Source organism: Nonomuraea sp. NPDC050691 (assembly GCF_040654455.1).
Taxonomy (GTDB): Bacteria; Actinomycetota; Actinomycetes; order Streptosporangiales; family Streptosporangiaceae; genus Nonomuraea.
This window is the reverse complement of the sequence record NZ_JBFAIA010000024.1, coordinates 1-55,162: the sequence shown is the minus strand read 5'-3', so window position 1 is coordinate 55,162 and position 55,162 is coordinate 1. Positions and strand designations below refer to the sequence as shown.

Genomic DNA, 55,162 nt, shown 5'->3' with positions numbered 1-55,162 from the left:
CTTCGGCACCGCCCCGTGACTTCCTAGATCGCGACCCGTCGGCTCACACGGGCCAGGTCGCCACCATGAACTCCCACCCGGGCCGCCACTCGAACGGCGCGCCCACCAACTCCTCCAGCGGCACGCCCTCCAGCAGGTTCTGCAGAGCCCACCGGTTGGCGGAGTGCGCGACGACGAGCACCGTACGCCCCTGCCACTCCTTCATGCAGTCCTCCAGGAAGGAGGCGGTCGCGGCCACCACGTCCCGGTAGCTCTGCCCACCGGGCCAGGGGGCGTCGATGTACCGGCGCCGCAGGGCCGCCACCTCGCTCACGGGCCGCCCGTTGTAGATCCCGTAGTCGCACTCCCGCAACCGCACGTCGACCCGGACCTCCTTGCCGCGCCTGTCGCGGGTCCCCCTGCCCCTGGCCTCCCCGTCGCGGGCCTCACTCTCGCGGGCTTCACTCTCGCGGGACGGAAAGGCGATCTCCACGGTCTCCACCGCCCGCCGCAGGTCGGAACAGTAGACCACGTCCACGTCCCGGCGCCGGACCCCGAGCTCGACGGCCAACTCCCGCCCCCGCTGCGACAACGCGCCGGGCAGGATGCCGGTGGCGATGCCGATCTCGTTGTCCACGGTGACGGAGTGCGTCTCGTAGACCAGTCTCACGCCCATCCCCAGACGCTACCCATGGGAACCCGTGACCCACTCGATCAACCGGCGGGAGCGTGGAATGATGTGCTCGCAGCGAACCATCCCTCGGCGCGACGGGCCTATGCTCTACCCTTAGCCTGCGCCCCGGGGTACGGGGGCGGCGGACAACTGAATCCAGGGGCGGTAGCTCAGCCGGTCAGAGCATCGGACTCATAATCCGTGGGTCGTGGGTTCAAGTCCCACCCGCCCTACTTCCCTTAACCTGCCAGAACCCCCGCCTGACCTGCGCTGTTGCGCCAGGGCGGGGGTTCGTCGTGTCCGGCTGTCTACGGCGTTCGACGGGCGCTTACGGTTGGCCCTTCCCAATGCTTTCCCGCGGGATCAGGCTCGCCGTCAGTCCTCCAGGGCTTCGGAGATGCGTCGCTTGGCGGCTTCGTCCTGACCCACGATGCACTTCGCGTAGATGCGCAGGAGCACATCGACGCTGTGGCCCGCCCACTCGGCGACCTGGGTGGCCGGCACGCCTGCGTTGAGCCACGTGGAGACGCAGGCGTGCCGAAGGTCGTAGACGCGCTTGGCCAGCGGGGAGACGTACTCCTGTTCGGTGAAGACAGCCTTGCGAGCCTTCTTCCAGGCGCGCATGTACGTGATGTTCGGCAGTTCCCCACCCTGTTCCCCCCAGAACAGCCGTCCGTCCGGGCCGGTGCCGAACGTCGCGATGTGGGCACGGAGAATCCGCGTCAGTGCAGGCGGGCAAGGCACTACGCGGGCATGCCCGTCCGGACGGTGCTTGAGGGATCGTTCCTCTCGCGGCATGCCGTCATCAGTCCACTCGCGGCCGGCGAACGGAGCCGCGACGGCGAAGTGGAGTTCTCCCCAGTCGTCCACCGGCTCTTCCAGCTCGCCGGTCTCCGCGTTTCTGACCAGATCAGGAAGGGTGACGTTGTACCCACGGAGATTCACGGCCTCTTCCGGGCGAAGCGCGGCGTAGTACATGACCGCGAAGAACGCCACCAGCCGGGGGCCACTCCGTGGCTGCTTCCCCACGGCGTCCAGCAATGCCCGTACTTGCGCGTGATTCACGACGCTACGACGGTCCACTTCGTGTGTCGTCCTCGGCAGCTTCCACTTCAGGCCCCGGATGGGATTCGCCTCCAGGAGCTTCAGCTCCACGGCGTAGTCGAGGGCGTTCTGCAGGATGGTCTTGTTCCGAAGCACCGTACTCGCGGCGGCGCGCTTGCCGTCCAACCGTGAGGTTGCCATGTCGAGCATGGATCGCACTGTCTCCGGGTCCGCAAGCGCGGATACAGGGCTGGTGTTTTCCGCGAGCCAGCCGAGTACAGCAGCGGTGCCTTCAGGTGCGCAGGCGCGCTGCTTGGTGTTGAAAGCCCAGCGGCGCATGGCCGTTCTCAGTTCGAGATCGCTCGGCCTGCCACGCTCGCCGGCGAGCATGGCAGGGGTGGCGGCGGTCAGCGCTCGTGCGATGTCCTGCCGGTACTTCGCGGATGCGGCCTTCCACTTCATGTCCACGAATTTGCACGCGAAGTCGTACCAGCTCATCTCCCCGCGGATCGCGCGGCCCCAGGAGACAGGTTCGCCGGTTAGGACGCTGAACGCCTCTCCGTTCCGTGCGGCCATGACCAGAGAGCTTCGGTAGGTGTCGGCCTGCGCTTCCCTCTGGAAAGGTCGCTTCCACAGCTTGCCAGCGGTCTGCCACAGGACCCGATACGAGGTGACCTTGCCGTCCTTGTTTTTCCGGACCTCGGTCTTGTAGACGCGGACGTCATAGGTGATGTCCTTCATTAGGCGGTGTCCTCCAGGCTGTTCAGCCAGCGGTCGTAGTCGGTGCGGCGGATGCGTAGGTCGCCGTTGGGGAGCTTGAGGCAGCGGGGGGCGCGGCCTTTGGCGCGCCAGTCGTAGAAGGTGGATCGGGCGATGCCGAGTTCGGTGCAGAACTCGGCGACGGTGAGGTGCTTGCCGGTGGCGGTGGCCATGGGCGGGCGTGTCCTTCCGGGTTCCGTGGACGGGTGTGGAGGGGCTCCGGTGTGGGAGCGCGAGAGGGGGTGTTTCGGGGGTGTGGTGAGGGGTTGTGAGGGGGGTAGCCGTCCCAGCCGTCCCAGGCTCATTTCCGCAGGTGAAGCCTGGGACGGCTTCTTGGCTGGGACGGCTCAAGCCGTCCCAGGGATCGAAGCCGTCCCAGCCTGACCTGCACTGATGACGCTGGGACGGCTGGGACGGCTACCCCTGGGGAAGGGCAGCACATCGCCCTCCGGAGAGGGCTCGACAGCCGGGCAATAACGGGTCCAGGCGTCGAGGAAGTCGGCCCGCTGGTAGCCCTTGGACTGGCCGCCGTCGGGGAAGCGGATGTTGGCCGACCGGATGTCGTACTCACGAAGGATCGCGCCGAGCTTCATCGCGGTCAGGCCGTTCGGCCCGTAATCGGCCCAGGGCGCTTCCGGGTCGGCCTTGAGCCGTTCCAGCAGCACCGCGGTAGGCAGGGCGGTGTCGGTGGCGAAGGCGGTGCGGCAGTCGGCCAGCAGCCGAACCCGGGTGGAGGGCTGAGCGGATTCGTCGGCTTCGGCGGCCAGCGCGAGTACCGCGACGCGGGCGCGTTCGGGCCAGTGCCCGCCGGCGTGGTCGGCCACCGCCACGAGGGGTTCCCAGGTGTCGGCGGCGCGGTCTTCCACCGGCATGGCGGGTTCGGCCTGTTCCAAGGTAGCCAGGTCCGCGCGCAGCCAGGCGGCCAGTTCAGCGGCGAGCTGGCGCAGCGGCGGCCGGTCGCGGCGGTGCCGGTACGGGGCGACGGTTTCGCCGGGGCCGCGGCGGCGCATCCGAATGACGACGGCGCGGTCTTCGATGGTGTCGGGCATGGCGCCGATCCCGGCGAGCGCGGCCATGGCGAAGGTCGGGATGGACTCCACGCGGTTGCTGTTGGCGTCATAGCGCTTGGCCGGCCGGTTGCGCTGGTGCCCGGCGTTGAGCAGGCCGCGCAGGTCCTCGTTGCCGTCGGCCTTGGGGCCGAAGATGGTGTCGGCTTCGTCCACGAGCATGGTGGGCGGGTCGTCGGTGATGGAGCGGTAGACCGCGGCCGGGGTGGAGTTGACCGTGATGAACGGCTCGTGACAGGTGGCCTCGACCACGTCCAGCAACCGGGACTTGCCGCACCGCTTCTCCGGGGCGCGGATCACCAGGCGCGGCGCGTGCGCCCACGCGGGCTGGGCGTGGCTGGCGGCGATCCACAGCGTGACCGCCCACGCGGCCTGCGGGCTGGGCAGGATCACGTACCGGGTGAGTGCGGCGAGTAGGGCGTCCAGCAGGGTCGCGCCGTGGCCGGCGGGCGTGGCGGATGGGTTCATGGTGTGGGCTCCCGTGGGATCCGTTGGGCTAGTCACGCGGCCACCGTCCGGGGACGCTTGGCACTGGTGCGTAGATCAGGCTTCGGGTCAGACTGGCGGAGTGAGCGATCAGGTCCCGCGTGGTTGGCAGCAGGGTGCTGATGGTCAGCCGGCGGCGTTTCGTCCGCTTGCTGGGGAACCGAACCCGTTCGCGGAGCTTCCGCGCGGTGCCGCCCCTGGTTCGTACAAAGTCGAATACCGGCTGGACGGGTTCACTTCGGAACAGGAATTGGCTGCGCGCGTGCTGGAGCGTCTTGAGCCATGGTTTGTGATCGGCCGTGAGGTTGTCGGCAGGCATTGCTCCGGTGCGCGGCTGCGTATCGACGCGATGCTGCGCCCTCGTGATGCCTCGTCCTGGCGAGATCCGGATGTGGCCTTCGGCGTCGAGTTCAAGGCCCCACGTCGGGACGCCAATCTGGGCACTTACACGGGATGGATAGCGCAGGCCGTGGACTACACCCATGTCGATTGGGACGGGTTCGGCCGACGCATCATCTTGACCTGTCCCGGAGTGAACGCCTTGCTCGGAGCCTTTCAGGGAACACGGGACGGCGATGGTGATCTGCTGGTAGCCAAGCGGCTCATGGGCCAACTCGGTGTCGGGGAACTCGTGCTGCGCTGGGCGTACGGGTTGACCATCTTGGTCAACGGCGAACGGATTTGGTCGGAGCGGGATGGCCTTGGCGCCGGTAGGCGGTGGAGTATGAATCTCCGTGCTGGTTCCCGGTAGCGCGGACATGGAAGCTCCTGTCATGCGGCCACGCTCCGGGGGCGGCGGGCGCCGTTCTTGAGTCCGGACGCGACGGTGAGACGCGTTTCAGCAGCGCTCAGCCCGATGGCGACCCCCTCCTGTCCAAGCAAGGTTGTGACGTCGGCCTCATCGAGCGCGCCGCCTGCGACGAGTTGCCCCAGGGCCGTGGCGGCCAGGTAGAGGGTGCGGTTGCGTTCGCCGACGGGCGCGGCTGCGACGCGTGCCAGCTCGCCGGTGATGGCGGCGCGCAGGAAGGCTCCACGTCGATCGGCGGGCAGCGCGAGGCGGACGGGACCGGCCGCCGCCTGGGGCGGGGCGACAAGCTGCTTGGACAGGAAGGGGGGCAGCGGGGCCGGGGGCGCGTTGTGGAGCACCTCGTAGGTTCCGGTGCCGTCGGGCAGGTCCACGTGGCTGCCCGGTCCGAGCACGTACCCGCCGTGGGCGCGGGTGTCGATCAGCCACCCCAGCCCGTTGCCCTTGTCCCCTTCGGTGTTGGACAGCCGGGCGCCGTCCGGGGCGGTGAAGTAAAGGTGCAGGCCACCTCGGCGGGTGCGGACCTGGAACGTCTCGAACGGGAACGGCTGGCCGGCGCGCTCGCACAGGACGGCCAGTACGTCGGCCCCGTCCTGCACCCCCGGTAGGTCCCAAGCAGGCGGGGGGCGAAGCCCCTCCTTCTTGGGGGTGTCAAGGTCCACCACCACCAGACCGGACGGGCCACAGGCAATGCCGATGTTGTACGGCGCCCGCGACCACCACCGGCGGATCAGGCCGGGATCAGTCGTGGCGTTGGCCTCCCAGTCGGTGAACCCCTTGACCGGCGGCTTGTCGCCAACCGCGACCGGAAACACCGCCCAGCCGCGACGGGCGGCGGCGAGCGCGTAGGGCAGGGTGGGCTGGGTCATGCGGCAGTCCTTCCGGTGTCGTGGTCGAACAGATCGCCCTGGTGGCCACGCTGGTGCAGTTGGGTCAGCAGCCGGGTGCGCCACTGGGTCGCGTAGGTCAGGCAGTTGGCGCAGTTCTTGTGACCGGTGCAGCCGGGCAGCGCGGGCAGGCGTCGGGCGGCATAGCTCCAGGCCATAGAGTCGGCGGAGGCCAGGCGGTGCCCGTAACGGTGCAGTCCGCCGGCCTTGACGCCGAAGCCGTGCAGGCTCAATCCTGCGCTGTGTAGGGCGGCGACGATGGTGGCGATTTCGGCGGTGGATTGACGCCGGCAGACCGACCCCAGCCCCACTCGCGGCAGCGCCGCCAGGTTCACGCCCGCGCTGTCGTACAGCCGCATGCAGGTCAGGTAGTCGGCCAGGGTCCAGCCCTGAAGCACGGGCATGAACGGCAACTGCGGGGCGATTTGGCGTAGGTGCAGGTAGTTGGCGACGGTACGTTCCTGGTGCTCGCGGACGCTCAGGCCGGTGCGTTCGACCATGAACGGCTCGCACATCCAGTCCTGCGGTGCGGCGAAGTCCAACTGGCCGATTTGGTCGGCGTAGCGGGCTACGGCGTCGGCGTACTCCTCGGGCGTGGTCATCCACCGGCCGTGCATGGACAGTTCGGTGAAGCCCCCCGAGTCGAGCGCCCACCGGGCGCGAGCCGGGCGCAGGGTGACCTTGCGCGCCAGTTGGCGGTGGCTGACGAACAGCGGGAAGTCTGCGTTCCACAGCCAGTGCGGTTGATGCGCACCCAAGTAGAAGACAGGCGCCGTGTGCGTGGTCATGCCGCTTCCTTCTGCAATGCGGTTCCTTCCGGGCTAGCGGACGTTGAACAGGCGGACGCCGGCGCGGGGTTTGAGCCCGGAGCCGGTGCAGTCGGGGCAGTAGCCGACGGAGTGGGCGAAGATGCGGCTGCGGCGCCGGCCGGTGCCCTTGCAGCGGCGGCAGTCGGTGTAGGGGTGGCGGGTCAAGCTGTACCGGTAGGCCACCACCAGGACCGCCAGCAGTAAGGCCAGCAGGGCGAGGCAGACGGCGATGATGGCGAGCACGGTGAAGATCGATGGGCTGGACAAGGCGGGTCTCCTGGTTTCAGGCATGGCGAGATCGCCACGGGTGGGTGAAGGGGTGTGACACGCTCGGGTGTCACGGAAAGGGGCTGGGGATGGGTTTCCCAGGTCAGCGGTGGCGTGACACCGTGACAGCGGCCCTGTGACAGGTGGTGTGACAGCGCCCGTGACAGCCGCGTGACAAGATCATTCGCGTGTGGTGCGGGCGTCCCACGCGCAGCCGCGCGACGGGCTGGGGCGGGGCCGTCGTCACGGCCCGCCCCGGGCCTCGGTCATGCAGCACGGTCGCTGTTGCGCTCGTCCCGGTCGTCGCGGTCGAGCGGGCTCAGGTCGGTGATGGTGTAGGTGCGGGTGCTGCCCTCCTTTGCGAGGGTGAGGACGCCGCGGTCGGTCAGGTCGGTGAGGACCTTGTAGATCCAGGCGCGGCCGTTGCCGGTCTGGTGGCGGACGTGGGTGAGGTCGTCGTCGGTGGCGGTGAAGGTGACGGCGCCGCTGTGGTGGCGGCGGCGCAGCCAGGCGTGGATGAGGTTGCGGGCGTCGGCGGGGTGCATCTTGACCGCCGGGCCGGGCGCGCGCAGGGCGTCGGCCTCCTCGGTGGTGGGCTGGTGGACGGCGTCGTCCGCCCCTGCGGACAGGGCCGGGTCCGGATCGTCGGTGCGGACCAGCGTTTCGGTGACCACGTCGCCGGTGGCGCGCAGGTGCTCGATCACACCGGGGGCGGCGCGGTCGTCGGCCGCGATGAGCACGGGCCGGGTGCCGGTGCCGGGCTCGGGCGGGCCGACGACGTCCTTGCGCTGCAGGGCTTCCAGGAGGCGCAGGCAGTCCTGCCAGGCGATGCGCAGCTTGCGCTGCAGCATCGACGGCGAGGCGTGCTGGGTGGCGATGACCAGCTCGGCCGCGTCCCCCAGCAGCTCGGCGAAGTCGGACGCGAACTCCTCCCGCTCGTCGTGCGGCTCCGCCGGCGCCGAGGCGGCAGAGGCGGCGGGCAGAGGGATCGCCGCACCGCCGGCCAGCGCGGTGCCTGCCCCGTCCTGGGCGCGAGGGGTGGCGGGCCGGGCGAGGGTGGCGGTGAAGTGGTCCACCTGCTTGCCTGCGGCCGGGTAGGCGGCGGCGTGCGCGGCCATCGCGGCCCTCGCTTCGGCACTGCTGCGGCCCCAGGAGAAGGTGCGCAGCGGCATGGCGTAGTGGGTGGTGCGAATGGACTTGGCGTCCAGGTAGGCCATGCCGGGGTAGTGGTCTTCCCACTCGTGCGGGACGACGTCGGCCTTGCGCTGGCGGGCTGAGACGCCGTACTTGACGTCGTCGGGGTCGGACAGGCCGAAGCACATCTTGGCCATCTGGGAGCGGAACAGGGTCGGGATCTGGGTGTAGTCGGCGCGCTGCAAAGAGAGGATGACGCTGCCGCCGGCCGAGCGCAGCTCCTTGAGAATCTCGCCGAGGCGTTCCTCGTCGGCGTCGCCGATCTCGTTGACGAGCTTGGCGATCTCCTCGATATGCAGATACCAGTACGTGAGCCCGCAGCCGGGCTCCCAATCGCTGTAGCCGTGCTCGGCCAGCCACTTGGTGCGCTCGGGGATCGCGGCGTGCAGGGCGCGGATCAGCTCCACCGCGCCCGCCTTGCTCGTCTCGAACCGGTGCAGGCCCTCCCGCAGCGGCCCCATGGTCTGGTCGTCCTTGCTGATGTCGATGGAGAACACCGCCGCATCAGCGCGGGTGATGACCTCGCCGATGATGTTCCACGCCCCGCCGATGCTCTTACCGGAGCCGGTGCGGCCCATGATCTGCAGGTGGTGGCCGACGAAGCGGTACTGCACCTCGTCGCCGTCCTGGTAGACGCCGATCCGCAGCGGCTTGTCGACCGAGGCCCCGGGGTGGGACGGGCCGGGCCAGGCGATGGGCTGGCGGATGGCGCGCGGGTCGGACACGGTGATGTGCGCCCGATCCGCGCGGTCGTCGTCGCGAGCGACAGTGACGCTGCCGGGCGGCAGCTGCATGCCCGACTCGATCCGGTCGGTCGCCTTGATGGCGTCCTCGGCGGTCTTCTCCCCGGGCGGCAGCTGCATCTGCCCCTTGACCTTGTGGTCGGTGACCTCAAGGGCGCGCACCCGCGCGCCCTTCAGCCCGGCCTGCTCTTTCGCCCGGTTGAACAGCGATCCCAGCGCGTCGCCGCCGTGCTCGCCGTCCTCGCCGCCGGCCGCGCGGATGACGGTGCGGATGTTCCACGAGATCGCCAGGGTGGCGCCGCCGAAGAACAGCGCACCGTTCACGACCGGGGCGTCCAGGCCGGTGATGGTCGCGGTGGTGAACCACGCCGACGCCGCCGCCGTGGTGAGCGTGGCGTGCAGGCGGCCGATCAACCTGCGCTGGTGCGTGACCGCCCAGGTCAAGCCGGTCAGGACGGTGGAGCCGAGGGTGCAGCCGACCGCGGCCCACGTCACCGCCGGCTGTTGGCCCCACATCGCGTGCGAGATCGCGCCAGCGGCGGCCTCGACGCCGAGGATGGCCCACGGCGGGACCAGCACCCCTACCTTCGAGACGGCCGAGGCGGTCAGCCGGTCCATGGTCGCGTCCTGCACCAGCTGCAGGGACGGCGCCTTGCTGCGTGCCATCACAGATCCACCTTCCCCTTGTACTCCTTGCGCTTGGTGGCGCGCGCCTCGGTCATCGCTTCCAGGAACTCCTGGCGGAACTGCAGGTTGAACTTGATCGCCTCGGCCGAGATGCCCTGGGCGATCTCGCGGGCCTCGCGCAGGTTGCGGGCCACCCGCCAGGCGCGGGCGCGGATGTCCACACCCATCAGCAGCGGGTGCCCCTTCAACTGGCCCATCGCCGACTCTGCGGCGGACTCGGCCTGATCCAGCTCGCGGGCCAGATCGTGCGCGAACCGCTGCGTGGCGACGGTGTACTCGGCGATTTTGGCCGGCACCTTGCCGTGGAACTCGATGTCGGCGATCTCGTCCAGCCGTTCTTGTCCAGTGCCCATGGATGGTCCTCCTTTCGTCCGTCAGGGCAGGAAGTGCTTGCGGTAGCTGCGGTGGAAGCTCTCGCCCCGCTCCGCCAGAGCGGCGGCCAGGTCCCGCGCCCGCTTGAGCCGCTTGGCTACGCGGCGGGCGCGGACCTTGGAGTCCAGGCCGAACAGCAGCATGTGGCCCTTCATGGTCGACATCGCGGCCTCGGCGTCCACCGCGGCGATGTCCAGCTCGGTGCCCCACCGCTCAGCCAGCGCGGTCAGCTGCTTGCCGTAGTGCTGGAACGCGGCCCCCAGCGAGCCGGTGAATTCGATGGTCGACAATTCGGTGATGTTGCGGCGGCTCATCAGCGCCACACCCCTTCCTCGGTGTCCTCGATGACGTCGGCGTCGATCGCGCCGGCCGCGCACGTCCGGCACTCATCAGCGACCACGGCGGCCAGGCGGCGCAGCCGCGGGATGAACGGGGCCAGGCCCAGCAGGGCGGTCAGCCACGCATCGACGGCGCCGGCCAGCAGCCCCAGCAGGCACCACACGATGCGCAGACCCTCACGCAGCCGCCCACAGGCTCCAGCACGCTGCCGGGATTGCGGCGTCGCGGTGATGGAGAGGGTTCTCATCACGCCGCCTCACCGGCGAGCGTGTCGCGGACGGCGCGAGCGGCGTCCATGCCGCACCGCAGCGTGCGCTGCAGACGGCTCGCGCTGGGTCGCTCGGGCAGCTCCCCGCGCTGGATCAGGTCCCGCGCCCGCGCCACCAGCGGGGCGACGTCCGTTCCGTTCGCCCTGTACGTAACACCCGTAGGGCCAACGGTGGGATTGCCGACCGGCAGGGCGGCCAGGACCGACCATAGGGCGGGCAGGACCCAGATCGCGGTCACCGCGGCGATGGGGCCGAGGCTGTGCACGATCAGCGACAGCGCATCGAACCCACCCGCCAGCGCGGGCCAGCAGTTGAGGAGCAGCGTCAGCCCGAGCAGCAGCGCCTCGGTGCGAAACAGCTTGCGCCCTTCGGGGCTCCTGCGGTCCACCAGGTGGCCCCGCATGGCGCTGTAGGCCTGCACTGTCACCGCGGCCAGCAGCGGCAGCGACAACGCCGGCTCGACACCGAACGCCGCCCACCAGCCGAGACCGAACTTCGCCAGCTCCAACGCCGCCGCGACGGACGCCTGCACACCAATGCTGGAAACCAACAGCGCGATGCACGCCGCCACCATGACCATGACCGTCACCGTGCGACGGACCTTGGCGTCCCGGTAGGCGAGCGCGGCAGGGTCGCTGGCCAGCTCGTGCAACCGGGCCGCCTCGGCCGCCCGCTTGCGCTGCTTACGCACCTTCGGCGTGTCCACCAGCAGTGGCGCCTCATCCTCCTGCAGATCGGCCAGCAGATGCGCCTCGGCCACCTCACCGCGAAGGCGACGCACCCGCTTCGTCTCACCCTCCACCTGCACCGGCCGCTCGACCGTCGGCGCCGCCGTGGGGAGAGGGGCGGTGGTGTGGGCGGGTGGCGTCTGGTCGCGCAAGTGACGCTCGATCTCGGCCAGACCGCGCTCGATGTCCTCGGGCGGCGGCTCCGGCGTGGGGAAGGTGACGCTCATCAGGTGACCTCCTGCGGACGGTCGGCGAACACAGGAACGGCTGCGATGCGGTGCAGCCGCGAGATGGCAGGGGGATGCGAACCGGCCAGCCTGCCGACCACCGCATACCAGGCGGGCTCGACCTCCAGGTCCTCACGCAGCATCGCCGTGACCACCTGGCGGCCCGGCAAGCCGAGCCCGTCCAGTAGCGAGACGGCGTGCCGGTCGGCGGCATACTCCGCCGCCCTCCGCCACCACCGCGCCACCAGGTAGGCCGACAGCGCCACCACCAGCAACACCGGCGTGACCCAGCGCGGCACCGGCGCAACGACGGCGGCCACCACGGCCACGGTGTAGGACCACACCGCGACCCGCTCCAGCGCCGGAACGAGCAGGCCGGTCAGGTGGCCGAGCGCGTGATGAGCGACCTCGTGCGCCACCGAGCCCAGCAGCGCGGCCGAGCGACGCTCCTCCAGCAGGTCGGCGCCGATGCCGACCCGCAGCACCGACCCGCACGAGCGGGTCTCGGCGGTGGCGTTGTCACCGAGTTCGTCGGCGACGTAGACCAGCAGCCCTGGCAGATGGGCGGCATCGCGCACCACGGCGGCCAACGCGGCCAGGCCGGGCAGCTCGATGGCGCGGGTAGTGCTTTTCATGCGACCACCGCCGGGTGAACCGAGTAGTGCAGCACGACGGAGTTGCCGCGCAGGTCCTCCGGGATCCGTTCCTTCAGCAGGTGCGTCATCAGGTCCAGGTGGCGCATGCCGACAGGGACCTTCACGTCGTGACTGCTGGTGGCCACGTGCCCGTAAGCGTTCTGCACGGTGATCATGACGAACAGGTCCCGGTAGGCAGCCTGCTCGGCGCCGGCGTCGTTGGTGGACGGAGCGTCGTTCGAGGTATTGGTCTGGGTGGTCATGAAGGGAGAACCTCCAGGTAGAGGCGAACGTGTGAGGAGTCGCGGCGGCTCGGGTAGAGACGCGATTCGGAGGAGATCGCCAGGGCGGCGCGGATGGCGTCGGCGACCTGGGCGACGTCGTCGGGCTCGCCGATCAGCCGGACGGACACAGGGGCGCTCATTGCGGGCACCCCCGGCTCCAGCAGGTCGGGCAGCCGGGCCGGTCGCACCAGTTGGCCGGCGACGCCGCCCAGGACCGTGCGACGGCATCGGCGGTGCGGCCGGCCAGCGCCGCGCGGGCGACGATCAGGCGGACACGTGCCCAGGCCGCCACCTCGGCCACCAGCACGAGGACGGACAGGCTCAGCGCCGTCATGGCCGCTCACCGCCCATCGCGGCAGCGGCGGCGTCGGCGAGGGCGCGCAGCCGGGCGGCGGCCTCGGTGGCCAGCTCCGCCAGCCGCTCCATCGCCGCGACCTCGGCGGCCACGTCGCTGCGGGAGGTGTTCAGAGCGATGAACACAGGCTGGTCGGACACGGTGAGGAACAGCGCGCCCGACATCGGGCCGGTCTCCAGTTCCATCTCCGCGGCGCGCGGCTGGAAGAGCGTCACGCTGGCGTTGATGCGGCTCATGCGGCCCTCCCCAGCGAGACGGGAAACTCGTTGTCGAGGTCGGCGGCGTAGACCGCGCGCCGACAGGTGGCGCAGTGGAACAGCACCGGGCCGCCGTCCAAGACGGTGCGGCAGCGCGGGCAGCACTTCACCGGCCCCGACGCGACCGGCCGGGCAGAGATCGTGGTGGTGGTCATGCCAGACCTCCCCGCGGACCGGACTGTGCACGGGTCAGGACGCGGCAGCAGCCGCAGGAGCGCACCGGCCGCGGGCCGTGCTGGCGGCAGACCTCCAGCTGGCCGCCCAGGCGGCGGCAGCGCGGGCACGACGTGGCCGTGGTGTGCTCGTGCGAGCAGTTGACGCACTCGAAGCGGCCCATCACCGGCCACCCCCGCACGGCGGCGCGGCAGCGGCCTGCCGGCACGCCTGGCAGCGCGGCGAGTAGCCGCCGCCGTGAACCTGGCAACGCGCCTGCTCCTCGCTGCGGTGCAGGCCCTCGCACAGCGGGCACTGATAGCGACCCATCAGCCCTCACCCCCGGCGAGCTGGTCGCCCGCCCACGCGGGCGCGGGACCGTGCACGGTGGTCAGCGCGTTGCCCAGCGCCACCCACAGCGCCCATGCCTGATCGGTCGTGAGCGGCACCCGCTCGTTGCCGATGCACAGGTACGCCTCGTAGGCGCCGCACAGCCGCACGGTGATCCGGGAGGTGCCGGACTTGTTCCACGGCGCCGGCGCCGTGACGGTGAAGTAGCGCACGGCCATCACGCCACCTCCGGCACGCTGCCGGTCCGGGAGGCGATGGCCAGGGCGCGGATCTCGGCGGCCCCACGCCCCGCCCACACACCCTCGGCGGGGCGGATGGCCAGAGCGTAGGACAAGCACGCCTCCACCGCCGGGCACGAACGGCACACCCGCTTGGCGCGCCGCTCGCGCCGCCGGCGGACGGCCTCGTCCTCGACCTCGAAGGCGTCGGGGCCGGTGAACAGCTCCGCCTCAGGGGTGGCGCAGGCCGGATCGGCCTGCACCACCGCCGAGCGCAGGGCGCGCACCGCGTCCCGACTCCGGACGGCCATCAAGCGGCCTTACCGGGCTTGGAGCCCGAGCTGCAGAACGGGCAGGGGTAGGGGCCGCTGCCGGGGTTCCAGATCTGGCCGTTACGGCAGGCCGGCGGGCAGTTGTCGCCCTTGGCGACGGTGAACGGGCGGGTCATGATGGTTGGGCTCCTTAGCGGGAGTTGAGGGGCGGCCCCGTGTCTTGGCGGATGGGGGCCGCCCCGCTTTGGCTTGCTCGTCTAAGAGCGATAGCGGTCTGCGCTACTTCTAGCGCCACTATGAGCGCTAAAAGTAGCGCTGTCAATAGCGCAGCGGGTTAGTTACGCTTCGATCAGTCGGCTTCTACGTACGGACTCGGAGGGACACGTGGGCAACTGGCCCGCCGTGGCGAAGGTGATCAATGAGCGGATGGCGACGCTCGGGCTGACGCAGAAAAAGCTCGCGGAGGTCTCCCGCGTCTCCACTGCGACCCTTCGGCAGATCCAGCATGGGGAGGACAAGAACCGTCAGCCGGCCATCTTGACGGCCATCTCCCGTGCGCTCGGCCTCCCTGACGACTACCTTCAAGAGGTTGCAGACAAGGGGCGCGCGCCCGTTGTCGCGTCCGACGAGCCGGCCACCGTGGCGGAGCTCCGAGACCAGCTTGCCGATCTCCGTGAGCGTGTAGCGGCGATCGAAAGCCGCCTGGAGCTGACTCGCTCGGACTGACCGAGACGCTGTGACTGTCCTCACAGCACTTAGGTTCGCGATTGCACCACGTGGGTTCCAGATGACGGGAAGGACACGGAGGGACACGCGTCATGTCCGTGGAGGACAACCAGGCTGCGAAGCGCCTTGTACCGAACAACGTGCTCATTGCGAAGCGGAAGGCCAAGGGGTGGAGTCGCCTCCGTGCTGCTCGCGAGCTGGAGCGAGCTGGGCTGCATCGAGGTCTCAGCGTTCCGGACGCGGATGCGATCGAGAAGGCCGTCTATCGGCACGAGACCGGACGGGCCATCTGCCGTGACCAGCTCTACATCGAGCTGTACTGCCTGGTGTACGACGCGACCCCTCACGAGCTGTTCGGCGACATTGAGCCGACGGTGCCGGCCGCCGACACATTCGGGCTCCGCTCTCACAAGTTTGTGTGCGCCTTCATTGGAGCCGACCAGATCGAGCCTCTTATCCGACGCGGAACGGTCGAACAGGCCGAGCCGCAATGCGGACTTGACTGCTATGTGAGCGCCAAGGTTCCGGCAGACGGCGAATGCCGTCTTTATGTATGGCCCTTCGGCGTAGCGATCCTTCACCTCTGCGAAGAGATGAGATTCCCGAATATCGCAAGCTTAGCGATCTGGCGTCGACGCTCTTACATCCAAAATCTCGATTGGGCTTCTGGGTATCTGTCCGGCCTCACCGGAGAGCTCGTCGAGGCGTCATATGTACTCAGCCTGTACTGGCTGCACTCGCCTATGTGGTCCGGCGCAGACCTCGACACGGCTGCACGCATCATTTCAACGCCTCGTGTTCTCCTGGAAAGAGATTCCGAAGAGAGCGAATCCTCTCTAGGGCACGCCGAATTAGTTGAGCGTGCCCTGTTTGCCGAAGGGTTCGACCATGCGGAAATCGTATCGTTCGGCATCAAGGGCATTTCCATTGGCTATGCCTCATGGTCTGGAGTCGTCTACTGCCCGCTGGCCGCTCGTCGCGCACTTGCCGAAGAGGAACTGGTCAGCACAGAACTAGCCACGCAGGCCATGTGGGCCTACTGCGAGCACATCAACGGGCAGGTCGAGCGAGGTAAGGACCCTACAGTTCCCGACCCCTACGGCTGGCGCTTCCTGCGCGGAGTTAAATCCCGCCTCACCAACGCGCGCCCCCAGGAAACCGGTCAGCATCGGTCAATGCGAACCGCGATACTTGACACCAGTGGCCTTATCGGCCATCTGACTCAAGCCATAGATGTTCTTCGCGAGACAAGTGAGAGGTAAGATCCGTGGCCCACAAAACAGCGGTCTTGGTGGTTGTTGACGTACAGAACGGATTCGTACGTGAAGAGTCAGTCCACGTCGTTCCAGTAATCGCGGATCTCGTACGACGCTGGCAGGCTTCAGGCGGCGACGTGGTGTTCACTCGCTATCTCAACTACGCGGGCAGTAACTTCGAGAAGCTTTTCAATTGGTCAAAGCTCATGGAATCACCGGAAACCGACATCGTTCCAGTGCTTGCACCGTACGCCCAAAAGGCGACCGCCATCGTTGATAAGACCACCTACACGCTATTCAACAAGGAGGGAACCGCCCTCGTACGTGAACACGGCTGGACGGATCTCTATGTCTGTGGCATCGCCACGGAAAGCTGCGTGCTAAAGACGGCAGTCGATGCTTTCGAACTCGACTTGACCCCCTGGCTCATCGAGGATGCATCGGCCAGCCACGCGGGGCCGGCCGCGCACGACGCCGGCGTCCTGGTGACATCTCGCTTCATCGGCCCCAAGCAGATCATCAAGGTAAGCGAAATTCCGCTATCCGTACTGCCCACGCCCCGCGATCAGCCGCTCAAAGCCTGATCCATCCGATTCGATGTAGCTTTAGTCGGGGTCCGCTTCGTCCGACTCACCAGTTCCCGCTACGTAGTCTGTCTCATGGCTGTCGCTTGCAGGCAGCCGTGGCATAACGTCTATTCGTGCCACCTCGATAGTAATGTCTGCGGTCTCGCTCGCCTCCGCAGCCATTGCGTCGAGGGCCATCCAGCGTTTATTCATCTGGCGGGTAGCGGAGTTCCGTATAGCAAGGTAGATCGCATTCCGCACCTGAAGACCTTCAGCATAGATAGGGGTTTGCCTTTTGAGCCCATTCCAGAACTCGCCATGATTCAACTTCTTCACTTCCATAATAACGCGAATTCTGCGGTCGCCAGTGAATGTGAAGTCGACAGGCCCTCTCCCCGTCTCAACTTCGCGATCCACCCATACCCTCGCGGCCTCACAGTAAGCTTTTATGAGACCGAATATTAGGACTTGCATATTCGTTTCGGGTATGGATTTTCTACCTTTGACCTCCCAGAATAACTCCCAGCCGCGAGACGATTCGGCGAACTGTCGCACGTATTCGATAAGCTGGTGTACAAATTGCATCATTTGATCGTCAGAAGTTATTTCTGGCCAAGGTTCAATCTCGGTGCTTGTTACAGCCTCCTTGACGATCCGCTGCCACGCGACATACAGCTTCGGATCGAGGTCCACGTCGTAGGGCTTCGGTTCCGACGCCTCCGCACCCTGGATCCATCGACGGAAGCTGTCGATATGCTGTCGAGCGGCCGCGAGTATTTCCTCCTTTTTCATCTTTCTTGATATATGAAAGTTCCAGTCATCGCGGAGCGAAGAATCCAGACTGCCATACCAGTCCACCGCGTCAAGGGTGGGGAGTTCCCTGAGGAAACGTTTCGGCACAAGCAGAATCGGCTCGCCAGACTCACCCGAGACGGGCACGGATACTACCTCATTCACCCAGCGCATTCGCGTTTCATCGAAACGACTATGCTTAATCACTGCCTCGGTCAATGGAACCTTGAACTGCCTACAAATTTCTTGGGTATACAGAATAAAGTCCGGCTTAAGTAAATTACATACAACGTCGGAGATTCGATCCCGGTGAAATCTCTCAACAAAAATACCTAGCTCTTCGAAGTGCCGAATATCGTCCACGCCGCGCTTGATGGCTTCAGCCATTGCGGACGTGATAAGCCGTGCCAAACCTTTGCCTGAACCCGAACCGTCCGTACCCTTGACCGTGAAGCCGAGGCGAAATTCTTTCGGCTCCGGGAACTCCATTAGTTCTAGAACGCGCCGATAGTGCTGATGGTTCTTTCTTAAACCGCTACTTGCTAGCAACTCGAAGGCGGTCTGGAAATAATCCATGATTTTGTCGTGCGCGTGAGCCCACTGCGTGGATTTGTCGGCAAACAGAAGGAAAGGATCGATGAAGAGAGGGGCATCTACCTCTAAAATAGGGTCGAACCACTCACAGTCGCTGCTGTAAGGGATGTGGAATTGCTCGCTGAAGTACACCACACCGACTCCTTTGACGGGAAAATCGCATCATAAGCCAGGAATGGGGTCCTGTCGATGGACGCTGAGGGCCAGCCTTCTAGCCACCGGCAGTAGCACGGAGGAGCCACCGTGAGGCTTCGCCCAACATGGGAACCGTGTGCATATGGAGATGCACTGTCACGCGCCAGCCCTCAGCAACGTTTGATCATCTCCCTGGCCCCACGACCGCCTGTGGTCGTGAGTGTGTCCGGCCCAGTGCCCTGTAACTCACGTTGGCGGACGTTCGCGCGAGGGTGCGGCCGTTCCCGTGAGCAGTCCTCGCCGCGGGAAAGTGGCCCTCAAGCTTGATCGTTACCCAATACTTTCCCAATCCGCTACACACAGCTACAGTCAAGTAATGTTTCCGCAGTTCAGAGGTACCGGGCCACGGCGATGTCACGCGGACTCATAATCCGTGGGTCGTGGGTTCAAGTCCCACCCGCCCTACCTCAGGAAGGCCCGCTGACGTGGGCCTTTTTCTTCGCCCGAGAATCCGTGAGGTCTCGCACCACCCCAGGGGAGACCGAAGGGAGACCGCCAGTTTCGGACGCCTCCCCTACCGCGATCTTTCGGGGCACCCGAGCGACGCTCGCTTCCGCCGCCTCGTGCGCGACTTCCGGCAGAACAGCCGTATACGTGTCGGACGTGATCGAAAGCGACGAATGACGCAGCATCGCTGACACGATCTTCATGTCCGTACCAGCCGCCAACGCGAGCGTCGCCGCGCCGTGCCGGAGGTCGTGCAACCGGATCGGCGGCAGGCCGGCCGCGAACGCGAGCCGCTCGAACTGCTCGCTGACCCAGTCCGATTTCAACTCGGAGCCGTCCTCACGCGTGAAGATCCGGCCGCTGTCCTGCCACGCCTCGCCCCACTCCAGGCGCTCCTCGTTCTGCCGCGCCTTGTGCGCGCGCAGCACCGCCATCATGTCGAGAATCTCCATCCGCGCCTGGTGCCCCTCCAGTCCGGCGTCGGGGATGCTGAGAAGCCTCTCGGCCGACTGGTAGCAGGTCACAAGGTCGGCCTCGCTCGCGAACCCACCGAGCCGCAGGTAGATGCGCTTCTTGTCCGGCCCGGCCGGCAGCTCGGCCTTGCCGTATCAGGTGCCGTGGTTCGGGTTCCACGAACCGTCCTTACGCCGGAGCTTCGGACACTGGGCGCCCAGTTCCCGCCCGTTGGCATCCCGGCACTTGCCGACGCAGGGTGGCACGCAGGTCGCGGATCGCCTGTCCGATGTCGGCGAGCTGCTGCTTATGCATCTCGGCGAGATGGTCTGTCACCACGCGCTGGTCGTCGCCGACCGACGCATGCACGATGGCGTGGAGCGCTTCGACGTACTGGCGCGCCACCCGCTGCCATCGGGGCGAGAGTCCGGGAAGGCACCCTTCAGCGCCGAGGTCGAAGGGCAGGGACGTTCCGCCCGGGTCGAGGTGACGAGCATCGCCCATATTGACCCGCCCCTGTGGGTCGCCGAGCGCCTCGGGCTCTCACCCGGCGAGCAGGTTCTCAGGCGAGAGAGCACCTACTACGTGGACGACCGCCCCGTCCAGATCGTGAACACCTACATCCCCTTGAGCATCGCCGGGGCACGCCCCTCGAGGAAGAGGTGCCAGGCCCAGGCGGCATCTACGCCGCCTTCGAGGAGCAGGGCCACCGGCTCACACGCATGCTGGAAGAGGTCCAGGCGCGGATGCCGCGAAACGGAGAGGTGGAACGGCTTAACGCCGAGCCGGGGACACCGGTGCTCGATGTGCTGCACGTCAGCTACGACCAAGACGAGACCCCCCAATGGACGTGAGTCACTTCGTGCTACGCGGCGACGAGAACGTCCTGACATGCGAACTGCCCACTGAGTGACACAGGACAGCGCCATCTATCGGACGTGCTGCGACATGGCCATGTGACCCGCCTGCGCCCGAATATGCAAAAGCCCCCGGCCCACTCGGCGAGTTCCAGGGGTCGTTGCAACACAGGTGATCATTTGCTGGCGGCAGTCAGCATAGCTGGGCGGTCACCGGTGGGCATCCTTCGAGGGCGGCCGGTCCTCCCTGGAGAGGATGCCCACCATGCCTCCCAAACCGGCGTCCCGGCCGGGGAGCATACCGGTGACGTTCGCCCAGGCGTGCACTTTCGTCGACGCCGTGCGCCGGCACTTCAGAGGGGCTTGCGCCAGACAACGGCGTAGCGAAAGAGAGGAAGCCGACGCCAGCGCATCCCTGGCAGGACCGCGGAGGCGATCTGCTTCACCTGAGCGTAAGTGTGGGGAAAGGACGGATCGCCAGCACTTCCGGGTTTCGTCGTAGGCCACGACGCTACCCAGCGGAGATCCCGAAGTTCCTTGGTGCGTGCTCCTGAAGCAGGGAGTGTTTTACCGCGCGAAGCGCGCATGAGACGCGCGAAGCGCCTCTGAGCTTCGCTGCTAAGTGGCCTATCTGGTCTGGTAGCCGTGGCCGACGGCATAGGGGTGGCTGGCTGGGCAGGCGGCGACTGAGACCCACCCTCTGGGGTTCCTCCACGTGCCGTAGGCCTTGGTGCTCTTCTCAAAGTCATTCATGCAGGTGGCGACGGCCCGGTATTGACCGGTCCCGCCACTGCAGTACGCCGTGACCGCATCTGCAGCCGCGATCGAGGATGAACATCCTGTGGGGGCGGCCCAGGCGGGTTGTGCAAGCCCTGGGGCAAACGCGACACAGAGCCCGCCGAGGGCGGCCGTGACGGCGGCGACGATCCGCGTGGATGGCATTTTTTGCATCCTCCCGTGTAGGGATCGATGATCTACCTGGCGGTGAGGGTAGCAAGGCTCGGCCGAGCGGACCAGATCCTCGCCGTGGCCTACGCCATAAGTCTTCTGATGGCGATCAACACCGGCAAGAGACGCCCTGAGAGCAACCCTGAGGGACCTACAGTGTTTCAGCCCGTGTGCGTGACCGACTGCGTGACAACGACCAGAGTTGATCACAGAGATCGGTGGACTGTCGAGCACAGGTCCCGCTGGCCGCCACCAGCCAAGATGCCCCGAAGCGAACTCCAGGCCGGGGCTCTCGCATGCCGCCAAGGTGGCACCGACCCCACATAACCATGACACCACCGCAGCGTCCGTGTCCTCGTCCACAACTGGGCCGCGGGGAGCCCTGGGAGACCGAAGGGAGACCGGCAGTCTTACGCGGAAGCGTTTTGACGCGGCATAGCCAGCACCAATGAACCGCGTCGCATCCCTCCGACCAGCGGCAACAGATCGGTTGCGGCATTCTCGGCCCGAACCAACACGAACCCCCATTGACTCATAATCCGTGGGTCGTGGGTTCAAGTCCCACCCGCCCTACTCACCAATACCGCGTTCGACCTGCGGTTTCTCGGTTCTCGTGGTCACGGTCCGGGCACTGCCTTCCGCGCAGCAGTCAGCGCCGCGATGCTCAGGCCATGGCGGACTGAGCGAAGCTGATCGAAGCGGTCGCAGGCTTGAACGCGACAACGCCCCACCCATGAACCCCCAGCAGTGAACGCGACACTCCCAGCGAGCTCAACGGGCGTCTACCCATGTCCAGACCGCGGGTTCGCCTTGCCCTACCAAAGCGCCCCCATTACCGCCCCGGACCCTGACGCTGGACAGGCCGAACGGCGCCGGACCGGTATCGACAGCCACCGAGCAAAGCTGTAAACCAGCACGACGAGCATGTAGCAATCCACCACGGGAACCACGCCGAGAATGCAGCCGGCTACCCGTCAACCAACCCGCACACATATTCAGGGAACTCGTCCTTAGACGAGTCGGGCCGCCCAACACGCTGCCCGAAAACGCTGACCTGCTGGAACGAGCTCCGGGCGGGGTAGCGATCTTAACCGCGCGGGGGAACGCTATCCCTATTTTCAGTACGAAACTCTTCCCTCATCCGCGCACCAATCTGGACGCTTGAACCGGCCGGAACACGAGGCGGGGGCCGGATTCGCCTCGCCCGACACGCGTGGCGAATCGCCGGTAGGCGTACAGCTACCAGTGCCTCTCCACGCCGAACGGCGCATGTCACGTCCTTGATCCCCCTCGGATCTCCTGACGCCCTGGGATTCCTACCAGACATCGATGCGGCCTGGTACCCAGCCCTTGACGGGTGGGGATCGGGGACAATGCCTTGGCTCGATCCTCGCCCCCACCTGTGAGATCAGCTACAAGGAATAGTGCGCATAAGCCTTCGGCGACTCCGCAGCTGCCAGAGAGCGCCAACGTCGCTCCATGAGGAGGAAACAGACGACGATCGAGCCGATCATCGCGGCAGCTGCTGTCCATACTGGCCGCTGCCGAGGCGGCGGCCACGTCGCTGCAGGAAGCGCACGAGGCGGTGGAGGAGGGGCTCAAGGATGCGTGGGAGGCGCTGGAGGAGACGCGGGAGGAGATGACGGGGTCCATCGGCCGGTTCGCGCGGGACGAGGCGGCCCGCGTCGTCGCCGAGACCGTGCCGCCCGTCGTGGAGGTCAGGCCGGCGGCGGCCTCTTCCAGCGAGCATCACGAATCCGTATGTCCTGCCGTACCTGTCGCCCGGCGCTCCCCAGCGGGAGACGTCTGATACCGCGCTGGCGTGGTGCCGGGAGATGTTCATCCGCCTGGGCCTGCTACGGACCTGCTGAGGATGAGGGCTTCAAGAACTGGGAGGAGTGACCGTGTAGAAAGGGGAGATATCCAGTTCGTCCGGTGTCTCCAACAGCCTGCGCACCAGCTTGCCGTCGAACGCCACAACGCGAACCTCGTCGTTGGTGGCGTTGTCCATCTCCCAGCAGTACAGATGGGACTCGTCGTACCAGCCGAGCACCTTGTCACAGTCGGAGGTGAATCGGCGGAGTTGCTGGCCGGTGCCGGCGTCCCAGAGGCAGTGGTCGCTGTCGTCGCCGCCTGGGCAGTCGGTCACGAACATCTTGCCGGAGGGCGAGAAGATGCCGAGAGTGCCGGACGCCAGCGGCCCGACACCCGGGAAGTCCCGCACGGGCTTGCCGGAGGCGTCGAAGAAGCGCAACCCCTTGTCCTTGCCGTAGACGATGACCACGCCTGCTTCATCGGCGTCCCAGCCGAAGTCGCTGTCCCGGATCGAGTCGTCGGCCACGTTGACCTTGCTGACCTTGCCCTGGGCCACGTCGACGATGGCGAAGCCCATCGTCGACCAGCTTTCCTTGCCCTCCTTGTTCTCGATCTTCTTGTTGATGTTGAGAAGGACCTTCGAGCTGTCCTTCGACCAGGTGCGAATTGTGGTGTCCAGCGGCCGGTGTACGGTCTTGATCCGGACACTGGAGCCCACCTGCCTGTCGGTGAGAAGGACCGAGTCGTAGCCGTCCGAGGTGTAGTCGTCAGACCGTCCCGCGAGATAGCGGCCGTTGGGGGAGACCAGTGACTCCAAGTTGTCCGGATACTTGTCGAACGCGCCATGGAGCGATTGCCGGGCATAGTCGACGTTGTCCTCGCCATTTTCTTCGTCGACTTCGTACGCCGTCAGAGTGATCGGGTCGGACGGGCCCTCGTAGTGCGTGATCGAGCCGCCGGGCAGCGTGGTCTTGACGACGGTGGCCGAGGTCGGAGTCACCTCCTTCGACGGCGTGGCCGGGGGTGTGCCGGAAGCGGTCACGGGCGTGGGGTTCCAGACAAGTTTGGGCACCACTATCCCGGCCAGCACGAGGGCCACGAGAATCAGCGCGCCCGCGCCCATGAGGATCGGCCTGCGCGATGGCCCGGTGTGGTCCACCTGTGGCGCGCCCCCCGGAGACGCCTGCTTGGTCCCCTCCACGAGGGGGTCGGATCCGGGATCCGGATTCCGCAACAGGCGCATGATCACGTCCATGGCCGTCGGCCGCTTCGCCGGATCCTTGGCCAGGCACTGCTGCACCAGGTCACGTAGCCGTCCGTCGAGCGAGCCGAGATCGGGCGGATCGTTGAGTGTCCGGCTCATTACGGCGTGTGCCCCGTCGCTGCCGAACGGCGCTCGCCCGCAGGACGCGAAGACCATCGTGGCAGCCCAGGAGAACATGTCGGCAGCGGGCCCGAGCCCCTGCCCCGTGATCTGTTCGGGAGACATGTATGCAGGCGTCCCGATCTGCGTGCTGCTCGTCATCGTGGCCGGGCTGAGCATGCGCGCGATACCGAAGTCGATCACGCGCGGCCCGCCGGGGCCCATGATGACGTTGCCGGGTTTGAAATCCCGGTGCACCACGTTGGCCTCGTGGATCGCGGCAAGCGCGGTCGCGGTGCCGATGGCCAGCCGCTCCAGCTCCCCACCGGCGAGCGGGCCGTCGTCCTTCACGGTTCGGCCCAGGGAGGGGCCCTCGACGTACTCGCTCATGATGTACGGCCGGCCCTGTTCGACGCCTGTGCTGAGCACTGTCGCGGTGCAGAACGGCGCCACCCGCCGGGCGACGTCCGCCTCTTGCAGGAAGCGCTCGACGCTCTCCTTGTCGTCGGACGCGTCACCGCGCAGCCATTTGATGGCCACGCGTGTACCCATCGGCGTCCTGGCAAGATAGACAACGCCCTGCCCACCTTCGCCCAGCTTGCCGAGGAGCTCCAGGCCACCCAGCTCTTGGGGATCGCCGGGCACAAGCGGCGTGAAGTTGCGCATGCCGTCATTGTGATGCCGAGCATTGGATCTACGACAAGCTTACTAACTGGTAGCCTTTTCCAGAACACCCTTCTGTCAAAACGCCTCCCGCGTCAGGGACCCCTCCCGGGAGTCGGCGGTTATCGTGACCCCCGGAGCCGCGTGGAGAAGAGGATCGGCGACATGGCGTGGACGATGCGCAGGCACCTGAGCAAGGTGGAGATCGTGCCGAAGCAGGTCGGAAACCTCGCGGACGGATTTCCCCCGGCCGTGCCCGGCACCCTGTGCGTCCGAGGAACCAACGGCGAGATACGTGTCGCTCCCGATGCCGGATTCGACGTGATATTCGGGCGCTGCGAGCCGGACGTGCACGTCTGCGTCGGCCCGAACGACCTGTACGTCAGCCGACAGCACGGACGCATCACTTACGAGCACGCGCGATGGATCCTGTACAACCTCGGCAAACTGCCCATCCGCTTTCCAGGGGGACGTCTGGTGCTCGCCGGACAACGGGCGACGTTGCCGGCGGCGCACACCCCGCTGTTCATCGTCGCTCCCGAACAAGAGCACCTGCTCGAAGTACGGATCGTCATGACACCACCGAGTTCGGGCCCGGAAAACCGCCAAGAGGCCGACACCCGCGACCCGACCGGATGGGACCTGAGCCCCAACGAACGCCTGGTCCTGACCTGCTTGGCCCAGCGGTACCTGCTGCCTGAGCCCTGGCCGCAGCCGCTGACCTGGGCACAGGTCGAGGACGAGCTCCGCGTCCTCCGGCCCGGAGAAGGGTGGACCGCCAAACGGGCCGCTCATATCGTCACCCAGACGCGCAAGCGGCTCAGCGCCAAGGTGCCCGGGCTCCTGGAGGAGGAGATCCCACCGCCGCTGGGCAACGCACTCAACCACAACCTGATCACCGCCCTGTTGACCAGCGCGACGATCGGCGCGTCGGACCTCCGACTCCTCGATGAACCCCGCCCATCACCATAGGATTCCCCTCAGTGGCACATGGGGCGAACGTCGCCATGCGGTGAGCGGCGACCATGACGATGTCACCCCGCGTGTTCTGGAAGACCCGCTGGTACGTCTGGAACAACAGCCCCGGCGGGGACACGGCAGACATCTACCGGGGCTCCGATCTGAAGAAGATCGACACCTGCTCGTGGAGGCGCGGCTCAGACTCGACCGCCTGCTGAGGAACCGTCGGAGGTGTCTCCTACACTCGCCGTCGGGTGGGGCCCCGGGCATGACAAAGAGCCCGCCACCTCCTTCGAGGGGTGGCGGGCTTTGCCTTGTGCCTGAAGTGATCAGCAGCGCCCGGCATGATGCGGCACCGGCTGGTACGGCTGACGCCAGCTACGCGCCTGAAAGCCCCCTCGCCCGCCGACACCGGCCACGACAGCCGGCGAGATTTTCACGATCTCCAGCACCGCCCGCGCTGGGCTTGATCGCGGCCAGATCGACCGGGCTCGGCGCGGACAAGCACCAGCACCGTTTGGAGGTCACGCGAGCTGTCCGGTACGCCGACGCGGCGCTGTGCGAAGAGGAGAACCGGGACTGAGTCCTGCGTCGCCGTGCTGCTCCTCCGCGACGCCTTCGGCTCAGCCCTGCGTTGACAACCGCAGCACGGCCTTCTTCTTGGACAGCGAGAGGGCGCTGATGGTGATGCCGTTGAGCGTGCTCGTCGAGCCCTTGCTGAAGTACGACGAGCCTGACACGCCCGGCCCGCTGGACTGCACGCTGACGCCGCTGGCATTGAAGGAGATGGTCAGCTTGGTGAAGACGAAGCTGGGGTCGATCCGGAATGAGACCTTCTTGGTGATGGTGATCTTGCAGTTGCCGTCGTAGCAGGCACGAAGGTTGGGCTTGGCTGCGGCGGACGCCGTGGGGGCGATGGCGGGGACGAGGGCGATGGACGCGGCCACCGCCAGGGCGGCGGTCCTGATCGTGGCGGACATGATCCTCCTTGCTCTTCACATGAGGTTGGGGCGGGTGATCAGAGCCCTCCCATTGTGTGGCGGCTGCTCCGGGACCGGTCCCGGAGCAGCCGAGCCCATGAGGAGCGGCCGGCAGGGCGGTGGCGGGCACAAACGGGTGGCAGACGCGGTTCGCGGGCGGCCTGCCAGTCGCCGTCCAGGGCGGCGACCGCGGAGCGGGCATGCTCGTACCAGTGGCCAGCAGGAAGGTGGGGACCTCGGTAACACCCCGAACGGCTCTCGCGCCCTGGGCCAGTCCTTTCTGGATCTGTTCCTGCTGTCACTGCAAACGGTCGCTGACGAGATCGCCGAGGTCGCCACGTCCGGGCACGGCGATGCCGGGCATCGTCACCCAGCTCGTGGACTTCAACTGGGGCCCCGACGAAGCGGCGCCGCGCGTGGTCGCGACCGACGTCGGCACGCGTCACGAGATCACGGCCGAGGCGCTGCAAATGCTGCTCGCCGCAGGCGCGCTCACCCCGACGACAAGCTGGAGGCGTATGTGCGGCAGACGATGCGCCTGCCGGAGAAGCCGCTCGCGCCGCCGGCCCGCCGGCCGAGCCCGGATGACGAGAAGCCGGAGCCTGGATCTGAGCCTGCCTCTGGGCCGAAAACGGAGCCGGAGGACGGGCAGCAGCAGGACGAAGTCGCCCTGCCCACAGGCGCCCGCGCGCGGCACAGCCGTGTAACCCGCAGGCCGCGGCCGAGGAACGGCGTCAGCTTGACCCTTGGAATCGCAGTCCGGCGTCGATCCTGACGCGATCCAGAGCCTCTGGCAGGAGGTGCTGGACGCCCTCATCGCCGCTCGCAGGCGGAGCTGCCCGGTGGGTTCTCATGTCGATCGCGTGGCTCCGAACCCTTTCTGCGCTCCGCTGTCCTCGCCCGTGTCGGCTCCTTGGCGGAGGGTATGCCACCCGTCCGCCCCTATCTTCACCCGCCATGCCAGCGGCCATTCCCGCTGCGCGCCCTCGGCCGGTGCGGCTCGCACGTCAGTGAGATTCGCCCTGTCTAGGCCCGTCGCTCCTCGAACACGGCACTTCTATTGAAAGTCGCCTTTTGGAACATCACGTCCCGGTTGAAGGTCGTCTTGGTGAACCAGGCGTCTCGATTGAAGGTCGTCTCGTCGAACCAGGCGTCTCCATCAAAGATCGCCCTCGCGAACCAGGCGTCTCGATTGAAGGTCGTCTCGCCGAACCAGGTGCTGCCGGTGAAGCTGGCCCCACTGAACGTGGCGTCAGCGTTGAAGGTCGCCTTAGCGCAGCCGACATCGCCGTTGAAGCCCACCTCATCGAACCGGGCTGCGCTGTCGAAAATCGCCTTGTTGAACCAGACGATGGTGGCAAAGGTCGTCTTGGCGAACCAGGCCGCGCCAGTGAAGTTCGCCTTGCTGAACCACGCGGCGCTGGTGAAGGCCGTCTCGTCGAATCTGGCGACGCCGTGGAAGGTCGCGCCGTCGAACTGGGCGTCGCCGATGCGGCAACAGCTTAGATCGAGGTCGATAAGCGTGGCGCCGGTGAGGTCGAGCCGGATGCCGGGCCAGTGCAGCGGGTTGGGCTGGGCCCGTGAGGGCCGCCACCGGGACCGGGGCGGTGAGACCGTATAGCGCAGGTGCGCGGCCAGGATGCGTTGGGCGGTGAGTCGGACTTGGCGTTCCTCGCGCGGATCCCGCCCGACCGAGGGGACGGCCGGAGGTGTAGAGATGCCAGCAACGGCGGCACGAGGGACGGCGGACTCGGGCGCCTCGGTCCTACCCGAGGCTGGGGTGTACGGCATGCGCAAATAAGCGCAGATCACATCCACGATGGTCTGCCGTAGTGCCGGGGTGTCCTGAGCGAGGCGTTCCAGGGCATACAGGCCAGCGAGACGGACAGGAGCCTGATCATTGCCGAGTTGTTCAGCGGCCTTGGTGTACAGCTCGGTGACCCGACGTTCTGCGGCGTCATGAGCGGTGTGCGCCGCGGCCAATTCCAGGTGACGCTGCCAGCGAACGGCGAGCAGCAGAGTCACGCCGGCGCCAACGCCGGCTGCAGCCGCCAACGCAGTGCGGACGGCTTCAATCCGGGCGGACACCTGCTCGGCAACGGGCAGCTTGTCCAGGTCCTGAAGCAGCCACGCGGTGGTGCCCCAAGCCGCAACGCCGATTAGCAGCGCTGTGGGGAGCGCCCACCACCACATCGAGCGCGGCGGACGCAGCTCGGGTGGGCGAGCAGGTGACTTGGAAGGCCGCGAGAGGAAGCCCATGACTCATTTGACCGCGCCGGGGGCCGTCTGCCAGCCTGAGTGATCAAGTCGTGACGGGGCCCGTGCGCCGCGTTACACCTGCTTTCCTGGCGGCTTCCATCTGGGCCTGCTTCTAAGCAAGGAGGACTGACGGGTGAGGCATACAACCGCACGGCCGCGCGCCCAACAGCGGGGGGGACGCACCCGATTGGTATCGCATCCGCAACGCGGCCGGCGAGGACGGCGCCCCCGCCGAGGTCTACATCTACGACCGGGTCTCCTGGTGGGGCGTCTCCGCGCAGAACTTCATCAGTGAGCTGAAGGAGATCTGCGCGCGCGAGATTCGGCTGCGGCTGATTCGCCGGGTGGCGAGGTGTTCGACGGCATCGCAATCGCCAACCTCCTCAGGTCACACCCTGCCAAGGTCACCACGTGGGTGGATGGCCTGGCCGCATCGATCGCGTCGGTGATCGCCCTCGCCGGCGACTGGGTGATCATGCAGCCGCATAGCCAGATGATGATCCACAACCCGTGGGCGACGTGCATCGGCGACGCCGCCGACATGCGGGACGCAGCCGAGCGGCTCGACCGCCAGTCCGACAACCTCGCTGCCGTCTACGCCGAACGCACCGGCGGCGACATGAAGCACCGGCGCGAGCTGATGCAGGCCGAGACGTGGTTCACCGCCGCCGAAGCAGTCGCTGCGGGCCTGGCCGACGAGGTGGCCGAGCACAGCACTCCCGACGACACCACGCAGGACGCACCGGATGACAATGCCAAGGCCAGGGCCTGCGCATGGGACCTGAGCGTGTTTCACTACGCCGGCCGAGAGCAGGCGCCCGCCCCGAACCTGGCCGCCGTCCACAACACCCGCCTGCCTATGAACGGCCAGGCCAAGCATGCTCCCCAACCGGGCCGGCCGCGGGGCCCCAGAAAACACAGGAGGAGGACAGCATGTCCACTCTCGCCGAGGGGCTGCGTGAGCGGCTCGGCATCGCCAGCGAAGCCGAGCTCGACGACGCCGCTCTGCTGGAGGCGCTACTGAGCCGAACGAACCTGAACTGCCTGAGTCCCGATGAACAGCGGGGCGAACAGCTCCGAACGGCCCTGAAGATCGTTTGGGGACCTTGTAAACAGAAGGTCAGGGGTTCACTTCCCTCGTCGGCCCGCGGCTCAGAGGCCCTTCGGGGACATCCCGGAGGCCCTTTGTGATCTCCGTACAGTAGAGCGGTACAGCAACGTGGTCTTTCGACGGCAGGAGTCGCGGTGGCAGAGACTCGGATGCTCACGTTCGCCATGTGGCGCGACGGTCATTGCTTGGGTCTCGAAGAGTTGCTCAGGTCTCTCAGGCCTCTGATCGAGACCTACGAGTGGCGATTGACGATCGACTGGTTGATTCCCGAGATCGAGATACCCCAGGATATGTGGCTGTCGACGGACCAGGTAGTTCACTTGTTCGACTCTCACCTACAGCTTGTGGATGGAGAGGCAGAGGGCCGCAATGCCGGTTCATCGATACCTGATGTTTGCTTGCGAGCTTTCGACAGCGGTTCGTGGGATGTCCAGACGGCCAGGCCGGACATTGCCGGGAGACTCGGTGAGCTCTACCCGGATGCGGTTGAACTCGAGAAATGGTGAAGGCGCCCCTGCCTGTACCCGCTAGTTGTCTTGACCCGCAGGGTTGTTGACGCGGGTGATCGGTGGTTGGCCGCCGATTGCGGTGTGGCATCGGTGGTGGTTGTAGGTGTGCAGGAAGTCTTGCAGAGCCGCGGTGCGTTCGTCGTTGCTGGTGTAGGGGCGGATGTAGGCCCATTCGTCGAGCAGGGTGCGGTTGCAGCGTTCGACCTTGCCGTTGGTCTGTGGCCGGTAGGCGCGGGTGCGTTTGCCGCTCGCGCCGAGGTCGGCCAGGGCTTGTTGCCAGGCGGTGCTGCGGCGGTAGTTCCAGGCATTGTCGGTCAGGACGCGTTCGATGCGGGTGATGCCCACGGTGGTGAAGCAGGCGGCGGCGCGGCGCAGGAACGCGGCGCAGGTGCCGGCCTTCTCATCGGGGTGGATCTCGCTAAGACCGTGTCGACATGGAAGAAATCGCAGGCCAGCAGCCCCTTCGCTTGCAGCCGTAGAAACGTCCGCCAAGAGGTGTCGAAGCTGCGAGGAGCCGGACCGTGTCGGCGCGAAAGCAGGATCCGTCGCACGGTCACCTCACTGGCCTGCAAGCCGAGGCCGACCAGTTCGCCGTGTACCTGCCGATACCCCCACCCGGGGTTCTCCCGTGCCAGCCGGAGGACCAGCTCCCGGACCTCCTTGTCGGCAGGAAGCAGGCCAGGGCCGCCAGGAGCGCCCGATCGGCCCAGCCCGGCTTCGGCCGGACGACCTGACGCTGCAACACCGCCACCTCATGGCGGAGCACCATGATCTCGACATCCTTGGATGCCTGGCCACGCCCCAGCAACACCAGCCAGCCGAACACCCGAATCAGAGTCAGCTACAGCAGGCGAACCGGCACAGACCGCGAACTTGCCCGCGAGGCGTCTGGGGGTCAAAGCCCCAGATCAAGCACCACGCGATGAGTTATGAAGCGGTACGGGCGCCGGCTTCTGCGCGGAGCACGCCTGCTTCATGCTGATCTGCTTGAGCACCGGCTGCGGACCTGCCGCAGCGATCAGTGGCCTCGTTCCCGGCCGAGGAAGCACGACAGGAGTCGCCTGAAGTCGTGCGGGTGTTCGAGCGCCGGCACGTGCCCGCATCGGCCGAGCACGTGCAGACGGACATCGGCCAGGTGTTCGAGCAGGGGCAGGGCTGCCGTCCCGAGCGGGGTGACTCGGTCCTCGGCGCCGTGGACGAGCAGCACGGGCGCGCGGACCCCTGCCAGCGTTTGCGCCGAGAGGGTGAGCTCGTCGGCCCAACGTGCCCTGGGTGGAGGGAACAACGACGCGAATGCGGCCGCCCCCGCTCGCATCGCAGCTGCACGGGCAGCGACGGCCGACTCGGTCACGAGCGCTTGGTCGAGGACGAGGCGACTCAACATGTCTCGTGCCCCGAGCGGGCCGGCGGGGGCGGCCCAGATCGCGTCGAGCTCGGCGGACAGCGGCGCCCCGGGGGCGCCCATCGTCGAGACCGCCACGACACGGGTGACCTGCTGGGGACGCGCGGCCGCCAGCGCCAGGGCCACGGCACCGCCCATGGAGTGGCCCACCACGGCGTAGTGCTCGACACCGAGAGCATCCATCAGGGCCGCGGCCTGCTCCGTCCACAGCCGGAGCCCACCCCTGGAGCCCGGCGGGATCGGTGTACGGCCGAACCCCGCCTGGTCGGGAGCCACCAGGTGCCAGGACGTGCCCAGCGCCTGGGCCGTCGTCGCCCAGGCGCCGGATCCGGTCGTACCGGGTCCGGAGCCGTGCAGCATCAGCACCGCGGGCCCGGTGCCGCTCTCCAGGACGTGGACGGGAGAGCCGTCGACTTTGACGGTCCGAAGTGCCATCACCGGGACAGGTCAGGTGTGCTCATGCCGATGCGGAGTTGATGGACTTCGAGAAGACCTCCATCATCGCCCTGCCGAATTGCGGCATGTCGGGCCACCCCCGGCAGGAGACGAGGTTGCCGTCCACGACGTCGGGAGCGTCGATGACCGTCGCGCCCGCGTTCTCCATGTCACCGGTGATGGGGGGGAAGCACGCCGTCTTCCGCCCCTTCAGCAGCCCGTACACGGCCGGCACCTGCGCGCCGTGGCACACCAGCGCGATCGGGAGGTTGCGCGCGAAGAAGTGCTCGGTGATGCGCCTGACGTCGGCGTCGACCCGGATCCACTCGGGGGCGCGTCCCCCAGGGATGATGAGGGCGTCATAGCGCTCGACGTCGACCTCGGCCCAGGGCACGTCGACCGGCAACTTTCGGCCGTTCTTCTCCACGTAGGCGTCGGAGTTGGGGTCGAACTCGTGGATGACCAGCTGTACGTCACGCATCGTCCGTGACGAGACGTCAACGTCCCAGCCGCCCTCCTGCACGCGATAGTAGGGATACATGGTGTCGAGCTCCTCGGCGGCGTCGCCGGTCAGGAGCAGCGCTCTGGGCACCTGCTTCTCCTCGCATCTGAGGCGGGTGAGGTGGATCCGATCCGATCCGATCCGATTGCGTCAGCATTCCTCGGCCCGGCCCGCCCGTCAAGCCTTTCCCGCCATTCCGTCCGCATCCTTGACGTCGTCGAACAATCGCCGGAACCGCTCGCCGGACAGCAGAATGTGCCGACGCATGGCGTAGGCGGCGGCGTCGGGGTCACGCGCGGCGATCGCGGCCAGGACTTCTTCGTGCTCGGCCATGGCCAAGTGAGTGACCTGGGTGTCGTGGAGAAGCCGGAACAGGTGCACGTGCGTGTGCAGGCGAGCGAGCGCTTCGCGGATGACCTCGTTCTCCGCGCTCAGGGCGACGAGATCGTGAAAAGCGGCGTCGCGCAGCCCGAAGGCGCCATAGGCCATGAGCCCGTCGCCCCCCTCCAGCTCCGCCATCTCCTCCAGCAGTCGTCGCAGACCGGCCACCTGCTCCGGGGATGCGCGTTCGGCGGATCTGCGCGCCGCTGCCGGCTCGAGGAGCAGGCGGACCTCAAGCATGTCCTCGAATCGGTGACGGGTGATCTGGGGGGGAATGCGATAGCCGGCATGGGGCACACGCACGACCAGGCCCTCGGCCTCCATGCGGTTCAGAGCGTCTCGGATCGGTGTCTGCGAGACCCCCAGCTCTCGCGCCAGGGCGTCGATCGTGACGCGGGAGCCAGGCTCGATCCGTAGCGACATCAGCTGTCCGAGCAGCGTGTCGTACACCTCGTCGGCAAGCCGGCCGCGAGATCTTCCCGGTGGCATTCCGGCCGTCATGGCTCCACGGCGCCGCGCGATCATCGCCTCGTCGTCCATCGTGACATGAGGTCCTTTCTTGCGTTTTCGGGAACCTGTTGACATCGGTCGCAACGCTGCGGGATGTTGACGCCCCCACTCGGATCGTATAGGAAAGGTGACGGATGCCAGCCATCCTTCACCCATCGGGGAACCGCCCGCCATTGCTCCGCTTCGATCAGTTGGAGCTCCCATGAGCATGCTCGACGTCCTTCTCGGTTCGCCACCGGGCCGCACAAGGGCCGAAGGACTGCTCGACTGCCTGAAGCCCCATGACGTCGTGGCGTACTCGTGACGCCGGTCTGCGGGTCAGCCCCTGCGACAGCCGGCAACACGCCTGAACACCCCAGCAATTGCTCGGCGAAGCACGCAGCAGGGCTCCAGAAGTCCCCCCCAGAAAGCAGGCAAGAAGATGCGGTATCCAAAGCGAAGAGGACGACTGTCCGTTCCCGGTCGAAAGGTGCAGCTGGCGACGGCGGCCATGTTAGCGGCCACGACCGTGGCGGCTTGCGGCGGCGACACGCAGGCGAGCGCCCCCAAGGCACCGGCGACCATCCCGGAGCTCACCAAGGACCCGCTGACCCTCAGCTTCATCTGGTTCGACTGGCCCCCCGCCCACGCGCTGGAAGACTTCGCGAACGCGGAGTACACCAAGGAGCGGTCGAACGTGACCATCAAGGTCAACACCGTGCCGAACGCGAACTGGCACGACGCGATGTTCACCCAGTTCGCAGCGCACAAGACCGACTTCGACATCCCGATCCTGGACTCGCAACACATCGGCGAGGCCGTGACGAACGGCAACATCCTCGACATCACCGACTTCGTCAAGAACAACATCGACGTCAAGGCCTACAACCCGTACCTCCTGGCGGCCTACGGCCAGTTCCCCCAGGCGGAGACCGGGAAGCGCGACGAGAACGCCCCCCTGTACGGGCTGCCGCTGCTCGGCGACACCTGGACGATGATCTACCGCAAGGACCTGATCGGCGACAAGCCACCGCAGACCTGGGACGAGATGATCTCAGTCGCCGAGAAGTGCCAGGCGGAGCACCCTGGCGTCAGCGGGCTGGCTTTCCACCAGGCCAACGGCTCCGACGCCGCGGCCGTGACCTACAACACGGTCAACGGCGTCTACGGCGGCAACCTCTGGGACTCCAAGACGCGCAAGATCCAGGGCGTCCTCAACGACACTGCGGGCCAGGAGGCGATGGACGTCCTGGTCAACAAGATGAAGCCGCTGACCGCCAAGGGCTCCGGCAACTGGTTCATCGACGAGGTGAACGCGGCGGTCGCCCAGGGCAAGGCATGCATCGCGTTCAACTGGATCGCCGCGAGCGGCGGCCTGCTCGACCCGAAGCAGTCGACGCTCGGCACCACGCGGAAGCAGATTCTCGACAAGCTGGGTTTCGCCCCTCTGCCGAGTCAGAAGACGAACCTGGTGCCTCTCGGCGGCATGGGGATGCACGTGTCGGCCTACTCCTCCACGACGAACCAGGCGGAGGCCCTGAACTTCATGAAGTGGTTCGAGCGGGCTGACATCCAGAAGAAGTGGGCCGCCGCTGGTGGCGTGCCATCGCGTACGGACGCCCTGGAGTCGCCCGAGTTCCTCAATGCCCAGCCGTTCAACCAGGTGTACACCGACTCGGTTCCGCGGATGCGGGACATGTGGAACGTGCCCGAGTACGCGCGCCTCGTCGACATTGAGAACACCAACGTGAACGCGGCTCTCAACGGCGCGAAGAAGCCGAAGGATGCGCTCGACGACATCGCCAAGGAGCAGCAGGGCGTGCTCGACTCCAGCAGTCGCAAGGGCGGCGGCGGACTGTGAGTGACCCCGTCCCTCTGACGACCGACCACCCCGGGCAGGTGGCGTCCGCGACGCCGCCTGCACCGGGCCGGTCCCGCCGCTTGAGCGACCGCTGGCTCGCCGTGGCCTTCATCTCCCCCGCGTTGCTGCTGTTGCTCGCAATGTCGGTGTTCCCGTTGCTGTGGGCGTTGTACCTGTCTTTCACCGACTACTCGGCCACCCGCGGGGGGCCCGCCCATTTCATCTGGTTCGAGAACTTCACCGCCATCCTGACTTCGGCGCAGGTCCACCTGAGGGCCTTGACGACGTTGATCTACGTGATCGGCGCGGTCACCCTGCAGACCGTGCTCGGTTTCGCCATCGCCTACCTGATCTCACGGCGTACGCACGGGCGAGGACTGCTGACCACTCTGTTCCTGGTTCCGATGATGCTGTCGCCCGTCGTGGTCGGGCTGTTCTGGCGATTCATGCTCGACGCGCAATTCGGCGTGATCAACAGCATGCTCGGCTCGCTCGGCCTGGGGCAGGTGGAGTGGCTCACCCGGCAGCGAACGGCATTGATTTCCCTGATCGTGGTCGACACCTGGCAATGGACGCCGTTCATCATGCTCATCGCACTCGCGGGCCTTACCGCGGTCCCCAAGTACTTGTACGAGGCCGCCTCGATCGACCGGGCGTCCGAGTGGTTCCGGTTCCGCACCATCACTCTTCCGCTGGTGTGGCCGCTGCTCCTCATTGCCGTGTTGTTCAGGGCCATCGAGGCCTTCCGGCTGTTCGACCTCGTCTACATCCTCACCAGCGGAGGTCCGGGGGTCTCCACCGAGACGTTGTCGTTCCACGTCTACAAGGTCGCGTTCCTGGGCTTCAACACCGGAACCGCCTCGGCGTACGGAATCCTCATGGTCCTCGTCGTCATGGTCCTCACGCAGCTCTACCTGCGCTACTTGAACAAGCTCAAGGAGGACTGATGGCCCTCTCCGTCGACGAGGCCGTGTCCACAGGTCCTGCCCGGGATCACACGCCCCCCGCGCGTCGCTTCGGCGGCCGGGGCCGCTCCGCGCTGGAGGTCGCGCTGCTGACCGTGCTGGCCGTCGTGATGCTCTTCCCGGCGCTGTGGATGATCGAGACGTCCATCAAGGAGAACCGGGACGTCTACGCCATCCCGGCCAAGTTCTTCGACTTCAAGGTCACCATGGACCATTTCAAGGACGTGTTCGTCGCCTCCGGCGGCGGTCGCTCGGCCTTGTCCGTCTCGTTCCTCAACTCCGTCGTGGTCGCCGGGGTCTCCACGGCGCTGGCCACCGTGCTGGGGGTCCCGGCGGCCTGGGCCTACTCACGCTTCGCCGTGAAGGCCAAGAAGGACCAACTGTTCTTCATCCTGTCCACCCGCTTCATGCCGCCCGTGGTGGTCGTGATCCCGATCTTCCTCATGTACCGCCAAGTCGGACTCATCGACACCAAGCTCGGCCTGATCCTCATCTACGCCGCGTTCAACGTCCCGTTCACGATCTGGATGATGAAGGGGTTCGTCGACGAGGTGCCCGCAGAGTACGAGGATGCCGCCATGCTCGACGGCTACACGCGCTTGCAGGCGTTCTGGCGATTCACCCTTCCCCTGCTCCTGCCCGGCATCGCCGCGACGGCGGTCTTCGCCCTCATCTTCTCGTGGAACGAGTTCGTGTTCGCCATCTTCCTCACCTCCAGCGACGCCGTGCGGACGGCCCCACCCGCCATCGCCGGCCTCATCGGTGGAACCACTGTGGACTGGGGTCTCGTGGCCGCCGCCTCCGTGGTGTTCGCCCTACCGGTGCTCGTCTTCGCCTACCTGGTGCGCAAGCACCTCGTCGCCGGTGTGACGCTCGGGGCGGTGCGACGCTGATGGCGGGCATCGAGGTGACCGCCCTGCACAAGCGCTACCCGGACGGGACGGTCGCAGTTGATCACGTGGATCTGTCCATCGGCGACGGCGAGCTGTTCGTGATGCTCGGCCCTTCGGGTTGCGGCAAGACGACCACGCTGCGGGCCATAGCCGGCCTGGAGAGACAGACGACGGGCGACATCCGCATCGGCGACACGCTGGTCAACGACCTGCCGCCCGCCGAGCGCGACATCGCCATGGTGTTCCAGTTCTACGCTCTCTACCCGCATCTGAGAACCCGCGACAACCTGGCGTTCCCCCTGCGGGCCGAGGGACTGCCCAAGCAGGAGGTGCGCGAGCGGGTCGACGAGGCCGCCCGGCTGATGCGGCTCGGTCCGCTCCTGGACCGGCGACCGCACCGGCTGTCCGGCGGGGAGCAGCAGCGCGTCGCGCTTGCTCGCGCCCTGGTGCGACGGCCGCGCGCATTCCTCATGGACGAACCTCTCACCAATCTGGACGCGGAGCTGAGGGCGGACATGCGCACGGAGATCAAGCACCTGCAGGGGGAGCTGGGGACGACGATGGTCTACGTCACCCACGACCAAGTCGAGGCGATGTCGCTCGGTCACAGGATCGCCATCCTCAACAAGGGCCGCGTCGAGCAGATCGGCACGCCGCTTGAGGTCTACGACCGTCCGGCGAGTCTTTTCTGCGCCGCATTCATCGGCTCCCCGCCGATGAACCTGATTGAGGCGGAGGTGGCCGACGGGAAGCTGCGCGGTCAGGGCGGACTGGTTCTCACGCCACCGCCGAACCTGCCGCGCGACCGTCGCCTGGTCGCAGGCGTGCGGCCGGAGGCGCTGGAAGTCACGGAACCAGGGGCGGAACGTTCGGTCCCGGCCCGTGTGGTCTCGGCGGAGTGGCTGGGCGACGAAATCATCTACGTGGTTGACCACGGCGGCCGGCGCGACGTACGGGTTCGGATGCCACCGACTGTCCGTTTCTCTGCTGACGCACCGGTCGGGCTGCGGCACACCGGCGGCCCACCGCCGGTCTACGACGCGAGCACGGAAGAGCTGGTGGCCTGATGGGAACCGTGGCAGTGCACGGGCTGTGCAAGTCCTTCGGTAAAGTCCAGGCCCTGGACGGGGTGACGCTGGACGTGCCGGACGGCTCGTTCTTCGTCGTGCTCGGGCCCTCCGGGGCAGGCAAGACGACGACCCTGCGAGCGATCGCCGGCCTTGAGAAGCTTGACGCCGGGTCGGTGCATCTGGACGGGAGGGACGCGACCGGTGACGCCCCGGCCGCACGCGACCTGGCCATGGTCTTCCAGAACTACGCCCTCTACCCGCGACACACGGCGTACGAGAACATCGCTTCGCCGCTGCGGGCACGCCGCTGTTCCTCGAGCGAGATCGCCGCCGCCGTCGAGCGGATGTCGAGCCTGCTGCACATCGAACGTCTGCTGCAGCGTCGTCCCGCGCAGTTGTCGGGCGGTGAGATGCAGCGTGTCGCCCTGGCCCGGGCGCTGGTCCGTCGTCCGCGCGCGTTTCTCATGGACGAGCCGCTGACGAACCTCGACCTCAAGCTCCGCGTCGAGATGCGCACCGAGCTCACCCGCATCCACCGGAGCCTCGGAGCAACCTTCATCTACGTGACCAACGACCAGGTCGAGGCCCTGTCCATGGCCGACCAGGTCGCGGTCCTCAAGGAGGGGAAGGTGCAACAGGTCGGAACGCCGGCCGAGGTGTACGAGCGGCCGGCCAACCAGTGGGTCGCAGGCTTCGTCGGGAGCCCGCCGATCAGCCTGCTCGCCTGCCACACCGAGGGAGATCGTCTGGTCGGGGCGGAAGGCTGGACGCTGCCGCGGCCCCGCTGGACCACGGCTGAGGACGGTCGTCCGCTGCTGCTGGGCCTGCGCGCAGAGGACCTGTCCGTCGAGCAGCGTGGGGACGCGTCGTTGTCGGGTGAGCTCTACGGCCTTGAGCCGCTCGGTGACCGAACGGTGGTCGACGTCCGGGTGGGGACGGAGATCCTCAAGGTCAAGGCACGACCCACCGTCATCGGCACGCCGGGCGAGCGGCTGCTTGTCACGGTCGACCTGGACCGTGCGCACCTGTTCGACGCGGGCACCGGGCTGGCGCTGTCCGAGGCCGGTAGGTAACCGCGCAGGGCGGGGACGTCAACATGCGCCCACAGGTGGCAATCGAGCCTCGGCGCGACGCTGAAGCAGCCATGGCCCGAGAAGGCGATCGCTGAGGTCACGCCGGACATCACCAAGAACATCACAGGAGGCGACGCAATGAGTGACCCGATGAACGTCCTGGCCCCCGAGCACCGTCGGCTCCGGATCGGCGACGCCTGGCGCGACGCCGCCGGCGGAGCCACCTTCGCCGTCGAGGACCCGGCCACCGGCAAGACCATCGCCGAGGTGGCGGACGCCGACGCCGTTGACGGGCTCGCCGCTCTGGACGTGGCCAGCAAGGCAATGGCGGAGTGGGCGGCGACCCCGCCGCGAAAACGGTCGGAGTTGTTGACCGCGACGTACCGGGCACTGACCGAGCGATCCGAGGAGGTCGCCCGGCTGATAACGCTCGAGATGGGCAAGCCGCTCGCCGAGGCTCGGGGAGAGGTGGCCTACGGCGCCGAGTTCTTCCGTTGGTTCGCCGAGGAGGCGGTGCGCGTCGAGGGGCGCTACAACACCGCTCCCGCTGGTGGCTATCGCATCCTCACCGTGCCGAAGCCGGTCGGACCGTGCGTCTTCGTGACGCCCTGGAACTTTCCGTTGGCCATGGGCGCCCGCAAGATCGCTCCTGCGCTGGCGGCGGGCTGCACGACGATCACCAAGCCGGCGGCCCAGACGCCACTCACCATGCTGTTGCTGGCCCGCATCATGGAGGAGGTCGGCGTTCCCCCGGGCGTCGTCAACGTCGTGACAACCAAGCGCGCCGGCGAGGTGGTCTCAGCACTGCTGGCCGACCGTCGGACCCGCAAGCTCTCGTTCACCGGGTCGACCGAGGTCGGGCGCGTGCTGCTACGACAGGCGGCGGACAACGTGCTGCGCACCTCCATGGAACTGGGCGGCAACGCGGCCTTGATCGTGTGCGCCGACGCGGACCTGGACGTCGCGCTCGACGGTGCCATGGTGGCCAAGATGCGCAACATCGGGGAGTCCTGCATCGCGGCCAACCGGATCTACGTCGAGGAGCCGGTGCGCGAGGAGTTCACGGCGCGCTTCGCCGAGCGGATGGGCGCGCTCTCGGTGGGCCATGGTCTCGACGACGGCGTGGACGTCGGGGCGTTGATCGACGAGGCCTCGGTCACCAAGATCGACGAGCTCGTCGCCGACGCGGTCGATCGCGGCGCCCGTGTCCTGGTGGGCGGCGAGCGTCCGGATGGGCCGGGTTACTTCTACCCGCCTACGGTCCTCGTCGACGTGCCCGAGGACGCGCGGATGCTGGAGGCGGAAATCTTCGGCCCGGTGGCGCCGATCATCTCGTTCACGTCCGACGACGAGGTGATGGCGAAGGCCAACGACACCGAGCACGGCCTGGTCGGATACGTCTTCACCCGTGACCTCCAGCGGGCGCTCCGGTTCACCGAGGGGCTGGAGACGGGGATGGTCGGCATCAACCGTGGTCTGATCTCGGACCCGTCAGCTCCGTTCGGAGGCGTGAAGCAGTCCGGGATCGGCAAGGAGGGGTCGCACGAGGGCATCCTTGAGTACCTCGACGTCACCTACGCGGCGATCGACCTACCGTGACCGGCCTGCTGCCGCGGGTGGCCGCCGAGGATCACCGCGCCCTGCGCGCACATGACCTGACCGGCCTCCACCCGTGGGGCGGGACCCGGGCCATGGTCGGCACGAATCCGCCGGCACCCGGGGACGCCGTCGACTCCGCCGGTGCGCGCGCCACAGACGCGGCCGCGTCGGTGGCCGGCGCGATCAGCCCTTTCGGCGGTCCCAAAGGCTACGCCCTCGGGCTCATGACCGAGGTGCTGGTCGCGACCTTGACGCGTACCGCCCTTGCCGACGCCGTCCCGGTCTCGCAGGTGACCTGGACGTCCGCCCAGCACATCACCGCCGACGTTCCAGAGAGGCACGGACATGCTTGAGACCGTCCGCGGACCACGCCAGCTGATGGTGGGCGAAGGGGTCGCGCAGAACATCCCACGAGTGGTGGCCGAGTGTGGCTCGCGAGTCCTCATCGTGACCGACCGGGTTCTTCTGGGGCAGCCGGGCGTGGCCGAGATCGTGGCCGCCGTGCGGGAGAAGGTCGAAGTCGTCGGGGTGTTCGCCGACGCGACTCCGGACGTGCCGCTCGACGATGTCGCCCTGGCCGTCTCGGCCGCCGCGGAGGTGGACGCCGACGTGATCCTCGCCATCGGGGGTGGCACGGTGATCGACCTCGCCAAAATCGTCGGCGTCATCCGGCGCCACGGTGGGACGCCGCGCGACTTCTACGGCGAGTCGAAGGTGCCGGGGCCGACGATTCCGCTCGTCGCCGTCCCGACGACGTCGGGCACCGGCTCCGAGCTCACCCCCGTCTCGGTGTTGACCGACCCGGACCGCGAGCTGAAGGTGGGGGTCTCCAGCGTCCACATCGTGCCCGACTTCGCCATCGTCGACCCCGAGCTCACCTACACCTGCCCTGCGACCGTCACTGCCCACTCCGGCATCGACGCGTTCTGTCACGCGGTGGAGAGCTACACCGCGCGCCCCCGGGCCCACGGACCGCGCGACCTGGTGAAGCAGGTCTTCCTCGGCCGCAACCCGATCACCGATCACTACGCGCTCCTGGCCGCGGAGCGGATCGCCCGCAGCTTGCCCCAAGTCGTCAGGGACGGAGGCGACAAGGACGCGCGCGCGGACATGTCCTATGGGTCCGTGCTGGCCGGGCTCGCATTCTCCCACGCAGGCAACGCGGCTCCGCACGCCCTCCAGTACCCCATCGGCGCAGCCACCCACACGCCGCACGGCCTGGGCGTCGGGCTGCTGCTGCCCTACGCGCTGGACGCGGCCAGGGATGCCATCGGCGACCGGTTGGCCATCCTCGCCGGGGTGTGCGGGCTCGACGTGACCGACGCCTCGGATGCCGAGGCCGCAGACACGTTCCTCACATGGCTCGACGGGCTCCTTGCCGACATCGGCATCCCTGCCACCTTGGCGGACATCGGCGTGGCACGCGCCGACCTCCCGCGCTTCGCGGAGATGGCCAGTGGCGTCACCCGCTTGATCCAGAACCACCCAGGCCCGACCGACACCGCCAGCCTGACCGCGATCCTCGAAGCGGCCTGGATCGGGGACCGGACCCGACATGTCCTGACTCCGGAGCAGAGATGGTGACGGGCCTTTCGGCTTGCGCTTGCGCTTGCCGTGCGCGCGCAGCGCGGTGATGGTGTCCTCATCCAACGCGATGGTGTGGTCGCCGGCCTCGGCCCGACCGCCTCCCCCGGCGCGGCCCGCGCAGGGCGATCAGCCGGTACAGCGCGGACAGCCGGTTGGTGGCCGCCTGGGCGAGGAAGGCAACGCAGCACTAGGCTGGCGGGGATGGCGGGATCGGCGGCGGGCGCGCGGACACAGGAGCAGGTGCGGCAGCGGAACCTGAGTGAGGTGCTGCGGCACGTCCACAAGGAAGGGGCCGTGTCACGGGCCGCGCTCAGCCGCCGGATGGGCCTCAACCGCAGCACCATCATGGACCTGACCGCCGAACTCGCCGCCGCCGGGCTGGTCCGCGAGGGCGTGCCCATCGGGCGGGGTCGCGCTGGGCGGCCGTCCATCGTCGTCATGCCCGAGCAGGGGACGCTGTACGGGCTCGCGTTCGACGTCGCCGTGGACCGGCTGCTCGCGGCCCGTGTCGGGCTCGGCGGCCGGGTCCTCGACCGCCGCGAGGCCGTGCGCACCCGCGCCGGGGCCGACCTGGAGAACATCGTAGGCGTTCTCGCTGCCTTCGGCCGCGAACTGGTCGTCGGGGCCGGTCCGGGCTCGTTGTGCGTGGGTGTGGGCGCGTCCTACTGCGGGTTGATCAGGCGCGCCGACGGCACGGTCCGGTACGGACCGCACCTCGGCTGGGTGGACCAGGCGTTCGGCGCGGAACTCGCCGCCGGCCTCGGTCTCGGGCTTCCCGTCGAGGTCGGCAACGAGGCACACCTGGGCGCGATCGCCGAGCACGTGCGCGGCGTGGGATGCGACGTCGACAACCTCATCTACCTGCACGGGGACGTCGGCGTCGGCGGCGGGATCATCGTCGGCGGCAAACTCCTGGACGGAGACGGAGGCTACGGCTGCGAACTCGGGCACATGCTGGTCAACCCGTTCGACGGACGGCTCTGCCTGTGCGGGTCGCGCGGCTGTCTGGAGGCCGAGGTGGGGGAGGAGGCGCTGCTCGACTACGCGGGACGGTCCGGCGAACTCGTCGGACGCGACGGTATCCGGGCAGTCGTCGCCCTCGCCGGGACCGGCGACGCCCGCGCGCGGGACGCCCTCGACCGCATCGGCGACTGGCTCGGTGTCGGCGTCGTCAACCTCATCAACCTGTTCAACCCGGCGCTCGTGGTCTTCGGCGGGATGCTCCGCGATGTCTACCCGGGCGCCGCGTCACGCGTCCGTGCCCGGATCGACGCGCATGTCCTGCCGGTGTCGCGCGAACGTGTCCGCCTGGCCGTGACGGCCCTCGGCGACGACACCACGCTCGCCGGTGCCGCCGAACTCGCCTTCGCCAACCTCCTGGACAACCCCCTCGACACACTGGCCACCCTGCGCTGATGAGATCAGGACGGCCGCGCCGACAAACCGATCGGCACAGCCGTGCCGTAAACGATTGAGGTCGTAGCGGTCACGTCACGGAAGGGCTGCATCGTGGAGTCCGGAGGACGTTGGTGCCTCGACTGAACCAACAAGATCAGCCGCTGCGTCCGGCTTCACCTCCCGTCCTGCTGGGCGCACGAAAGCCCGAGAAGGTGTGGCCGGTGCCTGCGGGCACCAGCATCTGTGCCGAACTCTGGCACCACGAGCCCGGTGGCGGCTGTTCGAGCTGGGGCCTTCCCTGCGACACGATGTAACGCCGAGATTGGGGAGCACCAACGCACCAGAGGCGACTGCTTCAGTCCCGCCCGCCCTACCGCCTCTCCGCCCGGACCAGATCGAGCGCAGGTTCGACCACGGGACCAGTCAGAGCGGCTGCAACACGGTTCCGAGTTGCAGCCGCTCAGGAAGGCGGGCGGAGCGCCGCCACCGGGCTCACGTTCTTCAGGTCTGCTGCCTAAGCTTTCCCGGGACGAATTGCCACATCATCGATCTGGAACGCAGGTCCGGCGGTGCTCGCGTTCCAGACAAAGGTCCAGTCGACGCGGGTCGCGCCCGCGGGCGCGGTGAACGTGCCGGCTGCTTCGGTCCAGGCTGTCTTCCGGGCCAGGGAGATGGCGTCGGTGCGCAGCACCGTGCCGGACTCGTCGCGCCACCGCACGTTCCACGTGACGGCAGGCATGGTCGCCACGGCCTCCCGGTACCACAGCGACACGTGGTAGCTCGTACCGGCGACCACACCGCTGTATCCGGGGAAGTTGTCAAGCGCGACCGCGCTGCCGGACGCCTGGGCGCTGGTCATCTGCAGCGAGCCCGTGCCACCGTGCGCGCCGCCGGTCTGGCGCGCCAGGCCGGCCCCGTACCACGGGGTGTAGGGCGAGGTCGTCGAGCCGGACTCGAAGTCCTGCTCGGTGATCGCCGGCGGGGCGGGCGTGCCGCCGTCGAACGTGCTGCCGGCGTCCTGGCCGTACTGGGGGCCGACCCACAGCCCGGGCACGATGCGATTGCCCATGTCGGTGACCCTGAACTGCCACGGTCCTGTGTAGGTGTTGTCGTGCCAGGAGTTGTTCGACCCGTGGACGATCGACTGCTGGATCACGGCGCCCTTGTACGGGGACCAGTCCGGGTACGTACCCCAGTTGGACAGCAGGGCCATGTGCCCGCAGTACTGCGTCGGGCAGCCGCCGTTGACGGCGCCGGGGTCGAAGGCGAACGTGTTGTGGTGGATGTCGACGTTCTTCGTCCACCAGCGGCAGTCGGTGTAGAGCGGCTCGCCGGCGATGGCGGGAGCCGAGCACTGTGTGGTGTTGGTCGGCCCGACGATCAGCGTGCAGTCGCGGGTCGTCGAGGCCGGGCTGTTGCAGAACCGGTCGGCGTTGGCCCACGCGGTGATCCCGCCCCAGTTGTTCTCGAGCCGGTTGCCGGTGATCTCGATCTTGCCGGTCCGCGCCTTCACGCGGGGCTCACCATCCGCCTCGGACAGGTAGATCGCCGCTTCGGGGAACGGGTCGCCCTTCGCTGCCCGCTCGGCACCGGAGGCCCAGGCGTTGCCGCGGATGGTGTTGTTCCGGATCACGGCGTTGTAGCTGATCTCGTAGAAGATCGCGAGCGACTCGTTGTCCTCGATGAGGTTGTCCTCGATGAGGAAGTCGTTGTTGTTGGTGTCCGCCCAGACCCCCGGCCCGTGGTTGCCGTGGACCCAGTTGCCGGTCACGTCGGCGCCGTTCACCGCCCAGAACTTCATGCCACCGGTACATCCGCACCCAGGCTCCTGGTGCTCCCAGTCCTCGGTGTTGTTGCCGGTGAACTCGTTGTCCGCCACAACCAGGCCGGTGATGGTGTTGCCGTCCTTGAATGCATTCAGGCCGTACTGCCCGTTGTCCTTGAGGCAGTTGCCGCGGATCGTGTTCCTGGCCCCGGCCATCAGCCCCGCGCCGGAGTTGTCGCGGATCGTGTTGTGCTCCACGACCCAGTCGTCGCCGGAGTCGTGGTTGACCACACCCTGATCGCGCGGCGCGACGAATCCGGTGATGGTCAGGTACCGGATCGTGACGCCGGTCGCCTGCTGGGTGAACGCGTACCGGTTCAGCCGCTGCCCGTCCAGTACCGCGCCGGGCGCGCCGATGAACGTCGCGCCGTTGCCGGGCATGATCTGGGCGTACTGGTCGGTGCCCAGCGTGTGCGTGCCGGTCTCGAAGTAGTACGTGGTGTTCGCCTTGCGTAAGTCCACGCCGCTGTTGTCGCCCTCGGGGACCACGACCGCGCCGGCGGGCGGCGTGGTCGGGCCGTTCAGCGACGGGCTGCCGCAGACCGCTGCCTTTGCCGTCGCCGAATCGGTTGCCGCATCGACCGCGTCGCCACTCGCCGGCGTCGCGCCGCCCATGACGACCGTGGCGAGGGCCACCAGCGCCACCGGCCAGGTTCTTCGCATTCCTGTATTCCTCCAGGTCTTGACCAGCCTTGGCCGCATTCGACTGCCAGCCGTCGCCGCTGTCGCCAGAGCTCGCGCCTACCCTCAAGATCAAACGCTGAGAGAGTACTGCAGGGCCGATGCCGACGTCCTGCTGATCAGGGACAGCGACAGACATCGAGGTCGCGCCGGGCTGGATTCCCTTGCTCGCGGCCGGCGCATCCGGCCGATGGCCGCGATCGTTCCCGCGGCGGTCGGGGATGTGTTCCTGTCCCCATATTCACCCCCATGAGGACAAGCCACAATGTCACCATGCGCCTCCCCTCCTGGTTCGCCGACCGCGCCGAACCCGACGCACCCGCCGAGACCGAGATCAAGGTCTCCACACTCGAGCTCTTCTTCGACCTGGTCTTCGTCTTCACCATCACCCAGCTGACCGCCCTGCTGACCGACGGTCTCGACTGGGAGAGCGCGCTGCGCGTGGTTCTGGTGTTCGGCGTCCAGTGGTGGATGTACTCGGGCTACGTCTGGCTGACCAACGCGATCCCCCCGGTACGGCCGGCCCGCCGGATCCTGGTCCTGCTGGGCATGACCGGGTTCCTCATCATGGCGCTGGCCATCCCCACGGTGTTCGAGGGCGGGTTCGCCTTCGCGATCGGCTACCTGCTGCTCATCCTCGTCCACGCCGGGCTCTACCTGCAGTCGACCGCCGCCTTCAGCCGGGTCGTCCCGTACAACCTGGCAGGGACCGCGCTGATCGCGGCGGCGAGCCTGTTCGACGGGCCGTGGAACTACGTGCTCTGGGCGGCGGCGGTCGTGCTGCTGTACGGCAGCCCGTACTTCATCGGGCAGAAGGGGTTCCCGCTCAAGCCGGGGCACATCGTCGAGCGGCACGGCCTGCTGGTGATCATCGCGCTGGGCGAGTCGATGCTGGCCATCGGCATCGGCGCGCACGGGCAGGCGGATCTGCCGACACTGGTCGCGGCCGTGCTCGGGATGGCGCTCGCCGCGTGCCTGTGGTGGTGGTACTTCGGCGGGGACGACGAAGTGGGCGCCGAGCACGCGCTCGCCGCGTCGGACCCCGAGCGGCGCACCAAGCTCATCCTGCGCGTCTACTTCTACGGGCACGTCCTGATCCTGCTCGGCGTCCTCGGGATCGCGGCCGGGATCAAGAAGGTGATCGACGAGCCTCTGGCCGGGCTCAAGCCGGGCGCGGCGGTGGTCCTCGCCGTGGGCGCGGTGCTGTTCCTGGCGGGGCACTCGTGGTTCCGCCGGAGCCTCGGCCTGGCCGATTCCCCGCTCCGGCCGGCCGCGGCCGGGCTCGCCGCGGTGTCGGCGGCGCTCGGCCTGTGGTCGGCGACGGCGCAGCTGGCCATGCTGGTGGTGGTACTGGCCGGCGTGCTGGCCGTGGAATCCCGCCACGACATGGCGCGGAAGCTCCCTTCCTGAAGCAGGTGCCCGCGGCGGCCGATCAAGGTCTCAGACGCGTACCACCGCGGTGTGGGCGTGCCCGCGGCTGCCGCCGACGTCCACCTTGACCGCGCGCTTGGCCCTGCGCACGCTCCGGCCGCCTTCCTCGACCGATCGCACCGGCCAGGGCAGCGTGATCTTCACCTCGTCGGCGGTCCTGGACGGGTCGGAGACCGCGAGCCGTACCCGCTCGTGGTCGCGGCGGATCAGCAGCGCGCACGGGCCGTCGGCGGCGAGCGGCCCATGCGCGGTCTCGACGGTTCCCGCGCGCCAGAAGACGGCGGCGATCACGTCGTCGCGGGAGACGGCCTGCACCGTCCGGGAGTTGGCGAGGATCTCGACCCGGCCGCCGTAAGCCGCGGTCTGCGCGACGGAGGCCTCGGGCAGGACGGCGTAGGCGTAGCGCGCCTTGCGCGGATCGACGCCGTGGTCGACGAGGATCGTCGTGTAGTGCCTGGTGACGGGGGTGCTGTCGCCTCCGGTGGTGGCGCCCTTGTCGATGTCCCGCCAGCGGCCGGTGCGCTTCTCGCGGATCACCTTCGCGTCGGCGCCGTCGAGCAGCGCGTAACCGGCCACACCGGACAGGTGGATCCAGCCGTCGCCCCGGGTCAGCGGCGGATGCGCGTCGTGGGTGTTGCGGTTCTCCACGATCGTCTCGACGCGGCGGCCGTCGGAGGCGGTGATGCCGGCGCCGAGGGCGATCACCGCGTCATCGAGGAGGAACCACGCCTTCCTGGCCCGCAGCGAGGAGCCGTCGGCGATCAGCTTCATGGCCGCCACGCCGTACTCGCCGTCGAGTGCCACGCCGCCCGCCCACGGGGTGGGCGGCAGGCGGCGCTTGCCGTGCGGGAGATCGGCGCGTCTGCGGGTGTCGACCGTCGTGCCCGGCAGCCGGTACGGGTCGATCGTGGGCCACAGGTCGTCGTTCCAGTGGGTGAGGTCGCCGGTGTAGAGGTAGGTCATGCCGTCGCCGGTGTACCAGCCGTGCAGGTTCTCCCGGTTCATGGCCTCGGCCGCGCCGATGCGCTGCGAGCTCATCGCGATCGCGTACGCCCAGCTGGGACGGCGGTGCACGACCCGGTCCATGTCGGCGAAGACGTACGTGCCGGTCGTGCGCGGGCCGACCGGCACCGACGGGTCCTCCAGCAGGGCCTTGGCCGCCGCGATGCTCGCCAGCGGTGCGAGCGTGTCGTAGGGGATGGCCTGGTTGCGGGTGAGCCAGCCCTTCACCATCGGCCGCCAGCGCCGGGCATGGCGTTCGGGCGCCGCCTCCAGCAACGTGAGGATGGACTCGACCGCCTTCTGCCCCGAGTGGTAGTCACGGTGGCCCTGCACCGAGATCTGCCGGCCGCGTACGCAGTCCATCATCAGCCCGTCGAAGATGAACGGCGCGAACGAGCGATCCACGAGGTCGTAGACGTTGCCGATTCCGGTGATCTCCCACGGCGACCCCGCGAGCATGGCGATCAGCTTGGCCACGCTCTCCAGGTAGTCCACGCCGTAGCTGCCGGTATAGGGGTACACGTCGTGCTGGATGAACGACCCGTCACGGTAGAAGCCGTCGCCCGGGCCCCTGGTCGGCCGCAGCAGGTCGGAGACCGCGTCCCCGGCCCGCTTGATCAGGCGTGCGTCGTGGGTGAGCAGTCCGCGCATCGCCACCGCCATGGCCTTGCCCGCCCGGTTGGCGCCGGTCTCGACGACGCCGTGGTGGCTGACACGGCGCTCCGGGTCGGGGCACCAGCGGCGTAACGGGCGCAGCCAGCGTTCGAGGCGGTCCTTGGGCAGGCCGTCGTACAGCAGGGCGCACGTGTCGGTCAGCGAGCGGGGTACGCCGATCTCCCACCAGTACCAGTTGCTGCCCCGCCGGTCGAGGCCCTCGTTGTAGGCGTGCTCGTACAGGAAGTCCAGCGCGCTGACCGCGGTCTCGGCGACCTGCCTGTCCCCGTGCATGGCGGTGCCCGGCGTGGCCCAGCCCAGCGCCAGGGTGCGCATGCGGTTGTAGGCGCGGTTGAAGTTGCCCGTCCGGGGGTCGTCGAGCGGCAGGTCGGGCCACAGGCTCGGGCGGCCCGGGGCGGGCTTCAGCTTGCGCAGCACCGCGTTGGCCGAGCCCTCGATCGCCTGCGTCTTGTCGGTGTAGGCGGGGTTGTACGACCCGCCGGCCAGCAGGCTCACCCACCGCTCACGCGCGGCGTCGAACGCGGCGGCGGTGCCGGCCGCCGCCGGTCTGTCCCACAGGGCGAGGCCGGCCACGGCCGCGGCGCCCAGCAGTGCGGACCGCCGGCTGAGGGGGTGGGTCATGAAGGCCTTTCCGACAAACAGGTCAATAACAGATGAAAGGATCATATGTCGCCGTCTCGCGGCGACGTTCCTGCGCGGACCGCGGGACAGCGTCGACTCTCCCGAGACAGGGATCCCCGCCGCCACGGCTGACGCCGGCCCCTGACCACGATCATGACATCGCCGCGGCTCGGTGTTTCCCGCCCGTCCCGGAGGTCACGCCCCCGCGTGCAGGAACGCCGCCCAGGCCGACGGCTGCCCCGGCAGGGCCGCGCGCATGCGGCGCGTGGCCATGTGCAGCGCGAGCGCGCCGGGGATCCGGGCCCGCGCCTCGGTGGTCCCGCGAACCTCGCGATGAAAGTCGGCGGCCATCGCCGCCGCGACGTGGTCGCCGATCTCCCACAGCGTGGCCACGGCCTGGGCGTAGCCGGCCAGCTGGAAGGCGGAGGCCAGGTGGATCGCCTCGTCGGCCAGCCTGGCGCCGCCGCGTGCGGTCGCGCACGCCGACAGGTAGGCCAGCTCTGCGTCGTCGAGGTCGAGCCGGCTGATCTCGGAGACGCTCAGCGGCCCGTCGTGCAGCAGCAGGCGGCTCGCCGACGGGTCGTACGGGTCGCTGCCGGCATGACAGGCGAAATGGGCGACGGCCGCCCCGGGCAGCGCGGCCAGCACGGCGGCGCGCGACGCCCGCGCGCCGATCAGCGCCGGACCCGGGAGCCCGGCGGTGACCTCGGCGGCCTCGCCCGCCGTCTCCGGCAGCGCCGCGTGGCCGGGGGTCCGCGGCATGGCCACGGTCAGCCCGGCGCGGCGGGCCGGCACGGGACGGGACCGGCTGTGCAGCAGGGCCCGCAGGGTCGGCGTGTACGAGGACACCACCCGGTCGAGGACCGACGCGCCCGCGATCGCGTGATGCCCGGCCGCGTGCAGCGGAAGGGAGTTGAGCGGCCCCGTCGGCGACCACCAAAGCCGGGGCCACGCCCCGTCCTCGGGCGGCCAGGTGAGCCCCAGCTCCGTCAGCACCGGCTCGGCCAGCACGTCCCACAGCCAGCCGAGGGTGTCGAGCAGCACCTGCTGTGCCTGCCCGCCCAGCGGACCGGGACCGGTCCGCACCATGGCGATCGCGGCGTGGAACGCCTCGGCCTGCTCGAAGAGCTCGGCGGCCCGCAGGCGAGGCAGCGGCACCAGGCGCACGCCGTCGGCGCACAGGGCCAGCGCGTCACAGCGGCGCGGATGGACGTTGACGGTCACGACCGGCCCTTCGGCGGCGACCGGCAGCAGGTCGGGCATGCCCAGCGGCAGCGGCAGCTGGAACCGCCCGAACGCGGGCAGAGCCCGGATCCGGCCGGCCAGCCCGCTCCACTCCCGGGCCAGGTCACGCATGCGCGCGGACTCTTCCGGCGTCGGCTCATGGCCGGGATCGGCGGCCGCCGCGCGCATCCGCTCGCGCAGGGCGACGAAGCGCTCGGCCAGCTCCGGGTCGGCCGCCCGCAGGTTCGCCAGCTCCCTGCGGGCATTGATCGCGCTGGACAGCATCAGCGCGCGGCCGTCCTCGAGCGCTTCGAGCGCCGCCGGCACGTCACTCCGGGTGATCGCGGACACGGCCTCGTCCGAGGACAGCCTGGCCAGGCCGCTCGGCCGCAGGTCGTCCTCGTCCGGGGGGACCACCGACGCCGCCATGGCCCGCATCCGCGTCGCCGCCCCCCACGCGATCATGAGCCGCGTGGCCTGTCCGGGATCGGCGGAGACGACGCGGCGGGCCAGGCCGGCGGCCTCCTGATAGGCCTTCTCGTCGTGAACGAGCTGGTACTGCTGGAACAACGTGTGGGCGAGGGTCTTCAGCGTCGCCGTGTGCTCCGGGAGCCCCTCCGGCAGGGCGGCGAGCCGTTCGCGGTCGCGTCTCAACGTGTCCTCGATCAGTGCGAGGGACTCGAACGGGGACAGCAGCGCGCCGCCCATCGCGGACATGTCGGCCATCGTGCCGGCGGACACGTGGAGCGCGCTCATCAACGACGGCAACGTCTCCATCGCCTGGGAGAGGAGGGCGATCATCTCCTCGGCCTGCCCGGGCTCGCCCGGCTCGCCGAGGCGGGACCGCCCCAGGGTCAGCCGCGTCATGGTGTGGTGCAGCGCCAGCACAGGGCGTTCGGGGCTGTCGTCCGGCAGCGCCCGCAGCACACGTTCGTGCAGTTCGAGAAGCTCGTCGAGACCGGCCGTGTCCACGGGCGGGGGCGGCGACTCGGCAGGGGTGAGGAGGCGCGTCAGCATCGCGTCGAGCCGATCGCCGGGAGCCAGGTGACGGGTTCGCCGCCGGGCCAGTTCGAGCGCCGTTGCCTCCAGGTCGGTGCCGGAGGGATCGCGCAGCAAACCCGCCGTGAGGTCCATGAGCTGCGCGAAGTGGCCTTGCCCGTCGGACGGGGCGACGCCGATCAGCCGGGTGGTGACGGCGAGCCAGTTGTCGGGTTCGTCGGCGGCGTCGCCGCTGGTGGCCGGGATCGTCCGCCGGAACAGGTCGGTCAGTTCGGTCATGCGGCGCCGCGCCTCCGGGCTGAGAGCGACGGTGGGGGCGGGCTTCGGGCTCCGCATCAGCTCGGCCCTGGCCAGCAGCCGCAGCCGGGCGCGCCGCTCGGGTGCGCGCCCGGGCGTCTCCCGTGCGGCTCTGCCCAGGGCGGCGACGGCCTCGTCGAGTACGGCGGGATCGGCCTCGCCCGTGAAGTCCGTCAGCAGCAGCAGGGAGGAGCCCAGGTCGGCGAGGATCTGCGGAAGGTTCTCGGTCGCCTCCGTCGCCGTGTCCACGGCGATCCGGAACAGGTCGACGGCCTCGGCCAGCATGGCCGTGTCGCGGGAGGCGACGGCCTTGGTCCGCAGCGCCAGGGCCAGGCCGTTGGCGCAGCGGGCGTGGTTCCCGTGCTCAAGGGGAGTGTCCTGGAACGACTGCCTGAACACCGCGACGGCCTCGTCGAGGTTCGGCGGCTCGGGGCTCCCCTCCTCCGGGGCCAGCGCGTCGGTCAGCAGGAGCGCGTACCCGAGATTGGACAGGACCGTCGCGAGGGAGGGGTGATCGGGCGGAAGGTCGTGCGCGGCCCGGCGCAGCAGCGTGACCGCCGTCTCGCCGTCGAGGCGGCGCTCGAACCGGGTGAAACGGTCGAGGAGGAACATGGCGAGGTTCGACAGCGCCTCGGCGAGCGCGTGCGCCCGCTCCTCCCCCACCGGCTCGTCCGGGCCGAACACGTCGGTGAACGAGGCCCGCACCTGGCCGGGCAGGGCGTCCGGCCGGACCAGATAGAGCGGCGTCAGCAGGACCGCCGCCCGGCCCCACGCCTCCTGGCCCGGCACGCCGGGCAGGGCCGCCGCGCGGAGCCAGTGCACCAGGCCGGCCGCGTACAGCACCTCCTGGTCCGCGCCCTCCGGCGTGGCGAGGAACTCGAGCAGCCGCTCGGCCTCGTCCAGGGCCTCGGGGCCGAGGACGGCGGCGGCGTCACGGGCGTCCGTCACCGAGGCGAGCCGGGCGCGCAGGGCGCTGAGCAGGTGGTCACGCATCGTCGCCTCGCAATCAGGTGGCTTTCCTGAACCTCTCGCTGACCGTCCTCCCGCGTCCCGGCCGGATAGGACGGGTCTCGTCGTCGAACCGTTCCAGCAGGTCGTCCAGGTAGACGTCCACGGTCGCCTCGACCAGTTCGGCGTACACCTCGGCCGCCCCCCTCGCCCGCCGCCACGCGACGAGCCCGGCGCACAGCCCGATGACCGCGCCCGGCCACCACACCAGGCCGAGCGCCGCATACAGCGCGGCCCACCCGCCCAGGGCGGTCGCCTCGTCGAAACGCTGCCTGCTCTCCGTGAGCGGCTCGCGCGCCGAGCCGGGCAGCAGCAGCCACAGCCGTGGCCAGGCGGCGGCCAGGTCCACGCCGTACTGCTTGCGCACCCTCGTCGCGGGGGCGTGCAGCCGGTCGCCGATCCAGGTCGGCCGGCGTGGCTCGGTGAGCGCGACCGCGTTCCTGGCCTCGGCGAGCTCGCCGAGACGGCCGTGCTCGCCCGCCTCCTCGGCCTCCCGGTACTCCTGCCTGCGTTTGTCCCAGACCCGTTTGCGCCGCTCGGTGAGCGCCCTCGCCAACGGGCGCGCGAAGACCGGCCACCGCCCCGCCAGCAGGTGCTCGACGGGCGTGCCGAGTGCTCGCGCGACGAACCCGGCCGCCGCCGACACGGCGAGCAGGGCGGCCAGCAGCAGCGCGGTCCGCGCCAGGTCGGCCTGCCGGGGGCCGCCGAGCAACGCGGTGAACTCGATCGACCGGCGCCACAGCAGCCCGGTGTCCGCCCAGCTCCGGTGCCCGAGCACCACCGCCGTCGCGGCGACCGCCGTGAACACCAGTCCGGGCAGTACGAGCAGCGCGACCCACCGCTCCGCGACCTTCTTGCCGAGTTCGGCGAGGAAGCCCGTCATGCCGCGATCTCAGCCGTCGGCCGAGAAACGCAGGGCCTGCTCGTGGACCTCGCAGGTGGGCAGTTCGGCGTCGGCTTCGCGGTGTTCGACGCGGGTGCAGGTGCCCAGGGGGCACACGTAGCCGCCGACGACCGGGCCGCGCTCGGAGTCCAGCTGCGGGGGCAGCGTGGAGCGGGTGGATCCGCGTTCCTCCGGCTCGGGTCCGGCCCCGATGCCCAGCCGGGTCAGGAACCGCTCGATCGGCTCGCCGCGCCGGGCGGCCCGCAACGCCTGCGCCACGACCGCGCGGCGCTCGCTCGACGCGGGGCCGCGCAGCAGAGTGCGTAAGTGCGGCAGGGCGGCGCAGAACACGGCCAGCGCCTCCTGGTCGGGCTCCGCCGTCACGGTTCCCCTCCCGATGCGACCCTCGACTGTGGCAAAGATCATAACCGGGCGGGACGGCGGATCTGGAGGCCTTTCTCGCCGCACTCCGGTGACCGGCGCTGCCCGGCGGCGCGGCCGGGCAGC

At 68.4% G+C, this 55,162-nt stretch carries 56 protein-coding genes, 1 tRNA gene and 2 pseudogenes (1 of these 59 cut by a window edge); 23 read left to right on the top strand and 36 right to left on the bottom strand.

Going from position 1 to position 55,162, the window contains the following annotated elements; all coding sequences use genetic code 11:
- Positions 1-19, top strand: partial view of a LysR family transcriptional regulator gene (locus tag AB0H81_RS13320; protein WP_358373424.1) — the final stretch only. Its footprint begins 914 nt before the window's first position; the window shows 19 of its 933 coding nt (coding positions 915-933); its start codon lies beyond the left edge, outside the window; it ends in the stop codon at positions 17-19.
- A 24-nt stretch (positions 20-43) separates the two neighbouring features.
- Here the strand turns inward: AB0H81_RS13320 and AB0H81_RS13315 are convergent, their stop codons facing one another.
- Entirely contained in the window at positions 44-655 is a 612-nt protein-coding gene (locus AB0H81_RS13315) for a histidine phosphatase family protein (protein WP_358373422.1), read from the bottom strand.
- Between the two features lie 156 nt (positions 656-811).
- Here AB0H81_RS13315 and AB0H81_RS13310 point away from each other — a divergent pair.
- Positions 812-885, top strand: a tRNA-Ile gene (locus AB0H81_RS13310).
- Positions 886-1,027: 142 nt separating this feature from the next.
- Here AB0H81_RS13310 and AB0H81_RS13305 read toward each other — a convergent pair.
- From AB0H81_RS13305 to AB0H81_RS13295, 3 genes are all read right to left on the bottom strand, one after another.
- Positions 1,028-2,437, bottom strand: a complete 1,410-nt coding sequence (locus AB0H81_RS13305) for a tyrosine-type recombinase/integrase (protein WP_358373420.1) — start codon at positions 2,435-2,437, stop codon at positions 1,028-1,030.
- Positions 2,437-2,628, bottom strand: a complete 192-nt coding sequence (locus AB0H81_RS13300; protein WP_358373418.1) for a helix-turn-helix domain-containing protein — start codon at positions 2,626-2,628, stop codon at positions 2,437-2,439. Before AB0H81_RS13300 ends, AB0H81_RS13305 begins: the two co-directional genes overlap by 1 nt.
- A 174-nt stretch (positions 2,629-2,802) precedes the next feature.
- On the bottom strand, positions 2,803-3,990 hold the full coding sequence (locus AB0H81_RS13295) for a DUF3631 domain-containing protein (protein ID WP_358373416.1): 1,188 nt from the start codon (positions 3,988-3,990) through the stop codon (positions 2,803-2,805).
- Between the two features lie 100 nt (positions 3,991-4,090).
- Here AB0H81_RS13295 and AB0H81_RS13290 point away from each other — a divergent pair, with 100 nt between their 5' ends.
- Positions 4,091-4,759, top strand: coding sequence for a hypothetical protein (locus tag AB0H81_RS13290; protein ID WP_358373413.1), 669 nt, complete (start codon positions 4,091-4,093; stop codon positions 4,757-4,759).
- Positions 4,760-4,779: 20 nt separating this feature from the next.
- On the opposite strand, the gene AB0H81_RS13285 is transcribed toward AB0H81_RS13290, so the two are convergent.
- The 17 genes from AB0H81_RS13285 to AB0H81_RS13205 form a co-directional block, all read right to left on the bottom strand.
- The gene (locus AB0H81_RS13285; protein WP_358373410.1) at positions 4,780-5,682 is read right to left on the bottom strand and encodes a bifunctional DNA primase/polymerase; all 903 of its coding nucleotides are present in this window, start codon (positions 5,680-5,682) and stop codon (positions 4,780-4,782) included.
- Complete coding sequence (locus tag AB0H81_RS13280) at positions 5,679-6,488, bottom strand: hypothetical protein (protein WP_358373407.1); 810 nt, start codon at positions 6,486-6,488, stop codon at positions 5,679-5,681. Before AB0H81_RS13280 ends, AB0H81_RS13285 begins: the two co-directional genes overlap by 4 nt.
- Positions 6,489-6,521: 33 nt before the next feature.
- On the bottom strand, positions 6,522-6,776 hold the full coding sequence (locus AB0H81_RS13275; RefSeq protein ID WP_358373404.1) for a hypothetical protein: 255 nt from the start codon (positions 6,774-6,776) through the stop codon (positions 6,522-6,524).
- 266 nt (positions 6,777-7,042) lie between these two features.
- Entirely contained in the window at positions 7,043-9,379 is a 2,337-nt protein-coding gene (locus AB0H81_RS13270) for a DNA translocase FtsK (protein ID WP_358373403.1), read from the bottom strand.
- Complete coding sequence (locus AB0H81_RS13265; protein WP_358373400.1) at positions 9,379-9,753, bottom strand: hypothetical protein; 375 nt, start codon at positions 9,751-9,753, stop codon at positions 9,379-9,381. Before AB0H81_RS13265 ends, AB0H81_RS13270 begins: the two co-directional genes overlap by 1 nt.
- Positions 9,754-9,774: 21 nt before the next feature.
- Positions 9,775-10,095 carry a hypothetical protein gene (locus AB0H81_RS13260; RefSeq protein ID WP_358373399.1) on the bottom strand — a complete coding sequence of 107 codons (321 nt, stop codon included), beginning with the start codon at positions 10,093-10,095 and terminating at the stop codon, positions 9,775-9,777.
- Entirely contained in the window at positions 10,086-10,358 is a 273-nt protein-coding gene (locus tag AB0H81_RS13255; protein WP_358373398.1) for a hypothetical protein, read from the bottom strand. Before AB0H81_RS13255 ends, AB0H81_RS13260 begins: the two co-directional genes overlap by 10 nt.
- On the bottom strand, positions 10,358-11,335 hold the full coding sequence (locus tag AB0H81_RS13250; RefSeq protein WP_358373396.1) for a hypothetical protein: 978 nt from the start codon (positions 11,333-11,335) through the stop codon (positions 10,358-10,360). The genes AB0H81_RS13255 and AB0H81_RS13250 overlap by 1 nt, the downstream gene beginning before the upstream one ends.
- Complete coding sequence (locus AB0H81_RS13245; protein ID WP_358373395.1) at positions 11,335-11,970, bottom strand: M48 family metalloprotease; 636 nt, start codon at positions 11,968-11,970, stop codon at positions 11,335-11,337. Before AB0H81_RS13245 ends, AB0H81_RS13250 begins: the two co-directional genes overlap by 1 nt.
- Positions 11,967-12,233 carry a hypothetical protein gene (locus AB0H81_RS13240; protein ID WP_358373394.1) on the bottom strand — a complete coding sequence of 89 codons (267 nt, stop codon included), beginning with the start codon at positions 12,231-12,233 and terminating at the stop codon, positions 11,967-11,969. Before AB0H81_RS13240 ends, AB0H81_RS13245 begins: the two co-directional genes overlap by 4 nt.
- Positions 12,230-12,394 carry a hypothetical protein gene (locus AB0H81_RS13235; RefSeq protein WP_358373392.1) on the bottom strand — a complete coding sequence of 55 codons (165 nt, stop codon included), beginning with the start codon at positions 12,392-12,394 and terminating at the stop codon, positions 12,230-12,232. The genes AB0H81_RS13240 and AB0H81_RS13235 overlap by 4 nt, the downstream gene beginning before the upstream one ends.
- Positions 12,391-12,588 (bottom strand): hypothetical protein, encoded by a 198-nt coding sequence (locus tag AB0H81_RS13230; RefSeq protein ID WP_358373390.1) that lies wholly within the window; start codon positions 12,586-12,588, stop codon positions 12,391-12,393. The genes AB0H81_RS13235 and AB0H81_RS13230 overlap by 4 nt, the downstream gene beginning before the upstream one ends.
- Entirely contained in the window at positions 12,585-12,845 is a 261-nt protein-coding gene (locus AB0H81_RS13225; protein WP_358373388.1) for a hypothetical protein, read from the bottom strand. The genes AB0H81_RS13230 and AB0H81_RS13225 overlap by 4 nt, the downstream gene beginning before the upstream one ends.
- The gene (locus AB0H81_RS13220; protein ID WP_358373386.1) at positions 12,842-13,021 is read right to left on the bottom strand and encodes a hypothetical protein; all 180 of its coding nucleotides are present in this window, start codon (positions 13,019-13,021) and stop codon (positions 12,842-12,844) included. Before AB0H81_RS13220 ends, AB0H81_RS13225 begins: the two co-directional genes overlap by 4 nt.
- Positions 13,022-13,348: 327 nt before the next feature.
- Entirely contained in the window at positions 13,349-13,588 is a 240-nt protein-coding gene (locus AB0H81_RS13215) for a hypothetical protein (RefSeq protein WP_358373384.1), read from the bottom strand.
- Positions 13,588-13,899: a WhiB family transcriptional regulator gene (locus AB0H81_RS13210; protein ID WP_358373381.1), complete on the bottom strand. Its 312-nt coding sequence runs from the start codon at positions 13,897-13,899 to the stop codon at positions 13,588-13,590. The genes AB0H81_RS13215 and AB0H81_RS13210 overlap by 1 nt, the downstream gene beginning before the upstream one ends.
- Positions 13,899-14,036, bottom strand: a complete 138-nt coding sequence (locus AB0H81_RS13205) for a hypothetical protein (protein WP_358373378.1) — start codon at positions 14,034-14,036, stop codon at positions 13,899-13,901. Before AB0H81_RS13205 ends, AB0H81_RS13210 begins: the two co-directional genes overlap by 1 nt.
- A gap of 208 nt (positions 14,037-14,244) precedes the next feature.
- Between AB0H81_RS13205 and AB0H81_RS13200 the strand changes: the two genes are divergently transcribed.
- From AB0H81_RS13200 to AB0H81_RS13190, 3 genes are all read left to right on the top strand, one after another.
- A complete protein-coding gene (locus AB0H81_RS13200; RefSeq protein ID WP_358373376.1) occupies positions 14,245-14,586 on the top strand; it encodes a helix-turn-helix transcriptional regulator in 342 nt (113 codons plus the stop codon).
- A 92-nt stretch (positions 14,587-14,678) separates the two neighbouring features.
- Entirely contained in the window at positions 14,679-15,848 is a 1,170-nt protein-coding gene (locus tag AB0H81_RS13195) for a hypothetical protein (RefSeq protein WP_358373373.1), read from the top strand.
- A gap of 5 nt (positions 15,849-15,853) precedes the next feature.
- A complete protein-coding gene (locus AB0H81_RS13190) occupies positions 15,854-16,426 on the top strand; it encodes a cysteine hydrolase (RefSeq protein ID WP_358373371.1) in 573 nt (190 codons plus the stop codon).
- 21 nt (positions 16,427-16,447) lie between these two features.
- On the opposite strand, the gene AB0H81_RS13185 is transcribed toward AB0H81_RS13190, so the two are convergent.
- The 3 genes from AB0H81_RS13185 to AB0H81_RS13175 form a co-directional block, all read right to left on the bottom strand.
- Positions 16,448-17,929, bottom strand: a complete 1,482-nt coding sequence (locus tag AB0H81_RS13185; RefSeq protein ID WP_358373368.1) for a hypothetical protein — start codon at positions 17,927-17,929, stop codon at positions 16,448-16,450.
- Positions 17,930-18,396: 467 nt separating this feature from the next.
- Positions 18,397-18,888, bottom strand: a complete 492-nt coding sequence (locus AB0H81_RS13180; protein WP_358373365.1) for a tyrosine-type recombinase/integrase — start codon at positions 18,886-18,888, stop codon at positions 18,397-18,399.
- Positions 18,889-19,078: 190 nt separating this feature from the next.
- Positions 19,079-19,294, bottom strand: coding sequence for a hypothetical protein (locus AB0H81_RS13175; RefSeq protein WP_358373486.1), 216 nt, complete (start codon positions 19,292-19,294; stop codon positions 19,079-19,081).
- Between AB0H81_RS13175 and AB0H81_RS13170 the strand changes: the two are divergent.
- From AB0H81_RS13170 to AB0H81_RS13160, 3 genes and pseudogenes are all read left to right on the top strand, one after another.
- Positions 19,199-19,468 (top strand): annotated as a pseudogene (locus AB0H81_RS13170) (hypothetical protein); the annotation flags it as partial. The gene AB0H81_RS13175 and the pseudogene AB0H81_RS13170 sit on opposite strands and share 96 nt — an antisense overlap.
- Entirely contained in the window at positions 19,408-19,743 is a 336-nt protein-coding gene (locus tag AB0H81_RS13165; protein WP_358373483.1) for a UTRA domain-containing protein, read from the top strand. The pseudogene AB0H81_RS13170 and the gene AB0H81_RS13165, both read left to right, overlap by 61 nt.
- A 2,536-nt stretch (positions 19,744-22,279) precedes the next feature.
- A complete protein-coding gene (locus AB0H81_RS13160; protein ID WP_358373362.1) occupies positions 22,280-22,504 on the top strand; it encodes a hypothetical protein in 225 nt (74 codons plus the stop codon).
- 72 nt (positions 22,505-22,576) lie between these two features.
- Here the strand turns inward: AB0H81_RS13160 and AB0H81_RS13155 are convergent, their stop codons facing one another.
- A complete protein-coding gene (locus tag AB0H81_RS13155) occupies positions 22,577-24,538 on the bottom strand; it encodes a WD40 repeat domain-containing serine/threonine protein kinase (RefSeq protein ID WP_358373360.1) in 1,962 nt (653 codons plus the stop codon).
- Positions 24,539-24,679: 141 nt separating this feature from the next.
- Here AB0H81_RS13155 and AB0H81_RS13150 point away from each other — a divergent pair, with 141 nt between their 5' ends.
- Together AB0H81_RS13150 and AB0H81_RS13145 are read left to right on the top strand one after the other, a co-directional pair.
- Positions 24,680-25,507: an FHA domain-containing protein gene (locus AB0H81_RS13150; protein ID WP_358373357.1), complete on the top strand. Its 828-nt coding sequence runs from the start codon at positions 24,680-24,682 to the stop codon at positions 25,505-25,507.
- Positions 25,508-25,560: 53 nt separating this feature from the next.
- Entirely contained in the window at positions 25,561-25,713 is a 153-nt protein-coding gene (locus tag AB0H81_RS13145; protein WP_358373355.1) for a hypothetical protein, read from the top strand.
- A gap of 405 nt (positions 25,714-26,118) precedes the next feature.
- On the opposite strand, the gene AB0H81_RS13140 is transcribed toward AB0H81_RS13145, so the two are convergent.
- Both AB0H81_RS13140 and AB0H81_RS13135 read right to left on the bottom strand, forming a co-directional pair.
- Complete coding sequence (locus AB0H81_RS13140; protein WP_358373352.1) at positions 26,119-26,475, bottom strand: hypothetical protein; 357 nt, start codon at positions 26,473-26,475, stop codon at positions 26,119-26,121.
- A 1,026-nt stretch (positions 26,476-27,501) separates the two neighbouring features.
- Positions 27,502-28,734 carry a pentapeptide repeat-containing protein gene (locus AB0H81_RS13135; protein WP_358373350.1) on the bottom strand — a complete coding sequence of 411 codons (1,233 nt, stop codon included), beginning with the start codon at positions 28,732-28,734 and terminating at the stop codon, positions 27,502-27,504.
- A 307-nt stretch (positions 28,735-29,041) separates the two neighbouring features.
- Between AB0H81_RS13135 and AB0H81_RS13130 the strand changes: the two genes are divergently transcribed.
- Both AB0H81_RS13130 and AB0H81_RS13125 read left to right on the top strand, forming a co-directional pair.
- Positions 29,042-29,758 carry a head maturation protease, ClpP-related gene (locus AB0H81_RS13130; protein ID WP_358373480.1) on the top strand — a complete coding sequence of 239 codons (717 nt, stop codon included), beginning with the start codon at positions 29,042-29,044 and terminating at the stop codon, positions 29,756-29,758.
- A 221-nt stretch (positions 29,759-29,979) separates the two neighbouring features.
- Positions 29,980-30,351 carry a hypothetical protein gene (locus tag AB0H81_RS13125; protein WP_358373347.1) on the top strand — a complete coding sequence of 124 codons (372 nt, stop codon included), beginning with the start codon at positions 29,980-29,982 and terminating at the stop codon, positions 30,349-30,351.
- A 21-nt stretch (positions 30,352-30,372) separates the two neighbouring features.
- Here AB0H81_RS13125 and AB0H81_RS13120 read toward each other — a convergent pair.
- The 4 genes and pseudogenes from AB0H81_RS13120 to AB0H81_RS13105 form a co-directional block, all read right to left on the bottom strand.
- Positions 30,373-30,774: pseudogene (locus AB0H81_RS13120) on the bottom strand (integrase core domain-containing protein); the annotation flags it as partial.
- Positions 30,775-31,372: 598 nt separating this feature from the next.
- Entirely contained in the window at positions 31,373-32,191 is an 819-nt protein-coding gene (locus tag AB0H81_RS13115) for an alpha/beta hydrolase (RefSeq protein WP_358373477.1), read from the bottom strand.
- Between the two features lie 22 nt (positions 32,192-32,213).
- Positions 32,214-32,783 carry a DJ-1/PfpI family protein gene (locus tag AB0H81_RS13110; protein WP_138666282.1) on the bottom strand — a complete coding sequence of 190 codons (570 nt, stop codon included), beginning with the start codon at positions 32,781-32,783 and terminating at the stop codon, positions 32,214-32,216.
- Between the two features lie 87 nt (positions 32,784-32,870).
- Positions 32,871-33,614 carry a GntR family transcriptional regulator gene (locus tag AB0H81_RS13105; RefSeq protein WP_358373344.1) on the bottom strand — a complete coding sequence of 248 codons (744 nt, stop codon included), beginning with the start codon at positions 33,612-33,614 and terminating at the stop codon, positions 32,871-32,873.
- 439 nt (positions 33,615-34,053) lie between these two features.
- Between AB0H81_RS13105 and AB0H81_RS13100 the strand changes: the two genes are divergently transcribed.
- The 9 genes from AB0H81_RS13100 (at position 34,054) to AB0H81_RS13060 (ending at position 44,027) form a co-directional block, all read left to right on the top strand.
- On the top strand, positions 34,054-35,424 hold the full coding sequence (locus tag AB0H81_RS13100) for an extracellular solute-binding protein (RefSeq protein ID WP_358373341.1): 1,371 nt from the start codon (positions 34,054-34,056) through the stop codon (positions 35,422-35,424).
- An 80-nt stretch (positions 35,425-35,504) separates the two neighbouring features.
- Positions 35,505-36,371: a sugar ABC transporter permease gene (locus AB0H81_RS13095; protein ID WP_349453489.1), complete on the top strand. Its 867-nt coding sequence runs from the start codon at positions 35,505-35,507 to the stop codon at positions 36,369-36,371.
- Complete coding sequence (locus AB0H81_RS13090) at positions 36,371-37,282, top strand: carbohydrate ABC transporter permease (RefSeq protein ID WP_358373338.1); 912 nt, start codon at positions 36,371-36,373, stop codon at positions 37,280-37,282. The genes AB0H81_RS13095 and AB0H81_RS13090 overlap by 1 nt, the downstream gene beginning before the upstream one ends.
- Positions 37,282-38,349, top strand: coding sequence for an ABC transporter ATP-binding protein (locus AB0H81_RS13085; protein ID WP_358373335.1), 1,068 nt, complete (start codon positions 37,282-37,284; stop codon positions 38,347-38,349). The genes AB0H81_RS13090 and AB0H81_RS13085 overlap by 1 nt, the downstream gene beginning before the upstream one ends.
- A complete protein-coding gene (locus tag AB0H81_RS13080) occupies positions 38,349-39,425 on the top strand; it encodes an ABC transporter ATP-binding protein (RefSeq protein ID WP_358373332.1) in 1,077 nt (358 codons plus the stop codon). The genes AB0H81_RS13085 and AB0H81_RS13080 overlap by 1 nt, the downstream gene beginning before the upstream one ends.
- 138 nt (positions 39,426-39,563) lie before the next feature.
- Entirely contained in the window at positions 39,564-41,024 is a 1,461-nt protein-coding gene (locus AB0H81_RS13075; RefSeq protein WP_358373329.1) for an NAD-dependent succinate-semialdehyde dehydrogenase, read from the top strand.
- Positions 41,021-41,377, top strand: a complete 357-nt coding sequence (locus AB0H81_RS13070; protein ID WP_358373327.1) for an Ldh family oxidoreductase — start codon at positions 41,021-41,023, stop codon at positions 41,375-41,377. The genes AB0H81_RS13075 and AB0H81_RS13070 overlap by 4 nt, the downstream gene beginning before the upstream one ends.
- Positions 41,370-42,608 carry an iron-containing alcohol dehydrogenase gene (locus AB0H81_RS13065; protein WP_358373324.1) on the top strand — a complete coding sequence of 413 codons (1,239 nt, stop codon included), beginning with the start codon at positions 41,370-41,372 and terminating at the stop codon, positions 42,606-42,608. Before AB0H81_RS13070 ends, AB0H81_RS13065 begins: the two co-directional genes overlap by 8 nt.
- A 204-nt stretch (positions 42,609-42,812) precedes the next feature.
- On the top strand, positions 42,813-44,027 hold the full coding sequence (locus AB0H81_RS13060) for an ROK family transcriptional regulator (RefSeq protein ID WP_358373321.1): 1,215 nt from the start codon (positions 42,813-42,815) through the stop codon (positions 44,025-44,027).
- A gap of 496 nt (positions 44,028-44,523) precedes the next feature.
- Here the strand turns inward: AB0H81_RS13060 and AB0H81_RS13055 are convergent, their stop codons facing one another.
- Positions 44,524-46,497, bottom strand: a complete 1,974-nt coding sequence (locus tag AB0H81_RS13055; protein ID WP_358373318.1) for a right-handed parallel beta-helix repeat-containing protein — start codon at positions 46,495-46,497, stop codon at positions 44,524-44,526.
- A 291-nt stretch (positions 46,498-46,788) separates the two neighbouring features.
- Here AB0H81_RS13055 and AB0H81_RS13050 point away from each other — a divergent pair, with 291 nt between their 5' ends.
- Positions 46,789-47,925: a low temperature requirement protein A gene (locus AB0H81_RS13050; protein WP_358373315.1), complete on the top strand. Its 1,137-nt coding sequence runs from the start codon at positions 46,789-46,791 to the stop codon at positions 47,923-47,925.
- Between the two features lie 30 nt (positions 47,926-47,955).
- On the opposite strand, the gene AB0H81_RS13045 is transcribed toward AB0H81_RS13050, so the two are convergent.
- From AB0H81_RS13045 to AB0H81_RS13030, 4 genes are all read right to left on the bottom strand, one after another.
- Positions 47,956-50,244: a polysaccharide lyase 8 family protein gene (locus tag AB0H81_RS13045; protein WP_358373312.1), complete on the bottom strand. Its 2,289-nt coding sequence runs from the start codon at positions 50,242-50,244 to the stop codon at positions 47,956-47,958.
- Positions 50,245-50,439: 195 nt separating this feature from the next.
- A complete protein-coding gene (locus tag AB0H81_RS13040; RefSeq protein ID WP_358373309.1) occupies positions 50,440-53,757 on the bottom strand; it encodes a CHAT domain-containing protein in 3,318 nt (1,105 codons plus the stop codon).
- Positions 53,758-53,770: 13 nt separating this feature from the next.
- Complete coding sequence (locus AB0H81_RS13035; RefSeq protein WP_358373307.1) at positions 53,771-54,655, bottom strand: hypothetical protein; 885 nt, start codon at positions 54,653-54,655, stop codon at positions 53,771-53,773.
- A gap of 9 nt (positions 54,656-54,664) precedes the next feature.
- Positions 54,665-55,039 (bottom strand): hypothetical protein, encoded by a 375-nt coding sequence (locus tag AB0H81_RS13030; RefSeq protein ID WP_358373304.1) that lies wholly within the window; start codon positions 55,037-55,039, stop codon positions 54,665-54,667.
- Between the last annotated feature and the right edge of the window lie 123 nt (positions 55,040-55,162).

Coding starts and splice junctions, on each gene's coding strand:
- AB0H81_RS13315 (WP_358373422.1), bottom strand. CDS start 655: ATGGGCGTGAGACTGGTCTACGAGACGCACTCCGTCACCGTGGACAAC.
- AB0H81_RS13305 (WP_358373420.1), bottom strand. CDS start 2,437: ATGAAGGACATCACCTATGACGTCCGCGTCTACAAGACCGAGGTCCGG.
- AB0H81_RS13300 (WP_358373418.1), bottom strand. CDS start 2,628: ATGGCCACCGCCACCGGCAAGCACCTCACCGTCGCCGAGTTCTGCACC.
- AB0H81_RS13295 (WP_358373416.1), bottom strand. CDS start 3,990: ATGAACCCATCCGCCACGCCCGCCGGCCACGGCGCGACCCTGCTGGAC.
- AB0H81_RS13285 (WP_358373410.1), bottom strand. CDS start 5,682: ATGACCCAGCCCACCCTGCCCTACGCGCTCGCCGCCGCCCGTCGCGGC.
- AB0H81_RS13280 (WP_358373407.1), bottom strand. CDS start 6,488: ATGACCACGCACACGGCGCCTGTCTTCTACTTGGGTGCGCATCAACCG.
- AB0H81_RS13270 (WP_358373403.1), bottom strand. CDS start 9,379: ATGGCACGCAGCAAGGCGCCGTCCCTGCAGCTGGTGCAGGACGCGACC.
- AB0H81_RS13265 (WP_358373400.1), bottom strand. CDS start 9,753: ATGGGCACTGGACAAGAACGGCTGGACGAGATCGCCGACATCGAGTTC.
- AB0H81_RS13255 (WP_358373398.1), bottom strand. CDS start 10,358: ATGAGAACCCTCTCCATCACCGCGACGCCGCAATCCCGGCAGCGTGCT.
- AB0H81_RS13250 (WP_358373396.1), bottom strand. CDS start 11,335: ATGAGCGTCACCTTCCCCACGCCGGAGCCGCCGCCCGAGGACATCGAG.
- AB0H81_RS13245 (WP_358373395.1), bottom strand. CDS start 11,970: ATGAAAAGCACTACCCGCGCCATCGAGCTGCCCGGCCTGGCCGCGTTG.
- AB0H81_RS13240 (WP_358373394.1), bottom strand. CDS start 12,233: ATGACCACCCAGACCAATACCTCGAACGACGCTCCGTCCACCAACGAC.
- AB0H81_RS13235 (WP_358373392.1), bottom strand. CDS start 12,394: ATGAGCGCCCCTGTGTCCGTCCGGCTGATCGGCGAGCCCGACGACGTC.
- AB0H81_RS13230 (WP_358373390.1), bottom strand. CDS start 12,588: ATGACGGCGCTGAGCCTGTCCGTCCTCGTGCTGGTGGCCGAGGTGGCG.
- AB0H81_RS13225 (WP_358373388.1), bottom strand. CDS start 12,845: ATGAGCCGCATCAACGCCAGCGTGACGCTCTTCCAGCCGCGCGCCGCG.
- AB0H81_RS13220 (WP_358373386.1), bottom strand. CDS start 13,021: ATGACCACCACCACGATCTCTGCCCGGCCGGTCGCGTCGGGGCCGGTG.
- AB0H81_RS13215 (WP_358373384.1), bottom strand. CDS start 13,588: ATGGCCGTGCGCTACTTCACCGTCACGGCGCCGGCGCCGTGGAACAAG.
- AB0H81_RS13210 (WP_358373381.1), bottom strand. CDS start 13,899: ATGGCCGTCCGGAGTCGGGACGCGGTGCGCGCCCTGCGCTCGGCGGTG.
- AB0H81_RS13205 (WP_358373378.1), bottom strand. CDS start 14,036: ATGACCCGCCCGTTCACCGTCGCCAAGGGCGACAACTGCCCGCCGGCC.
- AB0H81_RS13195 (WP_358373373.1), top strand. CDS start 14,679: ATGTCCGTGGAGGACAACCAGGCTGCGAAGCGCCTTGTACCGAACAAC.
- AB0H81_RS13180 (WP_358373365.1), bottom strand. CDS start 18,888: ATGGAGATTCTCGACATGATGGCGGTGCTGCGCGCGCACAAGGCGCGG.
- AB0H81_RS13155 (WP_358373360.1), bottom strand. CDS start 24,538: ATGCGCAACTTCACGCCGCTTGTGCCCGGCGATCCCCAAGAGCTGGGT.
- AB0H81_RS13145 (WP_358373355.1), top strand. CDS start 25,561: ATGACGATGTCACCCCGCGTGTTCTGGAAGACCCGCTGGTACGTCTGG.
- AB0H81_RS13140 (WP_358373352.1), bottom strand. CDS start 26,475: ATGTCCGCCACGATCAGGACCGCCGCCCTGGCGGTGGCCGCGTCCATC.
- AB0H81_RS13135 (WP_358373350.1), bottom strand. CDS start 28,734: ATGGGCTTCCTCTCGCGGCCTTCCAAGTCACCTGCTCGCCCACCCGAG.
- AB0H81_RS13115 (WP_358373477.1), bottom strand. CDS start 32,191: ATGGCACTTCGGACCGTCAAAGTCGACGGCTCTCCCGTCCACGTCCTG.
- AB0H81_RS13105 (WP_358373344.1), bottom strand. CDS start 33,614: ATGGACGACGAGGCGATGATCGCGCGGCGCCGTGGAGCCATGACGGCC.
- AB0H81_RS13090 (WP_358373338.1), top strand. CDS start 36,371: ATGGCCCTCTCCGTCGACGAGGCCGTGTCCACAGGTCCTGCCCGGGAT.
- AB0H81_RS13085 (WP_358373335.1), top strand. CDS start 37,282: ATGGCGGGCATCGAGGTGACCGCCCTGCACAAGCGCTACCCGGACGGG.
- AB0H81_RS13080 (WP_358373332.1), top strand. CDS start 38,349: ATGGGAACCGTGGCAGTGCACGGGCTGTGCAAGTCCTTCGGTAAAGTC.
- AB0H81_RS13075 (WP_358373329.1), top strand. CDS start 39,564: ATGAGTGACCCGATGAACGTCCTGGCCCCCGAGCACCGTCGGCTCCGG.
- AB0H81_RS13065 (WP_358373324.1), top strand. CDS start 41,370: ATGCTTGAGACCGTCCGCGGACCACGCCAGCTGATGGTGGGCGAAGGG.
- AB0H81_RS13060 (WP_358373321.1), top strand. CDS start 42,813: ATGGCGGGATCGGCGGCGGGCGCGCGGACACAGGAGCAGGTGCGGCAG.
- AB0H81_RS13055 (WP_358373318.1), bottom strand. CDS start 46,497: ATGCGAAGAACCTGGCCGGTGGCGCTGGTGGCCCTCGCCACGGTCGTC.
- AB0H81_RS13050 (WP_358373315.1), top strand. CDS start 46,789: ATGCGCCTCCCCTCCTGGTTCGCCGACCGCGCCGAACCCGACGCACCC.
- AB0H81_RS13045 (WP_358373312.1), bottom strand. CDS start 50,244: ATGACCCACCCCCTCAGCCGGCGGTCCGCACTGCTGGGCGCCGCGGCC.
- AB0H81_RS13040 (WP_358373309.1), bottom strand. CDS start 53,757: ATGCGTGACCACCTGCTCAGCGCCCTGCGCGCCCGGCTCGCCTCGGTG.
- AB0H81_RS13035 (WP_358373307.1), bottom strand. CDS start 54,655: ATGACGGGCTTCCTCGCCGAACTCGGCAAGAAGGTCGCGGAGCGGTGG.